This window comes from Burkholderia lata, from assembly GCF_902499335.1.
GTDB classification, from domain to species: Bacteria; Pseudomonadota; Gammaproteobacteria; order Burkholderiales; family Burkholderiaceae; genus Burkholderia; species Burkholderia lata_B.
On record NZ_CABVQK010000014.1, the window covers coordinates 111,010 to 167,689 of the forward strand.

53 protein-coding genes (2 of these 53 running past the window's edge) are annotated in these 56,680 nt (G+C 66.1%); 25 read left to right on the forward strand and 28 right to left on the reverse strand.

All coding sequences use genetic code 11. The annotated features are described in order from the left end of the window. Nucleotides 1–458: the 5' portion of a DinB family protein gene (locus tag BCO18175_RS30410; RefSeq protein WP_174967681.1), read on the reverse strand. It extends 43 nt beyond the left edge of the window; 458 of the gene's 501 nt are visible here — the first part of the coding sequence; its start codon is at nt 456–458; its stop codon lies off the left edge, out of view. Nucleotides 459–521: 63 nt separating this feature from the next. Next, nucleotides 522–896: a copper homeostasis periplasmic binding protein CopC gene (copC, locus tag BCO18175_RS30415; protein ID WP_174986397.1), complete on the reverse strand. Its 375-nt coding sequence runs from the start codon at nt 894–896 to the stop codon at nt 522–524. Between the two features lie 114 nt (nt 897–1,010). Between copC and BCO18175_RS30420 the strand changes: the two genes are divergently transcribed. Together BCO18175_RS30420 and BCO18175_RS30425 are read left to right on the forward strand one after the other, a co-directional pair. After that, on the forward strand, nt 1,011–1,727 hold the full coding sequence (locus BCO18175_RS30420; protein WP_174986398.1) for a pseudouridine synthase: 717 nt from the start codon (nt 1,011–1,013) through the stop codon (nt 1,725–1,727). A 105-nt stretch (nt 1,728–1,832) separates the two neighbouring features. Beyond that, nucleotides 1,833–2,021 carry a hypothetical protein gene (locus BCO18175_RS30425; protein ID WP_122946073.1) on the forward strand — a complete coding sequence of 63 codons (189 nt, stop codon included), beginning with the start codon at nt 1,833–1,835 and terminating at the stop codon, nt 2,019–2,021. Here BCO18175_RS30425 and BCO18175_RS30430 read toward each other — a convergent pair. Continuing rightward, nucleotides 2,004–3,041 carry an NAD-dependent epimerase/dehydratase family protein gene (locus BCO18175_RS30430; RefSeq protein ID WP_174986401.1) on the reverse strand — a complete coding sequence of 346 codons (1,038 nt, stop codon included), beginning with the start codon at nt 3,039–3,041 and terminating at the stop codon, nt 2,004–2,006. The two genes, BCO18175_RS30425 and BCO18175_RS30430, sit on opposite strands and share 18 nt — an antisense overlap. Before the next feature lie 107 nt (nt 3,042–3,148). Here BCO18175_RS30430 and BCO18175_RS30435 point away from each other — a divergent pair, with 107 nt between their 5' ends. From BCO18175_RS30435 to BCO18175_RS30445, 3 genes are all read left to right on the forward strand, one after another. Then, nucleotides 3,149–4,180 carry a CDP-6-deoxy-delta-3,4-glucoseen reductase gene (locus BCO18175_RS30435; protein WP_011352940.1) on the forward strand — a complete coding sequence of 344 codons (1,032 nt, stop codon included), beginning with the start codon at nt 3,149–3,151 and terminating at the stop codon, nt 4,178–4,180. A 294-nt stretch (nt 4,181–4,474) separates the two neighbouring features. After that, nucleotides 4,475–5,659 carry an acetylornithine transaminase gene (locus BCO18175_RS30440; protein ID WP_174986404.1) on the forward strand — a complete coding sequence of 395 codons (1,185 nt, stop codon included), beginning with the start codon at nt 4,475–4,477 and terminating at the stop codon, nt 5,657–5,659. 13 nt (nt 5,660–5,672) lie between these two features. Beyond that, entirely contained in the window at nt 5,673–6,128 is a 456-nt protein-coding gene (locus BCO18175_RS30445) for a GNAT family acetyltransferase (protein WP_174967675.1), read from the forward strand. 24 nt (nt 6,129–6,152) lie between these two features. Here the strand turns inward: BCO18175_RS30445 and BCO18175_RS30450 are convergent, their stop codons facing one another. The 8 genes from BCO18175_RS30450 to BCO18175_RS30485 all read right to left on the reverse strand — a co-directional run bounded on the left by BCO18175_RS30450 (nt 6,153) and on the right by BCO18175_RS30485 (nt 13,349). Next, nucleotides 6,153–6,824: a DUF2278 family protein gene (locus BCO18175_RS30450; RefSeq protein WP_174986406.1), complete on the reverse strand. Its 672-nt coding sequence runs from the start codon at nt 6,822–6,824 to the stop codon at nt 6,153–6,155. 273 nt (nt 6,825–7,097) lie between these two features. Continuing rightward, on the reverse strand, nt 7,098–7,814 hold the full coding sequence (locus tag BCO18175_RS30455; protein ID WP_174986408.1) for an ABC transporter ATP-binding protein: 717 nt from the start codon (nt 7,812–7,814) through the stop codon (nt 7,098–7,100). Then, entirely contained in the window at nt 7,814–8,590 is a 777-nt protein-coding gene (locus BCO18175_RS30460) for an ABC transporter ATP-binding protein (protein ID WP_174917512.1), read from the reverse strand. Before BCO18175_RS30460 ends, BCO18175_RS30455 begins: the two co-directional genes overlap by 1 nt. A 23-nt stretch (nt 8,591–8,613) precedes the next feature. Continuing rightward, complete coding sequence (locus tag BCO18175_RS30465; protein WP_174986410.1) at nt 8,614–9,783, reverse strand: ABC transporter permease subunit; 1,170 nt, start codon at nt 9,781–9,783, stop codon at nt 8,614–8,616. Between the two features lie 18 nt (nt 9,784–9,801). Further along, nucleotides 9,802–10,752, reverse strand: coding sequence for a branched-chain amino acid ABC transporter permease (locus tag BCO18175_RS30470; RefSeq protein ID WP_006488946.1), 951 nt, complete (start codon nt 10,750–10,752; stop codon nt 9,802–9,804). Nucleotides 10,753–10,963: 211 nt separating this feature from the next. Beyond that, nucleotides 10,964–11,707, reverse strand: coding sequence for an amino acid-binding protein (locus BCO18175_RS30475; protein ID WP_174986412.1), 744 nt, complete (start codon nt 11,705–11,707; stop codon nt 10,964–10,966). A gap of 203 nt (nt 11,708–11,910) precedes the next feature. Continuing rightward, the gene (gene ispH, locus BCO18175_RS30480; protein WP_011352949.1) at nt 11,911–12,891 is read right to left on the reverse strand and encodes a 4-hydroxy-3-methylbut-2-enyl diphosphate reductase; all 981 of its coding nucleotides are present in this window, start codon (nt 12,889–12,891) and stop codon (nt 11,911–11,913) included. A gap of 2 nt (nt 12,892–12,893) precedes the next feature. Next, nucleotides 12,894–13,349 carry an FKBP-type peptidyl-prolyl cis-trans isomerase gene (locus tag BCO18175_RS30485; RefSeq protein WP_027786673.1) on the reverse strand — a complete coding sequence of 152 codons (456 nt, stop codon included), beginning with the start codon at nt 13,347–13,349 and terminating at the stop codon, nt 12,894–12,896. A gap of 135 nt (nt 13,350–13,484) precedes the next feature. Between BCO18175_RS30485 and radC the strand changes: the two genes are divergently transcribed. The 4 genes from radC to nadB all read left to right on the forward strand — a co-directional run bounded on the left by radC (nt 13,485) and on the right by nadB (nt 16,669). Continuing rightward, nucleotides 13,485–14,264, forward strand: a complete 780-nt coding sequence (gene radC / locus BCO18175_RS30490; protein ID WP_174986414.1) for a RadC family protein — start codon at nt 13,485–13,487, stop codon at nt 14,262–14,264. A 239-nt stretch (nt 14,265–14,503) separates the two neighbouring features. Continuing rightward, the gene (gene rpmB, locus BCO18175_RS30495) at nt 14,504–14,737 is read left to right on the forward strand and encodes a 50S ribosomal protein L28 (protein WP_004186391.1); all 234 of its coding nucleotides are present in this window, start codon (nt 14,504–14,506) and stop codon (nt 14,735–14,737) included. Between the two features lie 17 nt (nt 14,738–14,754). Continuing rightward, entirely contained in the window at nt 14,755–14,922 is a 168-nt protein-coding gene (rpmG, locus tag BCO18175_RS30500) for a 50S ribosomal protein L33 (protein ID WP_006478046.1), read from the forward strand. A gap of 160 nt (nt 14,923–15,082) precedes the next feature. Beyond that, entirely contained in the window at nt 15,083–16,669 is a 1,587-nt protein-coding gene (gene nadB, locus BCO18175_RS30505; protein WP_174917516.1) for an L-aspartate oxidase, read from the forward strand. 91 nt (nt 16,670–16,760) lie between these two features. Here nadB and nadC read toward each other — a convergent pair whose 3' ends face one another. The 6 genes from nadC to purN all read right to left on the reverse strand — a co-directional run bounded on the left by nadC (nt 16,761) and on the right by purN (nt 23,807). Next, a complete protein-coding gene (gene nadC, locus BCO18175_RS30510) occupies nt 16,761–17,645 on the reverse strand; it encodes a carboxylating nicotinate-nucleotide diphosphorylase (protein ID WP_174986416.1) in 885 nt (294 codons plus the stop codon). Continuing rightward, nucleotides 17,642–18,778 (reverse strand): quinolinate synthase NadA, encoded by a 1,137-nt coding sequence (gene nadA / locus BCO18175_RS30515; RefSeq protein ID WP_174986418.1) that lies wholly within the window; start codon nt 18,776–18,778, stop codon nt 17,642–17,644. Before nadA ends, nadC begins: the two co-directional genes overlap by 4 nt. Nucleotides 18,779–19,082: 304 nt before the next feature. Further along, nucleotides 19,083–20,276 (reverse strand): DesA family fatty acid desaturase, encoded by a 1,194-nt coding sequence (locus tag BCO18175_RS30520; RefSeq protein WP_122946085.1) that lies wholly within the window; start codon nt 20,274–20,276, stop codon nt 19,083–19,085. Nucleotides 20,277–20,499: 223 nt separating this feature from the next. Then, complete coding sequence (locus tag BCO18175_RS30525) at nt 20,500–21,864, reverse strand: mechanosensitive ion channel family protein (RefSeq protein ID WP_174986420.1); 1,365 nt, start codon at nt 21,862–21,864, stop codon at nt 20,500–20,502. Nucleotides 21,865–21,882: 18 nt separating this feature from the next. Beyond that, on the reverse strand, nt 21,883–23,148 hold the full coding sequence (locus BCO18175_RS30530) for an RsmB/NOP family class I SAM-dependent RNA methyltransferase (protein ID WP_174986422.1): 1,266 nt from the start codon (nt 23,146–23,148) through the stop codon (nt 21,883–21,885). Continuing rightward, complete coding sequence (gene purN / locus BCO18175_RS30535; protein WP_174986424.1) at nt 23,145–23,807, reverse strand: phosphoribosylglycinamide formyltransferase; 663 nt, start codon at nt 23,805–23,807, stop codon at nt 23,145–23,147. The genes BCO18175_RS30530 and purN overlap by 4 nt, the downstream gene beginning before the upstream one ends. A gap of 122 nt (nt 23,808–23,929) precedes the next feature. Between purN and BCO18175_RS30540 the strand changes: the two genes are divergently transcribed. The 5 genes from BCO18175_RS30540 (at nt 23,930) to dut (ending at nt 30,146) form a co-directional block, all read left to right on the forward strand. Next, on the forward strand, nt 23,930–24,922 hold the full coding sequence (locus BCO18175_RS30540) for a bifunctional riboflavin kinase/FAD synthetase (protein WP_174986427.1): 993 nt from the start codon (nt 23,930–23,932) through the stop codon (nt 24,920–24,922). Between the two features lie 102 nt (nt 24,923–25,024). Beyond that, nucleotides 25,025–27,862, forward strand: coding sequence for an isoleucine--tRNA ligase (gene ileS / locus BCO18175_RS30545; RefSeq protein WP_174986428.1), 2,838 nt, complete (start codon nt 25,025–25,027; stop codon nt 27,860–27,862). Nucleotides 27,863–27,864: 2 nt separating this feature from the next. Continuing rightward, nucleotides 27,865–28,365, forward strand: coding sequence for a signal peptidase II (gene lspA / locus BCO18175_RS30550; RefSeq protein ID WP_011352961.1), 501 nt, complete (start codon nt 27,865–27,867; stop codon nt 28,363–28,365). A 67-nt stretch (nt 28,366–28,432) separates the two neighbouring features. Then, nucleotides 28,433–29,644 carry a bifunctional phosphopantothenoylcysteine decarboxylase/phosphopantothenate--cysteine ligase CoaBC gene (gene coaBC / locus BCO18175_RS30555; RefSeq protein ID WP_174986429.1) on the forward strand — a complete coding sequence of 404 codons (1,212 nt, stop codon included), beginning with the start codon at nt 28,433–28,435 and terminating at the stop codon, nt 29,642–29,644. 55 nt (nt 29,645–29,699) lie between these two features. Next, nucleotides 29,700–30,146, forward strand: coding sequence for a dUTP diphosphatase (dut, locus tag BCO18175_RS30560; RefSeq protein WP_174986430.1), 447 nt, complete (start codon nt 29,700–29,702; stop codon nt 30,144–30,146). Between the two features lie 52 nt (nt 30,147–30,198). Here dut and BCO18175_RS30565 read toward each other — a convergent pair whose 3' ends face one another. The 4 genes from BCO18175_RS30565 to clpS all read right to left on the reverse strand — a co-directional run bounded on the left by BCO18175_RS30565 (nt 30,199) and on the right by clpS (nt 35,201). Further along, nucleotides 30,199–30,969, reverse strand: a complete 771-nt coding sequence (locus BCO18175_RS30565; RefSeq protein ID WP_174986431.1) for a COG4705 family protein — start codon at nt 30,967–30,969, stop codon at nt 30,199–30,201. Nucleotides 30,970–31,105: 136 nt separating this feature from the next. Further along, entirely contained in the window at nt 31,106–32,485 is a 1,380-nt protein-coding gene (locus BCO18175_RS30570) for an amino acid permease (protein ID WP_174986432.1), read from the reverse strand. A 104-nt stretch (nt 32,486–32,589) separates the two neighbouring features. Then, entirely contained in the window at nt 32,590–34,890 is a 2,301-nt protein-coding gene (gene clpA / locus BCO18175_RS30575) for an ATP-dependent Clp protease ATP-binding subunit ClpA (RefSeq protein WP_174967664.1), read from the reverse strand. Further along, a complete protein-coding gene (gene clpS / locus BCO18175_RS30580; RefSeq protein ID WP_006398529.1) occupies nt 34,887–35,201 on the reverse strand; it encodes an ATP-dependent Clp protease adapter ClpS in 315 nt (104 codons plus the stop codon). Before clpS ends, clpA begins: the two co-directional genes overlap by 4 nt. Before the next feature lie 546 nt (nt 35,202–35,747). Here clpS and BCO18175_RS30585 point away from each other — a divergent pair. Continuing rightward, entirely contained in the window at nt 35,748–35,951 is a 204-nt protein-coding gene (locus BCO18175_RS30585) for a cold-shock protein (protein ID WP_006478030.1), read from the forward strand. Between the two features lie 184 nt (nt 35,952–36,135). Here BCO18175_RS30585 and BCO18175_RS30590 read toward each other — a convergent pair whose 3' ends face one another. Next, nucleotides 36,136–37,743, reverse strand: coding sequence for a multicopper oxidase family protein (locus BCO18175_RS30590; RefSeq protein WP_174986433.1), 1,608 nt, complete (start codon nt 37,741–37,743; stop codon nt 36,136–36,138). A 671-nt stretch (nt 37,744–38,414) separates the two neighbouring features. Here BCO18175_RS30590 and BCO18175_RS30595 point away from each other — a divergent pair. Further along, entirely contained in the window at nt 38,415–38,639 is a 225-nt protein-coding gene (locus BCO18175_RS30595; RefSeq protein WP_006490888.1) for a hypothetical protein, read from the forward strand. A 123-nt stretch (nt 38,640–38,762) separates the two neighbouring features. Here BCO18175_RS30595 and BCO18175_RS30600 read toward each other — a convergent pair whose 3' ends face one another. Together BCO18175_RS30600 and icd are read right to left on the reverse strand one after the other, a co-directional pair. Continuing rightward, a complete protein-coding gene (locus BCO18175_RS30600; RefSeq protein ID WP_174986435.1) occupies nt 38,763–40,991 on the reverse strand; it encodes an NADP-dependent isocitrate dehydrogenase in 2,229 nt (742 codons plus the stop codon). Between the two features lie 280 nt (nt 40,992–41,271). Beyond that, on the reverse strand, nt 41,272–42,528 hold the full coding sequence (gene icd / locus BCO18175_RS30605) for an NADP-dependent isocitrate dehydrogenase (RefSeq protein ID WP_034178829.1): 1,257 nt from the start codon (nt 42,526–42,528) through the stop codon (nt 41,272–41,274). Between the two features lie 277 nt (nt 42,529–42,805). On the opposite strand from icd, the gene BCO18175_RS30610 reads away from it, so the two are divergent. The 6 genes from BCO18175_RS30610 to BCO18175_RS40685 all read left to right on the forward strand — a co-directional run bounded on the left by BCO18175_RS30610 (nt 42,806) and on the right by BCO18175_RS40685 (nt 49,911). After that, nucleotides 42,806–43,384: a pseudouridine synthase gene (locus BCO18175_RS30610; RefSeq protein ID WP_043190023.1), complete on the forward strand. Its 579-nt coding sequence runs from the start codon at nt 42,806–42,808 to the stop codon at nt 43,382–43,384. A gap of 281 nt (nt 43,385–43,665) precedes the next feature. After that, nucleotides 43,666–43,881 carry a hypothetical protein gene (locus BCO18175_RS30615; protein ID WP_011352970.1) on the forward strand — a complete coding sequence of 72 codons (216 nt, stop codon included), beginning with the start codon at nt 43,666–43,668 and terminating at the stop codon, nt 43,879–43,881. Nucleotides 43,882–44,041: 160 nt separating this feature from the next. Beyond that, nucleotides 44,042–44,542, forward strand: coding sequence for a DUF192 domain-containing protein (locus BCO18175_RS30620; RefSeq protein WP_174917536.1), 501 nt, complete (start codon nt 44,042–44,044; stop codon nt 44,540–44,542). Nucleotides 44,543–44,760: 218 nt separating this feature from the next. Then, a complete protein-coding gene (fusA, locus tag BCO18175_RS30625) occupies nt 44,761–46,872 on the forward strand; it encodes an elongation factor G (protein ID WP_174986437.1) in 2,112 nt (703 codons plus the stop codon). Nucleotides 46,873–47,038: 166 nt separating this feature from the next. After that, nucleotides 47,039–48,049 carry a HoxN/HupN/NixA family nickel/cobalt transporter gene (locus BCO18175_RS30630; RefSeq protein WP_174917538.1) on the forward strand — a complete coding sequence of 337 codons (1,011 nt, stop codon included), beginning with the start codon at nt 47,039–47,041 and terminating at the stop codon, nt 48,047–48,049. 290 nt (nt 48,050–48,339) lie between these two features. After that, nucleotides 48,340–49,911, forward strand: coding sequence for a hypothetical protein (locus BCO18175_RS40685; RefSeq protein ID WP_254608190.1), 1,572 nt, complete (start codon nt 48,340–48,342; stop codon nt 49,909–49,911). 27 nt (nt 49,912–49,938) lie between these two features. Here the strand turns inward: BCO18175_RS40685 and BCO18175_RS30640 are convergent, their stop codons facing one another. Continuing rightward, nucleotides 49,939–50,784 (reverse strand): aldo/keto reductase, encoded by an 846-nt coding sequence (locus BCO18175_RS30640; RefSeq protein WP_174986441.1) that lies wholly within the window; start codon nt 50,782–50,784, stop codon nt 49,939–49,941. A gap of 166 nt (nt 50,785–50,950) precedes the next feature. On the opposite strand from BCO18175_RS30640, the gene BCO18175_RS30645 reads away from it, so the two are divergent. Next, the gene (locus tag BCO18175_RS30645) at nt 50,951–51,697 is read left to right on the forward strand and encodes a GntR family transcriptional regulator (RefSeq protein WP_011352976.1); all 747 of its coding nucleotides are present in this window, start codon (nt 50,951–50,953) and stop codon (nt 51,695–51,697) included. A gap of 21 nt (nt 51,698–51,718) precedes the next feature. Here the strand turns inward: BCO18175_RS30645 and BCO18175_RS30650 are convergent, their stop codons facing one another. The 3 genes from BCO18175_RS30650 to BCO18175_RS30660 all read right to left on the reverse strand — a co-directional run bounded on the left by BCO18175_RS30650 (nt 51,719) and on the right by BCO18175_RS30660 (nt 53,896). Then, nucleotides 51,719–53,110, reverse strand: coding sequence for a CoA transferase (locus tag BCO18175_RS30650; RefSeq protein WP_174986443.1), 1,392 nt, complete (start codon nt 53,108–53,110; stop codon nt 51,719–51,721). A 137-nt stretch (nt 53,111–53,247) separates the two neighbouring features. Beyond that, the gene (locus BCO18175_RS30655) at nt 53,248–53,523 is read right to left on the reverse strand and encodes a hypothetical protein (RefSeq protein ID WP_174986445.1); all 276 of its coding nucleotides are present in this window, start codon (nt 53,521–53,523) and stop codon (nt 53,248–53,250) included. A gap of 49 nt (nt 53,524–53,572) precedes the next feature. Then, nucleotides 53,573–53,896, reverse strand: a complete 324-nt coding sequence (locus BCO18175_RS30660) for a DUF2917 domain-containing protein (RefSeq protein ID WP_174986447.1) — start codon at nt 53,894–53,896, stop codon at nt 53,573–53,575. A gap of 220 nt (nt 53,897–54,116) precedes the next feature. Here BCO18175_RS30660 and mdtD point away from each other — a divergent pair, with 220 nt between their 5' ends. Both mdtD and BCO18175_RS30670 read left to right on the forward strand, forming a co-directional pair. Beyond that, nucleotides 54,117–55,553, forward strand: a complete 1,437-nt coding sequence (mdtD, locus tag BCO18175_RS30665) for a multidrug transporter subunit MdtD (RefSeq protein WP_174917543.1) — start codon at nt 54,117–54,119, stop codon at nt 55,551–55,553. A gap of 179 nt (nt 55,554–55,732) precedes the next feature. Next, on the forward strand, nt 55,733–56,680 hold the 5' portion of the coding sequence (locus BCO18175_RS30670) for an EAL domain-containing protein (RefSeq protein WP_174986449.1). 327 nt of this gene lie beyond the right edge of the window; the window shows 948 of its 1,275 coding nt (coding positions 1–948); its start codon is at nt 55,733–55,735; the stop codon falls past the right edge of the window.

A 56,680-nucleotide genomic window follows, 5' to 3' on the forward strand; every position in this document is an offset into this window, starting at 1 on the left:
TGCATGCCGGCCAGATGCTGCTGGTCGTGGCTGCACAGGTAGTGGACGAGCCCGCGTACGGTCAGCGAGCCGTAGCCGTCGAACTCCCCGGTGCGCGCGAACTGTTCGGGCGTAAGGCGCGACACGAGGTCCAGCGTCTCGCGCCGCGCTTCGCGGATCGCCGCGAGCACGTCGGACGCATACGCATCGTTGTAGCGGCGCTCGATCGCGAGCGCGTCGCCGTCGATCGATACGAGCAGCGGCCTGTCTTCATCGAGCATCCGTCGCAGCCGCACGTGATAGCCGTCGATCTCGATGTCGCGCACGTGGCAGAGCTGCCCGAGCGGCGAGAAGTGCTCGCTCGGGATCCCGGCCCAGTCGTCGGGCGTCCAGCGTGCGTAGCCGTCGGGCACGGCCGCGAAATGTGCTTCGAGCTGACGGGGGAAATCGGCGAGTGCGTCGAGCGTCGTCGGATTCATGCGGGACTCCCTGTCGGATCGGGGTGGCGGCAGCCCTGGCACGGGCCTGCCGCCACCGTTGCGTCACTTCACGCTGAAGCCGTACGCGCCCTGTGTGCGATGCCCGTCGGTCGCGACGGCCACCCATTTCACCGTATAGGCACCGGTGCCGACCGCCGTGAGCGGCACGGTCATCCGCTTGCGGTTCGATGCTTCGATGCGCGCGCGGCCGTCCGACACCGTCTTGCCCGCGCCGTCGACGACGACGATCGAGCTGAACGCCGGCTCCAGCGGCTCGGTGAAGTCGATCGTGACGGCAGCCGGTGCGGCGGCCACCGCCGCGCCCGCCGCCGGGTCGCTCTTCGCGAGGTGCGCGTGCGCGAACGCGGCCGACGAGACGGTCGCGGCAACGATGACGGCGGTGGCGTGACGGGCGAGCTGGAACGAAGCGAAAGGCATGGGCTTTCCGTGAAGAATGAACGGGCGCCGCGCTCCGCGCGGCGTACCGGCAGCTTACCAGCGCAGGTGCGTTCATGCCGGTCGCGCGCCATCGCTTGATAGAATGCGCGCGCTATGGACCTCGAAAGCATTCTCTACACCCAGGGCTTCGGCTCGCGCCGCCAGTGCCGCGGCCTGATCGAAGCGGGCCGCGTCACCGTGGCGGGCGCCAGCGCGACCGACCCCGACGCCGCGTTCGACACCGACAGCCTCGTGTTCTCGGTCGACGATACGGCGTGGCCGTTCCACGCACACGCGTATCTCGCGCTCAACAAGCCGGCCGGCTACGAGTGTTCGCGCGATCCGCAACACCACGCGAGCATATTCAGCCTGCTGCCCGCGCCGCTCGTCGCGCGCGGCGTGCAGTGCGTCGGGCGTCTCGATCAGGACACGACGGGCCTCCTGCTGCTGTCCGACGACGGCCAGTTCGTGCACGCGTACACGTCGCCGAAGCGCAAGGTGCCGAAAACCTACGTGGCGACCGTGCGCCACCCGCTCGACGACACGCAGCTGAACGCGCTGCGCGCCGGCGTGCAGCTCCACGGAGAGCCGAAGCCGATCGCGGCGGTCGCGGCCGATGCACGCGACACGCACGCACTCGCGCTGACCGTCCTCGAGGGCAAGTATCACCAGGTCAAGCGCATGGTCGCGGCAGCGAGCAATCGCGTCGAGGCGCTGCATCGCGAAAGCATCGGCGGCTTCGCGCTGCCGGGCGATCTCGCACCGGGCGCGTGGCGCTGGCTCGATGACGCCGACCTTTCAGCGTTGCGCAATCCCGTCAAAACCCTGTAAGGGAAAATCCGCACGATCGTTCGACGTCCGGCCGCATCTCGGCCGCATGTTCCCCCGCTATACTGAAATTACAAGCTGTACGAGCAGCGACGCAGGGGAGACATCATGAACATCAACCATACTTTCGAACTGTCGTACGTGATGATCGCGTTCGCGGTCATCGGTGTCATCGTGATCGGCGGGCTGCTGGCTGCGATGCACATGAAGCACAAATATCATCCGAACCTGATTGGCGCGCTGATCGGCGCGCTGCTGTGCTTCCTGCTGATCGAGGCGTTACCGGCGCTGACCTGACGCGCTGCCCGGCGCGAGCGTTTGAAGGAAATCATCTACGGTCGGATAGCGCAACGTCACGCACAATTCGGCCTTGAGCCGTGCGTTGGACAGGCGCCGCGACTCGCGCATGAACGACAGCAGCGTCGGTTCGAGCTGACGCTCGGCGTCCGCGCGGCTGACGCGCGGCGGCCGCGGCAGGCCGAGCACCTGCGCGACCCGGTCGAAATACTCTCCCATCCGCAGTTCGCTGTCGTCCGACGCGTGCACGGCGCGCGCCGGCTTGCCGCGTTCGGCCGCGCGGCGCAGGATCGCCGCGAGATCGTCCGCATGAATGTGGTTCGTGTAGACGTCGTCGGCCGGCTCGAGCGCCGGCGTGCCGCGCTCGAGCCGCGCGACCGGCAGACGGTTCGCCGCGTAGATGCCCGGAATGCGCACGATGCGCGCGGACAGCACGCCGCGCACGGTCGCCGCGCGCAATTGGCGCTCGGCCGACACGCGCCGGAACGCCCGCGGATTCGCGGGGTGCAGCGGGTGCGTTTCATCGATGCGCGCGCCACCGCAGTCGCCGTATACGCCCGTCGTACTGGCGTAGACGAGCCTCGGCGCGCGAAGGCCGTCGGGTACAATACGCGCTGCCCGAACGGGCGCGCCGGCCTGTCGGGCAGCGGTGCGCAGCGTTCGGAGCCGGCCGACCGCCGGTGCCGGCGGCACCGGTGGCCGCCGTGCAGGCACGGTCGTTGCGGCGATCAGCGCACGCGTGCGCCGGTCGTCGCGGCCGTCGGACTGCGGCGGCGCGAGATGCAGGATCGTGCGGGCCAGACCCGCGAGGCGGCCGAGCGTCGCCCGGCGATCGAGGTCGCCGACGATCGGCGTCGCACCCGCGGCACGCAGTTCGTCGCGGCGGGCCGGGTGGCTCGTCAGCGCGAAGATCCGCAGGTTGCGGCGCGTGTCGCGCCATTGCGCGACGCAGCGCATGCCGACGTCGCCGCAGCCGACGATCAATGCGCGCGGCCGGCGCAGGATTCGAGTCGCGATCATGTTGGTTGCGAAATCAGTAGCCACCGTTGCGCGACGCGCAACGGGTTTGCATTGTAGCTGCCGTGCTCGATATGCACGGTCCCCACATTTTGTTCTAGTTTGGTTCTATGGCATTCAACGTCACTCTCAAGCAAAGCGGCCGGCAATTCCAGGTCGAGTCGGACGAAACCGTGCTGGCGGCCGCGCTGCGCCAGAACGTCCATCTGCCGTATGGCTGCAAGAACGGCGCGTGCGGCTCCTGCAAGGGCCAGATCGTGTCGGGCCAGATCGAACAGGGCCCGCACGCCGCGTCGGCCCTGTCCAACGACGAGCGCACGCGCGGCCTCGCGCTGCTGTGCTGCTCCAAAGCGCAGTGCGATCTCGAAATCGACGTGCGTGAAATCGCCGGCGTCGACGGCGTGCAGGTCAAGAAGCTGCCGTGCCGGATCGCCGCGCTCGAGCGCAAGGCCGACGACGTCATGGTCGTGAAGCTGCAGTTGCCCGCCAACGAACGCCTGCAGTATCTCGCGGGCCAGTACGTCGAGTTCATCCTGAAGGACGGCTCGCGCCGCAGCTACTCGATGGCGAACGCGCCGCACGAGGAAGGCCCGGTCGAGCTGCACATCCGTCACATGCCGGGCGGCAAGTTCACCGACCACGTGTTCGGCGCGATGAAGGAGCGCGACATCCTGCGCTTCGAAGGTCCGCTCGGCACGTTCTTCCTGCGCGAGGATTCCGACAAGCCGATCGTGCTGCTCGCATCGGGCACGGGCTTCGCGCCGATCAAGGCGATCATCGAGCACGTGAAGCACACGGGCATCACGCGACCGATGACGCTCTACTGGGGCGCGCGTCGCAAGAAGGACATCTACCTCGGCGAGCTCGCCGAGCAGTGGGCACGCGAGATCCCGAACTTCAAGTACGTGCCGGTGCTCTCCGAGCCGGACGCCGGCGACCAGTGGACGGGCCGCACCGGCTTCGTCCATCGCGCGGTGATCGAGGACCTGCCCGATCTGTCGGGCCACCAGGTGTACGCGTGCGGCGCGCCGGTGATGGTCGAATCCGCGCAGCGCGACTTCACGCAGCACCACGCACTGCCGGCCGACGAGTTCTACGCGGACTCGTTCACGAGCGCCGCCGATCTCGCGCATCCGGTCTAAGGCCCGCGCCACTGCGTACAGCACTGCGCGCTGCGATGTCACATCCGTGGCATCGCAGCGGTTTACAGTGAGGCGCGGGATGCCTTATGCTTGCGCACATGAACTGCTTCCTGTCCGCCCTTCGACGTCGCCGCTCGCCGCTCCGCCCGGATGCCGCAGGCTCGTCACGGACTCGCGCGTAACCCCCACACTGCTTCACCGGTTACGCACAAGCTGTTCGAACCCACCAGCCACGGCCTTCCGTGGCTTTTTTATTGCCTGTTTCCCTTTCAACGTCCGCTGGAGTCTGCTGCCATGCCCTTGAACGATTATCCGATCGACTCGCTGATGTACATCACGAACCGCCCCGACATCGTGTTTACGCACGGCAAGGGTTCGTGGCTCTACGATCACTCGGGCAAGCGCTATCTGGACTTCATCCAGGGCTGGGCCGTCAACAGTCTCGGCCACTGCAACGAAGGCATCGTCGAAGCGCTGAAGACGCAGGCCGAAAAGCTGCTGAACCCGTCGCCCGCGTTCTACAACGAACCGATGGCGAAGCTCGCGGGCCTGCTCACGCAGCACAGCGTGTTCGACAAGGTGTTCTTCACGAACAGCGGCGCGGAAGCGAACGAAGGCGCGATCAAGCTCGCGCGCAAGTGGGGCCGCAAGTTCAAGAACGGCGCGTACGAGATCATCACGTTCGACCACAGCTTCCACGGCCGCACGCTCGCGACGATGTCGGCCAGCGGCAAGCCGGGCTGGGACACGATCTACGCGCCGCAGGTGCCGGGCTTCCCGAAGGCCGAGCTGAACGACATCAACTCGGTCGAGAAGCTGATCACCGACAAGACCGTCGCGGTGATGCTCGAGCCGATCCAGGGTGAAGGCGGCGTGATTCCGGCAACGCGCGAATTCATGCAGGCACTGCGCGCGCTGACGAAGCAGCACAACCTGCTGCTGATCGTCGACGAAGTGCAAAGCGGCTGCGGCCGCGCGGGCACGCTGTTCGCGTACGAACTGTCCGGCATCGAGCCGGACGTCATGACGCTCGCGAAAGGCATCGGCGGCGGCGCCCCGCTCGGCGCGCTGCTGTCGAAGGCCGAGTTCGCGGTGTTCGAGGCCGGCGACCAGGGCGGCACATACAACGGCAACCCGCTGATGACGGCGGTCGGCTATTCGGTGATCTCGCAGCTCGTCGCGCCGGGCTTCCTCGAAGGCGTGCGTGCGCGCAGCGAATACCTGAAGCGCCGGCTGCTCGAGCTGTCGGAAGAGCGCGGCTTCGAAGGCGAACGCGGCGAAGGCTTGCTGCGCGCGCTGCTGCTCGGCAAGGACATCGGCCCGCAGATCGTCGAGAAGGCGCGCGACATGCAGCCCGACGGCCTGCTGCTGAACGCCGCGCGGCCGAACCTGCTGCGCTTCATGCCCGCACTGAACGTGACGACCGAAGAGATCGACCAGATGATGGCGATGCTGCGCTCGGTTCTCGACACGCTCTAAGGAGACCGCCGCGATGGATGCCGCCGCCGATGCTGTCGCAATCCGCCCGTTCGAACGCGCCGACACCGATGCCGTGCTCGCGGTATGGCGCGACGCGTTCCCGCAGTACGACGAAGCCGGTGCGCCGCCGCACCGCGATCCGCTGCGATCGATCGAGCTGAAGCTCGCGACGCAGCCGGAACTGTTCTTCGTCGCGACCAGCGGCGCGCGAGTGGTCGGCACGCTGATGGCGGGTTTCGATGGACATCGCGGCTGGCTCTACTCGTTCGGCGTATCGAACGACGCGCGGCGGCTCGGCGTCGGCCGCGCACTGATCGCGCATGCGGAACGCGCGCTCGCCGCGCGCGGCTGCCTGAAGGTCAACCTGCAGGTGCTGCCCGGCAACGACGACGCGTGCCGCTTCTACGCGGCACTCGGCTATCGCGTCGAGGAACGCATCTCGTTCGGCAAGACGCTGCCGGCCGCGTGAAGCGCAGGCCGGCAGCCGGCCATCTCAGCGCGTGATCGGCCCCGCACCCGGCAGCGGATTGCCGAGCGCGTCGGTCGGCACGGCCTGCTTCTCGAACGCGGCGAAATAGGCGGCCCACTGCGTGTCGCTCACGCGCACGATCAGCGCGCCGTCCTGCCAGATGTCGTTGTGATCGTTGTGGTCGTCGCCCGCGCGGTGCAGGTAGTTCGCGCCGGTCGAACCCTGGTTCATGTGCGTGTCGTGGATGCCGTTGCCTTCCGCATACGAACGGCCGAACACGACGACGTCGAGCCCCTGCGACTGCGCGGCGTTCACGAGCCGCAGCAGCGACGGGATCGGCTCCGGATTCTCGGTGCCGTCCATCACGGCGCTTGCGCGCCATGTGCCCGTTTCGTTCAGGATGTCGCTGCGCATGTAGTCGAGCGCGGGCAGCGCGGCCTGCCCCGTCAGGTCCGTATAGCCTTCGGCCGCGGCCGCGAGCGTCTGCGTGATCGGGTGGTGGAAATCGTAGACGAGCTTGTAGTTCAGCAGGTCGTCTGCGTCGCTGGTGCCGACGTTGATCGCGACGTCCCAGTCGCCTCCCGGCAGCGCCAGCGTCAGGTGGATGTGATACTGGATCTCGCTGCCGTGCGGCGAGCCCTTCAGCTTCGCCACCGATGTCACCTTCGCCTTCACGAAACCGTAGTCCAGACTCATGCGTGCTCTCCGTGTCCCGATGGGCCGTCGATGCTACACGGCCCGTGTGTCGGTTTGCGGGCGACCGGCTGCGGGCGACCACTCCATCGCTCCCGCGCCGCGTGCGCGGCGCAACAGTCGAATGGAGTCACGCACCCCCACACAAGTTCGACCCGAATCGCACGACACGAAAAAAAAGGCTGCCACGGCATCCCGTGACAGCCTTTCGAAAGCCCGTGTGCGACGCGCCCGGCATCCGCCGTCGCGCGCCACCGGGCCCGCTCATTCACTCACTCATTCACCCAGGTACGCGGCACGCACCTTCGGATCGTCGAGCATCTGCTTCGCATCGCCTTCCATCGTGACCGTGCCCGAATCCATCACGTAGCCACGGTCGGCCGCCTGCAGCGCGAGGCGCGCGTTCTGCTCGACGAGCAGCACCGTGATGCCCTCCTTCGAGATTTCACGCACCACTTCGAAGATCTTCTCGACCATGATCGGCGACAGGCCCATCGACGGCTCGTCGAGCAGCAGCAGCTTCGGCTTCGAGAGGATCGCGCGCGACATCGCCAGCATCTGCTGCTCGCCGCCCGACAGCGTGCCCGCAAGCTGCGTCGCACGCTCCTTCAGCCGCGGGAAGAAGCCGAACATGCGTTCGACGTCCTTCTTGATCTGCTCGCCGTCGTTGCGCAGGTACGCGCCCATCTGCATGTTCTCGACGATCGACATCCGCGCGAAGATCCCGCGGCCTTCCGGCACCATCGCGAGGCCGCGCTTGAGCAGCTCGTGCGTCGGAATGCCCTTGATCGACTTGCCCTCGTACTCGATGTCGCCGGCCGAATACGCCTTGAGACCCGTGATCGCCTTCATCGTCGTGGTCTTGCCGGCGCCGTTCGCGCCGATCAGCGTCACGAGCTCGCCCTGGCGGACTTCCATGTCAACGCCCTTGACGGCCTGGATGCCGCCGTAGTTGACCTGCAAGCCCTTGATTTTCAACATTGCCGCTGCCATCAGTGCACCCCTGCGCCGAGATATGCCTCAATCACCTTCGGATTCTTCTGCACGTCCTGCGGCAGACCCTCGGCGATCACCTTGCCGTAATCGAGCACCGTCATCCGGTTGCACAGCCCCATCACGAGCTTCACGTCGTGCTCGATCAGGAGAATCGTGCGGCCGTCCGAGCGGATCTTGTCGAGCAGGCGCGTGAGTTCGACCTTCTCGGTCGCGTTCATCCCGGCCGCCGGCTCATCGAGCGCGAGCAGCTTCGGGTCGGTGGCCAGTGCACGCGCGATCTCGAGACGGCGCTGGTGGCCGTACGACAGGTTGCGCGACGTGTAGTCCGCGTACTGCAGCACGCCGACGTATTCGAGCAGCTCGATCGCGCGTTCCTTGATCTCGCGCTCTTCCTGGCGTTCGGCCGGCGTCTGGAACACCGCGCCGAGCAGCCCGTGCTTGGTGCGCACGTGGCGGCCCACCATCACGTTCTCGAGGGCCGTCATCCCGCCGAACAGGCGGATGTTCTGGAACGTGCGCGCGATGCCCGTCTTCGCGACCTGATGCACCGCGGTCGGCTTGTATTCCGTGCCGTCGAGCTTGAACTCGCCGGAGTCCGGCGTGTAGAGGCCCGTGATCACGTTGAAGAACGTCGTCTTGCCGGCGCCGTTCGGGCCGATCAGCCCGTAGATCTCGCCTTCCTTGATCTGCAGGCCGACATCGGACAGCGCCTGCAGGCCGCCGAAGCGCTTGTTCACGCCCTGCACGGACAGTCGGATTTGTTTGTCGCTCATGTGTATATCCCCTTGTCCGTAGGTTAAGCGCGCACCGGCTTCTTGCTGGCGCGCTTCGCCAGTTTCGCGATCTTGTCCTCATGCTTCGGCGCGGGCCACAGGCCTTCCGAGCGGTACAGCATGATGACGACCATCGCGAGGCCGTACAGCGCCTGACGGATCACTTCCGTATCGACGATGTCATGACCGAACAGCGCGTGCTGCAGAGGGCTCATCGTCGAGCGCAGGAATTCCGGGAAGATCGCGAGCAGCACCGCACCCAGGATCACGCCCGGGATGTGGCCCATGCCGCCGAGCACCACGCACGCGAGCACGACGATCGATTCCCAGAACGTGAACGATTCCGGCGACACGAAGCCCTGGAACGAGCCGAACATCGCGCCCGACAGGCCGCCGAACGACGCGCCCATCGCGAACGCGAGCAGCTTCACGTTACGCGTGTTGATGCCCATCGCCTTCGCCGCGATCTCGTCTTCGCGGATCGCCGCCCATGCGCGGCCGATACGCGAATGCTGCAGACGCGTACACACCCAGATCACCAGCAGCGAGCACAGCACGAACAGGTAGTAATACATGTACACCGACGGCAGCTGGATCCCGAACAGCGAGTGCGTCTGCGACAGGTTGAAGCCGCCGACGTGCACCGGATCGATGCCCGTGATCCCCTTCGGGCCGTTGGTGATGTTCACCGGACGGTCGAGGTTGTTCATGAAGATCCGGACGATTTCACCGAAGCCGAGCGTCACGATCGCCAGGTAGTCGCCGCGCAGGCGCAGCGTCGGCGCACCGAGCAGTATCCCGAAGGTCGCCGCCAGCGCCATTGCGATCGGCACGATGATCAGGAACGGGATGTGCAAGCCGTTCGGCGCGAGCGCCGCGATCCACTCGAACTGCGAGGTCAGGTGCGGCGAGCTCAACAATGCCGCGGTGTACGCGCCCACCGCGTAGAACGCGATATAGCCCAGGTCGAGCAGGCCGGCGAAGCCGACCACCACGTTCAGGCCCAGCGCGAGCATCACGTACAGCATCGCGAAGTCGAGCACGCGGACCCAGTAGTTGCCGCCGGCCGAGCCGATGATGATCGGCGCCGCGATCACGAAGACCGCGGTCAGGATGCCGATGATGACGGTCTTGGCGGTGTTGCGCTCTTCGACGAGCGACGTCGAGGATTCGATCGGTTGAATGGATGTCATGTTGTTTGCTCCCTTCCGTTACGCGCGATCCGCGACACGTTCGCCCAGCAGGCCGGACGGACGGAACACCAGCACGATGATCAGCACGATGAAGGCGAACACGTCCTGGTAGTTACTGCCGAATACGCCGCCCGTGAGGTTGCCGATGTAGCCGGCCCCGAGCTGCTCGATCAGGCCGAGCAGCACGCCGCCGACCATCGCACCGCCGAGGTTGCCGATCCCGCCCAGCACCGCGGCCGTGAACGCCTTCATGCCGGGGATGAAGCCCATGTAGAAGTGCACGTTGCCGTATTCGGATGCAATCATCACGCCGGCCAGCGCGGCGAGCGCGGAACCGATCATGAACGTCGCGGAGATCACGAAGTTCGGGTTCACGCCCATCAGGCTTGCGGTGTTCGGGCTTTCGGCGATCGCGCGCATCGCGCGGCCGAGCTTGGTCTTGTGCACGAGCAGGAGCAGGCCACCCATCACGATGAACGCCACCGCGATGATCACGATTTCAGTGACCGAGATCACGGCGCCGGGCGTCGTGTCGGTCGCCTTGATCACGTTGATCGGATCGGTCGGCAGCAATTGCGGGAACGGCAGCGGGTTGCGCGACCAGATGATCATCGCGGCGGTCTGCAGCAGGATCGACACGCCGATCGCGGTGATCAGCGGGGCGAGGCGCGGTGCGCGACGCAGCGGCCGGTATGCGACCCGTTCGATCGTGAAGCCGACGAATGCACAGACGACTGCGGCAATGCCCAGGCCGATCGTCAGCGTCGCGACGTTGCCGAGTCCGGGGAAATGGTTCTGCAGCACGGTGATGGCCGACAGCGCGACCATCGCGCCGATCATCAGCACGTCGCCATGCGCGAAGTTGATGATGCCGAGAATGCCGTACACCATCGTGTAGCCCAACGCGATGATGGCGTAGACACTGCCGAGCACCAGCCCGTTGAGAACCTGCTGGACGAAAATATCCATTTAAAGCTCCTTGGCCCGTGCTGCCGGAGGACGTTGCGCCCCGCGGGTAAGCGAGGAATCGCGCCTTCTCGGCGACACTGCGGGTACTAGTCGATACCGGTAAGGGTGGATCGTCCCGGCGCGCGCCGCCCGGCCTGTACGGCCGGACCTGCCGCCGGAGCGGATACAAAAACGGCACCGCACTGTTCCGGTGCCGTCATGAGTCCCGTCGCTAAATCGTCACGACATCGAGGACGGTGTTCGTGGCCTCCTTGAAGTCGTGGGGCAGCATGCCGAGACGGCCATCGTCCGGTTGCCCGGCATCCGTGCCTTTTCCCGCCCGGTGCGAGGCAAGCCCCGCACCCGGGCAGATCGGATTCCGTGCCGCGCTACCTCGCAAGGCACCGCGAACGCTGCGCCCGACATTCGTCAGGACTGCGTCGGAATCCATCGTACGAACCAGACCGCGCGCCGCGACATCATTGCTCGCGGCAACGCGCTGTTTCGTCGAATCGAATTGAAAGGGGGCCGGCGACATCGGCACGCTGCCCGCATCGCCGGGCACCATGGCCGGCATGCGTCGATCGGCGTGCACGGTTGCTGTCGTGCCACGACCGGCGGCTTCCTGCGTTGCAACCTGCGTGCCCGCTGCCTGACCGTTCACCAGGCCAAGCGCGTTGATTTCCTCGATCGCCAAACGTGCCCCGTTTTCCTTGTCCTTGCCCAATTGCGCGATGCGGCACGCGAACGGTGCCGCACGAACGGTTCCGGCGACGCGCACGCCGCTGGCCGTCGGTGCCGCGAACACCGCAGCCTTCCTCCCCGCCCCGTCGTCGCTCTTTTTGCTGCAGCCGGCAAGCATTGCAACCGGTGCGGCGACGGACACGGCGTAAGCCAACTTCACATGCATTGAGTGGTCTCCCGCGCCTTGCCAAAACCCGATTTCAAAGCCATTCAGGCCTGAAAACGGGCGCATTGTAACTCCATTTATAGGACGCCAATAATCCTGATTCGATGGGGTTTTCCTGCATTGCAACCAAATTTGAGAGACGCTTGCGAACGCGTGGAGCAACCCGGTTGCACCATGCACGCCGATAATGGTTGCGATTGCAATTCCGGCGGGCAAAAAAAAGCGCGCCGGGAGGCGCGCTTCAGTGTTCCGAGGATGCGATGCGGCAATCAGGCAGCGGGAGGCAGGTTCAACCCGCGCGGCAGCGGAAACGACACATTTTCCTCGATGCCGTCGAGCGCGCGGACGTTGCGCACGCCGAGCTCGCGCAGCCGCGCGATCACGGCCTGGGCGAGCACTTCGGGCGCCGACGCGCCGGCCGTCACGCCGATGCGGCGCTTGCCCGCGACCCATGCCGGATCGATCTGGTCGGGCGCATCGACCATGTATGCATCCACGCCGCGCTTCTCGGCCACTTCCCGCAGGCGGCTCGAATTCGAGCTGTTCGGGCTGCCGACGACGATCACGACATCGCACTGCGGCGCCATGAACTTCACCGCATCCTGGCGGTTCTGCGTCGCGTAGCAGATGTCCTGCTTCTTCGGCTCGCGGATCTTCGGGTACTTGGCCTTCAACGCCCCGATGATCTCGGCCGCGTCGTCGACGGACAGCGTCGTCTGCGTGACGAGCGCGATGCGCTCGGGATCGGCGAGCTCGAGCTTCTGCACGTCCTCGACGCTCTCGACGAGATGCATGCCGCGCTCGACCTGCCCCATCGTGCCCTCGACTTCCGGATGGCCCTTGTGCCCGATCATGACGATGTCGACGCCGTCCTGGCGCATCTTCGCCACTTCGACGTGCACCTTCGTGACGAGCGGGCAGGTCGCGTCGTAAATGCGCAACCCGCGCACGTCGGCCTCGTCGCGCACGGCCTTCGACACGCCATGCGCGCTGAAGATCACGGTATTGCCGGCCGGCACTTCCTCGAGTTCCTCGACGAAGATCGCGCCTTTCTTCTTCAGATCCTCGACCACGTACTTGTTGTGGACGATCTCGTGACGGACGTAAATCGGCGCACCGTGCATCGCGATTGCGCGCTCGACGATCTCGATCGCGCGATCGACGCCCGCGCAGAAACCGCGCGGCTGGGCCAGCAGGATTTCAGCGTCGGCTGCGACGGTCTGCCCGGACAGCGTATCGGTGGTGCTCATGATTACAGGATTCCGATGATTTTCACTTCGAACGTGAGCGCTTGGCCCGCGAGCGGATGATTGAAGTCGAACAGTGCCGAGGTCTCGCTGACTTCCTTCAGCACCCCCGCGTAACGGCCGCCGTCCGGCGCGTTGAACTCGATCAGTTCGCCCGGCGTGAAATCGTCGCCGACCATGCCGTTCTCGCGCAGCGTCGACAGCGTGACGCGCTGGAGCATGTCGGGATTGCGGGGACCGAACCCCTGTTCGGGCGTTAGCTGAAAAGTCGAATGGTCGCCCACCCTGAGCCCGATCAGAATCTGTTCCAGCGACGGCGCCAGTTGCCCCGCGCCGAGCAGCAGCGTGGCCGGCTTGTCGGTGAAGGTGTTGACGATATCGGCGCCGTCGGCCAATGCCAGCCGGTAATGCAACGTGACGTGGGAACCGGGCTTCACTTCGGATAGATCGATGAGGCTCATGAATTACTCGTTCAGTCGGCGCCCGATACGGCCGAAAGGCCCGGCGCAAAGCCAATATTGTAAGTCACCTGAGCGCGCAAGGCGGAAAGTGCGACGACGTCGCGCAACCTGCCCGCCGCCAATGGAGTTTCAAGCATGCTGTCACCCTGCCCTGCCCAGCCCCTGTCGCCCGTCGAATGCCGCGACACCGCCGATCTGCCCGCCGATCCGCCCGGCCGTGTGCTGCCGATGCGCCGGCGCAAGCGCCGTCCGGGCGACTGGCGGCCCGAACGCCCGCGCGAGCGATTGCTGGAGCGCGGGCCGGACGCGCTGACCGACGACGAGCTGATCGCCCTGCTGCTCGGCACGGGCAAGCCCGGGCACGATGTATTCGTCACCTCCCGCGCACTGGTCAAGCAATTCAAGTCGTTGCGCGGGCTGCTCGAGGCGACCGCCGACGATTTCGAGGCGCACCCCGGCATCGGACCCGCGCGCTCCGCGCGGCTGGTTGCGGTCACCGAGATCGCGCGGCGCGTGCTGAAGGAGAAAGCGCACGAGAAGCAGCAGATCGATTCGCCCGGCGCGGTCGAGGACTATCTGCGGCTGAAGATCGGCGCGCGTCCGTACGAAGTGTTCGCCGCGGTGTACCTCGACGCGCGTCACGGCCTGATCGATATGGAGGAAATCACGCGCGGCTCGCTGACGCGCATGGCCGTCTACCCGCGCGAGATCGTGCGCCGCGCGATGACACACAACGCCGCGGCGCTGATCGTCGCGCACAACCATCCGTCGGGTGCGGTGCAGCCGAGCGCGGAAGACCGCCGCCTGACCCGGGTGCTGAAAGACGCCCTCGAACTCGTCGACGTGCGGCTGCTCGATCACGTCGTGATCGGCACCGGCGACACTTTTTCATTCGCACGCGCCGGATGGCTGTAGACTGTGGCCCGGCAGCCCACCCCCGGGCGCCGCGACGGCGATGCGAAATTAGGTTTGATTTTCCTGCGCTTTTTCTGCTAGAATCGCCGTCTGTATTTTTTCCAACCACAGTTCTAGCCATCGAAGGGCCTTGTCTGTAAGGGCTTCGGCGTTCTGAGTGCAGCCATGGATCACGTGGCGGTGCGATGGAACCTTCACCGGCGATCGAACCCCGAATTTAGCGTATTAGGAGTGCTCTCATGGCACGCGTATGCCAAGTAACTGGGAAAGCGCCGATGAGCGGCAACAACGTTTCCCACGCCAACAACAAGACGAAGCGCCGCTTCCTGCCGAACCTGCAAAACCGCCGGTTCTGGGTGGAGAGCGAAAACCGCTGGGTGCGCCTGCGCGTCTCGAACGCCGGCCTGCGCCTGATCGACAAGAACGGCATCGATTCCGTGCTCGCTGACCTGCGCGCACGCGGCGAAGCCTAAGCCCAAGGAGCACAATCATGGCAAAAGGCGCACGCGACAAGATCAAGCTTGAGTCGACCGCTGGTACGGGTCACTTCTACACGACCACGAAGAACAAGCGCAACATGCCGGAAAAGATGGCGATCAAGAAGTTCGATCCCGTCGTCCGCAAGCATGTGGAATACAAAGAAACCAAGATCAAGTAATCTCCGGTTTCTGCCAGCCTGACGGCGACCGAAAAGCCCCGCACCTGCGGGGCTTTTTGTTTTGCGCGCACGCTCCGGCGCGACGCGGTATGCTCTCCCCTTTCCGCGGCCACGGCCGCCGGAACGCACAAGATCAAAAGCGTAACGATGGAGATGCAGCATGAAATTCGACGTGGCGATCGTCGGCAGCGGCCTGGCAGGACTGTCGGTCGCACTCAACCTGGCCAGCACGCGACGTGTCGCGCTGATCGCGAAACGGTCGATGATGGAGGGCGCGAGCGATAACGCGCAAGGCGGCATCGCGGCTGTCCTCGATTCGGCGGACAGCATCGAGAACCATGTCGACGACACGCTGGTTGCCGGTGGCGGCCTATGCGACGAAGGCGCGACGCGCTATATCGTCGAGCACGGCCGCGAAGCGATCGAATGGCTGATCTCGCAGGGCGTGCCGTTCACGAAGGACGACGCGGCCGAGCTCGGCTTCCACCTCACGCGCGAAGGCGGCCACAGCCACCGCCGGATCATCCATGCGGCCGACGCGACCGGCCATGCGGTGCTCGCGACGCTGTCCGAGCGTGCGCGCCAGCATCCGAACATCACGTTCTTCGAGAACCACCACGCGATCGACCTGATCACGTCGGACCGGCTCGGCCTGCCCGGCCGCCGCTGCCACGGCCTGTATGCGCTCGACGTCGACAACGACCGCACGATCACGATCGAAGCGCCGCATACGGTGCTCGCAACGGGCGGCGCCGGCAAGGTCTACCTGTACACGACGAACCCCGACACCGCGACCGGCGACGGCATCGCGATGGCGTGGCGCGCGGGCTGCCGTGTGTCGAACATGGAATTCATCCAGTTCCACCCGACCTGCCTGTTCCATCCGTATGCGAAGTCGTTCCTGATTTCGGAAGCCGTGCGCGGCGAAGGCGGCCTGCTGAAACTGCCCGACGGCACGCGCTTCATGCCCGCGCACGATCCGCGCGCCGAACTCGCGCCGCGCGACATCGTCGCGCGCGCGATCGACTTCGAGATCAAGAAGCGCGGGATCGACTGCGTGTATCTCGATATCAGCCATCAGCCGGAAGCGTTCCTGCGCGAGCACTTCCCGACGATCCACGCGCGCTGTCTCGAATTCGGCATCGACATCGCGAAAGAGCCGATTCCCGTCGTGCCGGCCGCGCACTACACGTGCGGCGGCGTCGTTACCGACCTCGCCGGGCGCACCGATCTCGCGGGCCTGTATGCGGTCGGCGAAACGTCGTACACGGGGCTCCACGGCGCGAACCGGCTCGCAAGCAACTCGCTGCTCGAATGTCTCGTGATCGGCCGCGCCGCGGCCGAGGCGATCGAGGCAGCCGGCTTCGACGCCGAAACACCGGCCACGCTGCCCGCGTGGGACGAAAGCCGCGTGTCGGATGCAGACGAGGAAGTCGTCGTTGCACACAACTGGGACGAGTTGCGCCGCCTGATGTGGAACTACGTCGGCATCGTGCGCACCGACAAGCGCCTCGAACGCGCGAAGCATCGGTTGTCGCTGCTGCGCGACGAGATCCAGGAGTACTACGCGAACTTCCGCGTGACGCGCGACCTGCTCGAACTGCGCAACCTCGTCGACGTGGCAACGCTGATCGTGAAGAGCGCACACTCGCGCCGCGAAAGCCGCGGGCTGCACTACAGCCGCGACTGGCCGAATTCGCTGCCGAAGGCGCTGCCGAGCGTGCTCACGCCGCGCGCGCGTCGCTGACCGGCACGCCCTTCCCGGCTGCGGCCGCACAGGAAAAAAGCCGTTGGCGTTTGCGCGCCAACGGCTTTTTTGTCTGATCGACGGCGTTCGGTCAGTCGACGATCCGCATCGAATAGTCGGTCGCGCGCACGTCCTTCGTCAGCGCACCGATCGAGATGCGGTCGACACCCGTTTCCGCGAACGCGCGCACCGTATCGAAATTGACACCGCCGGACACTTCGAGCACGGCCTTGCCGTTCGCCACGCGCACCGCTTCGCGCATCATGTCGAGCGTGAAGTTGTCGAGCAGCACCGACAGCGCGCGATGCGCGAGCGCCGTCTCGAGTTGCGCAAGCGTCTCGACTTCGACCTGCACGGGCACGCCCGACTCCAGCGCGAACGCCGCGTCGAGCGCCTCGCCGACACCGCCTGCCGCCGCGATGTGGTTTTCCTTGATCAGGATGCCGTCATACAGCGCGAGACGCTGGTTCTCGCCGCCGCCGACGCGCACCGCATACTTCTGCGCGAGCCGCAGGCCCGGCAGCGTCTTGCGCGTATCGAGGATCTTCGTGCGCGTGCCTTCGACGCGATCGACGTAACGACGCGTCGCGGTCGCGACACCCGACAGCAGTTGCAGGAAGTTCAGCCCGTTGCGCTCGGCGGTCAGCAGCGCACGCGCCGGCCCTTCGAGTTCGCAAACGGTCGAATCAGGCGTCATCCGGTCGCCTTCGCGATAGCGCCATTGCACGGCGATCGCCGGATCGATCCGGGCGATCACGGCCTCGAACCAGGGCACACCGCACAGCACGGCTTCCTCGCGCACGATGATGCGGGCACGGCGACGCCCGCCGGCGGGTACGAGCCGCCCGGTCTGGTCGCCGGTGCCGACGTCTTCCGCGATCGCATCGGCCACGTTGCGCGTAATCGCGTCGTCGAATGCCGCGCCGTATTGCTCGCGGACGATGTTGAACAGCGGGGATACTGCGGAGCTCGTCATGCAGCCCCCACGTTCGCAAACAGTTGCTGGTCACGCTGCAGATCGCCGCTCGCCTGCACGCGCTTCTTGTGCGCGGCGGCGAAATCGAGCATCCGGTCGATCGGCAGGCGTGCGCGCTCGCCGATCGCCGGATCGACGAAGATCTCGTTGTGACCGCGTTCGAGCACGTCGGCAAGGTTCGCGAGGCCGTTCATCGCCATCCACGGGCAGTGCGCGCAGCTCTTGCAGGTGGCGCTGTTGCCGGCCGTCGGTGCGGCGATGAAGGTCTTGCCGGGTGCCGCAAGCTGCATCTTGTGCAGGATGCCGAGATCGGTCGCGACGATGAAGCGCGTCGCGTCGAACTTGACCGCCGCGTCGATCAGCTGCGTGGTCGAGCCGACCACATCGGCCTGCGCGACGACGTTTTCCGGCGATTCGGGGTGGACCAGCACCTTCGCATCCGGATATTCGGCGCGCAGCAAGTCGAGTTCGATGCCCTTGAATTCGTCGTGGACGAGGCACGAGCCTTGCCACAGCAGCATGTCCGCGCCGGTCTTCTTCTGGATATAGCTGCCGAGATGGCGATCCGGCGCCCAGATGATCTTCTCGCCGCGCGCATGCAGGTCGGCCACGATCTCGAGGCCGATCGACGACGTGACCATCCAGTCCGCGCGCGCCTTCACGGCGGCGCTGGTATTGGCGTAGACGACGACGGTGCGGTCGGGATGCGCGTCGCAGAACGCCGAGAATTCGTCTACGGGGCAGCCGAGGTCGAGCGAACAGGTCGCGTCGAGGTCGGGCATCAGGATTCGTTTGTTCGGGCTCAGGATCTTCGCGGTTTCGCCCATGAAGCGCACGCCGGCGACGATCAGCGTCTGCGCATCGTGGTCACGGCCGAAGCGGGCCATTTCGAGCGAATCGGCGACACAACCGCCGGTTTCGTCGGCGAGCTCCTGCAACTCGGCGTCGACGTAGTAGTGTGCGACCAGCACGGCTTTTTCACGCACGAGCAATGCCTTGATGCGCTCCTTCAGCGCGACCCGCTCTTCGGCGGACGGTGCATCGGGCACCTTGGCCCATGCCTGCCCCACGCCGCACACGGTCCCAGCTGCAACGGGCCGGTCGTACTCGACGGGTTTGATCGTCGATTGCATCTCCATATCTCCTGTCGACCCGAGTTAGCGCTTTAGCGCTTACTCGGGTCCCATGCTTCGCGGTCGGTGGGAGTTAGCGCTTTAGCGCTTAGTCCCACCCCATGCTTCGCGGTCGATCCGAGTTAGCGCATTAACGCCAACTCCGATCCCATCCCCTGATCTCGCCCCGGAACAACACTTCCACGCTGCCCCAAGCCTCATACAAATCCGGCCCTGCCGAACACCCTTCAAAAACCGGCGGACCAAATAAAAAACCCCGCCAACGCGGGGTTTTTGACGTCCTTAGATTCTAATCGATTTCGAATCAGGCGTAGCGGCGCAGGCGCGTCGCGAATTCCTGCAGCGCCTTGATGCCGCTTTGTTCTGCGCGATGGCACCAATCCTGCAATTGCGCGAGAAGCTGTTCGCGCGATGCGGTCGAACGATCCCAGATCGCGGCGAGATCCTGGCGCAGCTGGAAGTACGTTTGCAGCTTCTGGCTGTTCGCGAAGATTTCCGGCAGCAGCTTCTTCTGCGGCTCGTCGAGGCCGTCGGCATCCTTGTGGAACCACTTGCGCGCGCCGCGCATCATCTGGTACTTCTCGCCGCCGATTTCCTTCAGGTGCGCAAGCTCCTGACGGTACGCACGCTTCACGGCCTTGCCGTAGCGCGCCATCACTTCGTAGCGGTTCGACAGCACGGCCTGCAGCGTTTCCTGGTCGAGCACCGTCTTCGGCTTGTTCAGGCGCGGCGTCGGCGCGACCTTCTTCACCTTCGCGAGACCGAATGCCGACATGATGCGGATGTACATCCAGCCGATGTCGAACTCGTACCACTTGTTCGACAGCTTCGCCGACGTCGCGAACGTGTGGTGGTTGTTGTGCAGCTCTTCGCCGCCGATCACGATGCCCCACGGGAACAGGTTCGTGCTCGCGTCGGCCGAGTTGAAGTTGCGATAGCCCCAGAAGTGACCGAAACCGTTGACGACGCCAGCCGCCCAGAACGGAATCCAGACCATCTGCACGGCCCACACGGTCAGGCCGATCACGCCGAACAGCGCGACGTCGATCACCATCATCATGCTGATGCCGAGAATCGGGTACTTCGAATAGACATTGCGTTCGACCCAGTCGTTCGGCGTGCCGTGCCCGAACTTGCGCATCGTCTCTTCGTTCTTCGCTTCCGCGCGATACAGCTCGGCGCCCTCGAGGAACACCTTCCAGATGCCGCGCGTCTGCGGGCTGTGCGGATCTTCTTCGGTCTCGCACTTCGCGTGGTGCTTGCGGTGAATCGCGGCCCACTGGCCCGTCAGCATGCCGGTCGTCATCCACAGCCAGAGGCGGAAGAAGTGGCTCGCGATCGGATGCAGCTCAAGCGCGCGGTGCGCCTGGCAACGATGCAGGTAGACCGTCACGCCGATGATCGTGACGTGCGTGACGGCGAGCGCGAACAGCGCAACCTGCCACCACGAAAAATGCAGGAGCCCGTGGGAAAGAAAATCGAGCAGGGAATTCAACAAGGCAGTTACCTGTGAAGAGAGAGCGACGCCGGCCCGCGCCAAGCGTCAGAAAAATGAAAGCATACCGCGTGTAGACCAGAATTTTACTTCAACCGTTCCAAGTCTTTGTAAAAAATGAATATTTTCTTGCCCTGACGCAACAAGCGCAGTCCATGGGCGGACTTGGAAAGGCCCGCGATCCGGTTCCGACCGCGGGGTCGATACGATTGGCGACCGGCGTACCCTACGCAGCCGGTACGTGTCCGTCCACCGCGCCGTTGCCGGCCGCCGCGCCAGCGGCAGGAAAGCCGTCGGGCAACCCGACGACGCGCACTTCGCGCTGCGGGAACGGAATCGAAATCCCGTGCTCGCTGAACAGGCGCCAGATGTTGCGGTTCACGGTCGAACGCACGCCGGACGTGCCTTTCGCCGAATCCTCGATCCAGAAACCAAGCTCCAGGTCGATCCCGTCCGCACCGAAACTCACCAGATACGGGGTCGGAGCCGGCTCCGCCAGCACGCGCGGCACGCCTTTCGCTGCATCGGCGAGCAGCGTGAGCGCATGCTCGACATCGCTCGTGTACGCGACCTGCACCGCGACCTTCGCATAACCGCGCGTCAGGTATGACGACTGGTTCTGCACGACGTCGGTGATCAGCTTCTCGTTCGGGATCAGCGTCTCGTTGCCGTCGAGGCCGCGCACGACCGTATAGCGCGTGCGAATCTGCGTGACGACGCCCTGCAGCCCGCCGACGCTGATCGCGTCGCCGAGCCGCAGCGAGCGGTCGAGCAGGATGATGAAGCCCGACACGTAGTTGCTGGCGATCTTCTGCAGCCCGAAACCGAGGCCGACACCCACCGCACCGCCGAACACACCGAGCACCGTCACGTCGATACCGACCAGCGACAGCCCGATCAGGATCGCCGCGAACACGAGCAGCGCGCGGCCAACCCGCGACAGCACGACCTTCAGGTTCGCGTCGAGCGTGCTCGCGCGCGTGAGGCGATCCTCGAGCACCGAGCCGAGCCACATCGCGACCATCAGCGTCACGCACACCCACAGCGCGCCGGAAATCACCGACAGCAGCGTGAGGTGCGCATTGGCGACACGGAACTGCACGCTGTCGAGCCAGCCGAGCACGTCGCGCTGGATGCCGAGCACGGTCAGCACCATCGCGGCCCACACGACGGTCGACACGATTTTCTCGACGATCGACAGCCACGCATGCGTGTGGCCGTCGCGCGCGAACACGCGCCGCGCAAAGAAGAACAGCACGTAGATCAGCCCGATGCCGAACAGCGGCACGAGCGCGAGCGACAGCAGTGACGTCGACATGAACGGGTCTAACGCGAGCTGCGCAGCACCGACGAACACGCTACCGAACAACGGGAACAACGCGCGCTTCAGGCTTTGCGCGCCCGCGCCGGGTGCGCGGCCCGCCGCCCGGCGGCGTGCATCGATGCGGCCGTGCACGAAGCGCGCGGTCACCCACGCGAAGCACAGCGCGCCGATGAGGATCGCCGCCTGCCAGATCATCACCGGCTGGTGGAAGTCACGAATGACCGATGCCAGCCGGTGCGACAGCAGGCGGCTCTGCAGATTTTCCATCGTCCGTCCGGGCAGCCGTTACTGCGCGGCGCGCCGTTCGAGCACCGCGGCGAAGAAACCGTCGGTCGCGTGACGATGCGGCCACAGCGACAGGTAATCGCCCGTCTCGAGTTCGATGCGCTGGTCTTCCAGCACCTTCTGCGCCGGCACCAGCACGAACTCGGGATGGTCGGCCAGGAACTGTTCGACGATGCGTTCGTTCTCGGCGTCGAGCACGCTGCAGGTCGCGTAGACGAGCCGGCCGCCCTTCTTCACGAGACGCGCGGCGCTCGCGAGGATCGACGCCTGCTTCGGCGTCAGCTCGTCGATCGCCGTGCGCGACTGGCGCCACTTCAGGTCAGGATTGCGGCGCAGCGTGCCGAGGCCGCTGCACGGCGCATCGACCAGCACGCGGTCGATCTTGCCGGCGAGCCGCTTGATCTTCGCATCGTGTTCGCTGTCGATCAGCACCGGGTTCACGTTCGACAGCCCGCTGCGCGCGAGGCGCGGCTTCAGCTTCGCGAGGCGCTTTTCCGACACGTCGAACGCATAGAGGCGCCCGGTCGAGCGCATCATCGCGCCCAGCGCGAGCGTCTTGCCGCCCGCACCGGCGCAGAAATCGACGACCATCTCGCCGCGGCGCGGCGCGACCAGCGAGCACAGCAGCTGGCTGCCTTCGTCCTGCACCTCGATCGCGCCTTCCTCGAACAGCCGCAGGCGCGTCAGCGCCGGCTTGCCGACCACGCGCACGCCGAACGGCGAAAACGGCGTCGCGCCCGCATCGATGCCTTCCGCGCGCAACCCGTCGATGACCTGATCACGGCTGGCCTTCTGCACATTGGCACGCAGGTCGAGCGGCGCCGGGTAGTTCAGCGCGGCCGCGAGCTGCGCGAGCTCGTCGGCATCGAAACGGGCCGACAACGCCTGGTGGATCCAGTCGGGCAGGTTCGTGCGAATGCGCACCGGCAGGCTCGCCGGGTCGATCTTCGACACGTGCTCGAGCCACGCGGACTCGGTGTCGGACAGGAACGGCTTCAGCGCGTTGCGGCCGGCCGTCTGCATCAGGCCGAGCAGCGTGAGGCGCCGCGCCGGCGTGCCCGTGCCGCTCTCGGCGAGGTGCGAAAACTCCATTTTCCGGCGCAGCACCGCGAACACGGCTTCGGCGATCACGCCGCGCTCGGCATGCCCGAGCTTCGGGTGCGCGCGGAAGAACCGGCTCGTCGTCGCGTCGGCGGGGCCGGCGAACTTCAGCACCTCGGCCAGCAAAGTTTCGGTCTGGCCGATCAGGAATCCGTGCAGCTTCATACGCCCTCACTCGTTTCGGTATGCGGTTGATCCGCGAAAATCCAGCGCGCCTCTTCCGGCGCCACCACTGCACGGCCGTTCTCGAGGCGCAGACGCCCCTCGACGAACCAGCGCACCGCGCGCGGATACAGCACGTGCTCGACCGTCAGCACGCGCTGCGCGAGCGCGGTCGCGTCGTCGCCCGCGCGCACGGGCACCGCGCCCTGCGCGACGATCGCGCCGCTGTCGAGCTCGGGAATCACGAAATGCACGCTCGCGCCATGCAGCGCCACGCCCGCGTCGAGCGCCTGCTGATGCGTGTGGATGCCCTTGAAGCTCGGCAGCAGCGACGGATGGACGTTCAGCAGCCGGCCTTCGTATCGTCTGACGAATGCGGGCGTGAGGATGCGCATGAAGCCGGCGAGGACAACGAGATCGGGCGCGAAACGGTCGATCTCGGCGGCGAGCGCCGCGTCGAAGCTGTCGCGGTCGTCGAACGACCGGTGGTCGACCACCGCCGTCGCCACCCCGTGCGACGCGGCAAAAGCCAGCCCGGCCGCATCGGGCCGGTTGGCGATCACGGCGGCAATCTCGGCCGGCCAGCGTTCCTGCGCGCACGCGCGGACGATGGCCTCCATGTTGCTGCCGCGACCGGAAATCAGGATCACGAGTTTTTTCATTCGCGAATTTTACCATTCGCCCCCGCGTTTCCCCCCTTCTCGGCCGCCGACCCGCCCGAACGTTTATAATCTTCTGCTTTGCGGCATCCCACCGCCCATTCCCCGACGCTGCATCCGCTATCGTGAAAGTCTTCCGCGGCCTGCCCAACGCCGAGAGCCGCGCCCCGTGCGCGCTGACGATCGGCAACTTCGACGGTGTCCATCGCGGCCACCAGGCCCTGCTCGCGCGCGTGCGCGCGGCAGCGGACGCGCGCGGCCTGCCCGTGTGCGTGATGACGTTCGAGCCGCACCCGCGTGAATTCTTCAACCCGGCCGGCGCGCCGCCGCGCATCGCGATGCTGCGCGACAAGCTCGAGGCGCTGCGCGATCACGGCGTCGACCGCGTGGTCGTCGAGCACTTCAACCACACGTTCGCGAGCCAGTCGCCGCAGGCGTTCGTCGAACGCACGCTGGTGAACGGGCTGCACACGCGCTGGATGATGGTCGGCGACGATTTCTGCTACGGCGCGAAACGCGCGGGCACCTTCGACACGCTGCGGGCGGCCGGCGCGCAGTACGGCTTCGAGGTCGAGCAGATGGGTACGGTAGCCGGCAGCGACGGCACGCGCATCTCGAGCTCGGGCGTGCGCGCCGCGCTCGCCACCGGCGATCTCGACGCGGCCGCGCAGGCGCTCGGCCACGGCTACGCGATCAGCGGCCACGTCGCACACGGGCTGAAGCTCGGCCGCGACCTCGGCTTCCCGACGCTGAACCTGCCGATCGCACACAAGCGGCCGGCGCTTGCAGGCATCTTCGTCGTGCAGGTGCACGGCCTCGGCCCCGCCCCGCTGCCGGGCGTCGCCAGCCTCGGCCTGCGCCCGACGGTCGACGATTCGGGCCGCGTGCTGCTCGAAGTCCACCTGCTCGACTGGCACGGCGACGCGTACGGCAAGCTCATCCGCGTCGAATTCCTGAAGAAGCTGCGCGACGAGGCGAAATTCGACGATCTCGAGGCGCTGTCGCGCGCGATCGCGCTGGACGTCGCGAATGCGCGTGCGTATTTCATCGAGCGCGACCGTGCGCCGGGCAGCCGCGCCACGGGCTTCTCGACGTCGGCCACCGACCGAATTAGCTGATCCGGACGGCGGCGCCTGGCGCCGCACCCTCGCGCCGCCCACTCGCGCGCATCCCCGATTCACGACGCTCGTGCGTCCCTCGATTTAGATAGCGATCCCATCATGAGCAACAAGAAAGCCGATTCGAAACCGCAGGCCAAGTATCCGGTCAACCTGCTCGACACGCCGTTCCCGATGCGCGGCGACCTGCCCAAGCGCGAGCCGCAGTGGGTCAAGGAATGGGAGGAGCGCGGCATCTACGAGAAGATCCGCGCGGCCAGCGCAGGCCGTCCGAAGTTCATCCTGCACGACGGCCCGCCGTATGCGAACGGCGACATCCACCTCGGCCACGCGGTCAACAAGATCCTGAAGGACATCGTCGTCAAGTCGCGCAACATGGCCGGCTTCGACGCACCGTACGTGCCGGGCTGGGATTGCCACGGGATGCCGATCGAGATCCAGATCGAGAAGCAGTTCGGCAAGTCGCTGCCGGCGGCCGAAGTGATGAGCAAGGCGCGCGCGTACGCGACCGAGCAGATCGAGAAGCAGAAGGTCGGCTTCAAGCGCCTCGGCGTGCTCGGCGACTGGGCCAATCCGTACAAGACGATGAACTTCGTCAACGAGGCGGAAGAGATCCGCGCGCTCGGCAAGATCCTCGAGAAGGGCTACGTGTATCGCGGGCTGAAGCCGGTGAACTGGTGCTTCGACTGCGGCTCGGCGCTCGCGGAAGCGGAAGTCGAGTACAAGGACCGCACCGACCCGACGATCGACGTGATGTTCGCGTTCGCGGAACCTGAAAAGACCGCGCAGGCGTTCGGCCTGCCGGCCCTGCCGCGCGCCGAAGGCGGCATCGTGATCTGGACCACCACGCCGTGGACGATCCCGGCGAACCAGGCGCTGAACCTCCATCCGGAAATCGTCTACGCGCTGGTCGACACCGAGCGCGGGCTGCTGATCATCGCGGAAGAGCGCGTCGAAGCCTGCATGACCGACTTCAAGCTGACGGGTCGCGTCGTTGCGACCACGCCGGGCGTGAAGCTCGCGAACCTGCGCTTCCACCACCCGCTCGCGTCGGCCCACCCGGGCTACAAGCGCACCGCGCCCGTCTACCTCGGCGACTACGTGACGACCGACACGGGTACCGGCGTCGTGCACTCGTCGCCCGCATACGGTATCGAGGACTTCGTGTCCTGCAAGGCGCACGGGATGACCGACTCGGACTTCATCAACCCGGTGATGGGCGACGGCCGCTATATCGAATCGCTGCCGCTGTTCGGCGGCCTGTCGATCTGGGACGCGAACCCGAAGATCGTCGACGCGCTGAACGCGGCCGGCTCGCTGCTGCGCAGCGAGAAGTACACGCACAGCTACATGCACTGCTGGCGCCACAAGACGGCGATCATCTACCGCGCGACGTCGCAGTGGTTCGCCGGCATGGACGTGACGCCGCGCGACAACGGCAAGACGCTGCGCGAAACGGCGCTCGAAGGCATCGACGCGACCGCGTTCTACCCGTCGTGGGGCAAGCAGCGCCTGTTCAGCATGATCGCGAACCGTCCCGACTGGACGCTGTCGCGCCAGCGCCAGTGGGGCGTGCCGATGGCGTTCTTCGTGCACAAGGAAACCGGCGAGCTGCACCCGCGCACGCTCGAGCTGCTCGAGGAAGTCGCGAAGCGCGTCGAGCAGTCGGGCATCGAAGCATGGCAGACGCTCGACCCGCGCGAGCTGATCGGCGACGACGCGAACCTCTACGAAAAGAACCGCGACACGCTCGACGTGTGGTTCGATTCGGGCACGACGCACTGGCACGTGCTGCGCGGCTCGCACAAGGACCAGCTGCAGTTCCCGGCCGACCTCTACCTCGAAGGCTCGGACCAGCACCGCGGCTGGTTCCACTCGTCGCTGCTCACGGCGTCGATGATCGACGGCCGCGCGCCGTACAAGGGCCTGCTCACGCACGGCTTCACGGTCGACGGCGAAGGCCGCAAGATGAGCAAGTCGCTCGGCAACGGCATCGACCCGCATGAAGTCGCGAACCGCCTCGGCGCGGAAATCATCCGCCTGTGGATCGCCTCGACCGACTACTCGGGCGAGCTCGCGATCTCCGAGGAAATCCTGAAGCGCGTGACGGAAGGCTATCGCCGTATCCGCAACACGCTGCGCTTCCTGCTCGCGAACCTGTCGGACTTCGACTTCGCGCAGCACGCGGTGCCGGTCGACGAATGGCTCGAGATCGACCGTTACGCGGTCGCGTTCTCGCAGCAACTGCAGACGGAGCTGCTCGGCCACTACGAGAAGTACGAATTCCACCCGGTGGTCGCGAAGCTGCAGACGTACTGCTCGGAAGATCTCGGCGGCTTCTACCTCGACGTGCTGAAGGACCGCCTGTACACGAGCGCGGCCGATTCGCGCGCACGCCGCTCCGCGCAGACGGCGCTGTACCACCTGACGCACGGCCTGCTGCGCGTGCTCGCGCCGTTCCTGTCGTTCACGGCGGAAGAAGCGTGGAAGGTGTTCCAGCCGGCCAGCGACACGATCTACACGGAAACCTACTACGCGTATCCGGAAGTCGCCGGCTCGGCCGCGCTGATCGAGAAGTGGGCGCTGCTGCGTGATGTGCGCGGCAACGTGACGAAGGCGCTCGAAGAAGCGCGCACCGCGAACCGCATCGGTTCGTCGCTGCAGGCCGAAGTCGCCGTGCATGCGAGCGGCGCACGCTACGACGCACTCACGAGCCTCGGCGACGATCTGAAGTTCGTGCTGATCACGTCGGCGGCGACGGTCGTCAAGGTCGACGACGAAGCACAGGAAAGCGTCGACGTGGCCGCGTCGAAGTACCAGAAGTGCGAGCGCTGCTGGCACTACCGTGAAGATGTCGGCGCGCATGCCGATCATCCGACGCTGTGCGGCCGCTGCTTCTCCAACCTGTTCGAAAACGGCGAAATCCGGAGCGCTGCTTAACTATGGCGAAAACCCTGTCGAAACCGGCCAGCGGCGCGCTTGCGCCCTGGCTCGGCATTTCGCTGATCGTGATCCTGTTCGACCAGCTGTCGAAGATCGCGATCCTGAAAACGTTCGTGTACGGCGCACAGCACGAGCTGACGTCGTTCTTCAACCTCGTGCTGGTGTACAACCGCGGCGCCGCGTTCGGCTTCCTGTCGACCGCGGGCGGCTGGCAGCGCTGGGCGTTCACCGCGCTCGGCATCGCCGCGACGCTCGTGATCTGCTTCCTGCTGAAGCGTCACGGCCAGCAACGGCTGTTCAGCCTGTCGCTCGCAATGATCCTCGGCGGCGCACTCGGCAACGTGATCGACCGGCTCGTCTACGGCCACGTGATCGACTTCCTCGATTTCCATCTCGGCGCCTGGCACTTCCCGGCGTTCAACCTCGCCGATTCCGCGATCACGGTCGGTGCAGTGCTGCTGATCTACGACGAACTGCGTCGCGTGCGCGGCTCCCGCTAAGCGCGCATACTCGGCGTCGACGGCCGGCTTCGCGCCGGCCGTTCCGTTCGACCCTTGGAGGCCTGAGTTGGCACACGCAGAACTCGCTGGAAAACACCTCGTTCTCGGCCTGACGGGCGGCATCGCCTGCTACAAGATCGCCGAGCTCACGCGGCTGCTCACGAAGGCCGGCGCGACCGTCCAGGTCGCGATGACCGAAGCCGCTACCCAGTTCATCACGCCAGTCACGATGCAGGCGCTGTCGGGCCGGCCCGTCTACACGAGCCAGTGGGACGCGCGCATCGACAACAACATGGCGCACATCGACCTGTCACGCGAAGCCGACGCGATCGTGATCGCGCCCGCGTCGACAGACTTCCTCGCGAAGCTCGCGCACGGATTCGCGGACGACCTGCTGTCGACGCTGTGCGTCGCGCGCGATTGCCCGCTGCTCGTCGTTCCCGCAATGAACCGCCAGATGTGGCAGAACCCGGCCACCCAGCGCAACGCCGCGCAACTGCGCGCGGACGGCGTGTCGGTGCTCGGCCCGGATTCGGGCGCGCAGGCGTGCGGCGAAGTCGGCGACGGCCGGATGCTCGAGCCCGAGGCGATCTATGAAGCGATCGTCGCGCATTTCGCGCCGAAGGTGCTCGCGCACCGGCGCGTGCTGATCACGGCTGGCCCGACGTTCGAACCGCTCGACCCGGTGCGCGGCCTCACGAACCGCTCGAGCGGCAAGATGGGCTTCGCGCTCGCGCGCGCCGCGCAGCAGGCCGGCGCCGACGTGCATCTCGTCGCGGGGCCGGTGGCACTCGACACGCCGTGGGGCGTCTACCGCCAGGACGTGCAGACTGCCCAGCAGATGTACGACGCGGTCATGCATGCCGTCGCCGATGCCGACATCTTCATCGCGGTGGCTGCGGTCGCCGACTGGCGCGTCGCCCAGCCGGCCGAGCACAAGATGAAGAAGACGGCCGACCACAAGGTGCCCACGCTTGCGTTCGTCGAGAATCCCGATATCCTCGCGTCGGTCGCGGCGCTGCCCGATCCGCCGTTCTGCGTCGGCTTCGCGGCCGAAAGCGGCGACCTCGACGTGCACGGTGACGAGAAGCGCAAGCGCAAGAACGTGCCGCTGCTGGTCGGCAACCTCGGCCCGCTGACGTTCGGTCGCGACGACAACGAAGTCGTGCTGTTCGAGGCCGCCGGCCTCACGCGCCTGCCGCGAGCACCGAAGGACGAGCTCGCGCACACGCTCGTCGCGGAAATCGCGAAGCGCCTGCCCGACAACCGCCTGATCTGATCTCCCGCGCGGCGGCCGTCGCCGCCGCGCCCTTCCCGCTCCACTCGACGACCGCATGAAACTCGACCTGAAGATTCTCGACGCGCGCATGCGCGACTACCTGCCCGCCTATGCGACCACCGGCAGCGCGGGCCTCGACCTGCGTGCATGCCTCGATGCGCCGCTGACGCTGCGGCCGGGCGAAACGGCACTCGTGCCGACCGGCCTCGCGATCCATCTCGCCGATCCCGGCTACGCAGCGCTGATCCTGCCGCGCTCGGGCCTCGGCCACAAGCACGGCATCGTGCTCGGCAACCTCGTCGGCCTGATCGATTCCGACTACCAGGGCCAGCTGATGATCTCGACGTGGAACCGCGGCCAGACCGAGTTCGCGCTGAATCCGTTCGAACGGCTCGCCCAGCTCGTGATCGTGCCGGTCGTGCAGGCGCAGTTCAACATCGTCGACGACTTCGCCGAAAGCGATCGTGGCGAGGGCGGCTTCGGTAGCACCGGCCGTCACTGAACGACACAACAAAAAAAGGGGCCTCGCGGCCCCTTTTTCATTTCCTTCGCCGTCATTCCTCGACGGCTTGCGCGATCCGCGCGGGCATCAGGTCGCGCTGCCGCGCCTGGGCCGCGATCGCGTAGATCACCAGCGCGACCAGCACGCCGAGCAGCACGGCCGACGACCCGACCGTGCCGAGCGCGAGGCCGCCCTTCGCAACCGGCTTCGTCAGCAAGTCGCCGACCGTCGCGCCGAACGGACGCGTGAGCACGAACGCGGCCCAGAACAGCAGCACGCCCGAGATTCGCGTGAAATAGTGCGCCAGCACGATCACCGCGAGCAGCCCGCCGATCAGCAGCGCGCCGCCGCCGAAACCGAGCCCCGAGCTGTCCGCGAGGAAGTCGCCGAGCGCGGTGCCGAGCGTGTTCGAGAACAGGATCGCGATCCAGTACAGCAGCTCGACCTTGCGCGTGCGGATCAGGTCGACCGACAGCGATTCGCCGCTGAGGCGCCACACCGCGAAGATGGCCAGCAGGATCGCGACGAGGATCGACGAGCCGGCCGCATAGCCGAGGCCGAGCGTGCGGTCCATGAAGTCGGACATCGTCGTGCCGGCCGTGCTCGTCGCGACGATCACGGCCCAGTAGATGGCCGGACGGTAACGCGTCGTCCTGAGCTGTGCGCCCAGCGTCACGAGAAAGAAACCGAACAGCAGGATCGAGCTCACCGCGTAGCCGACGTTCAGCGTCATCGACAGCAGGTCGCCGCCGGTTTCGCCGAGCGTCGTCGCGCAGATCTTCATGATCCAGAACGCGAGCGTGATTTCGGGCAGTTTGTTCATTCGAACCCCTTTTTGCAGGATAGCGGCAGGCCGGCGCGGGCCGACCTGCCTTGCAGACAGGATCGAATGTAGTCGCCGCGGGCTTAACGGAACCTTAGCGAGCGGAAAAACGCAGCGGGCGGGCGCACCGTTACCGTCAACGAGCGTGTTCGTGCCGGTAATGCAGCGCGTACGCGAGCGTCAGCAGCACGACAAACACGATGCCGACCACCATCGTCATCCGGAATTCGCGCGTGAACGCGGTCGTGAACAGGATCGCCGCGACGAGGCCCGCACCGAGCAGGCTGCCGAACGGGTGCCCCCACATCCGAAATGAGAGCGCGGGGCCGCGATACTGCGAACGGAAGCGCAGGTGCGTGACGAAGATCATCATCCACGTGAACAGCGCGCCGAACATCGCGATCGCCATCATCACGGTGAACGCCGTATCGGGTGCCAGCGCGACCAGCACGGCCGCGACCGCGACACCGCTCGTCGAGATCCACAGCGCCGCGCGCGGCACGCCGTTGGCGCCAAGCCGACCGAACACCGCGGGCGCGAGCCGAGCGCGCGACAGGCTGAACATCATCCGCGTCGTCACGTAAAGCTGGCTGTTCATCGCCGACAGCGCCGCGATCAGCAGCACGAAGTTGATCACGCCTGCCGCGTACGGCACGTGGGTCGCGGCCATCACCTTCACGAACGGGCTTTCGTCGGTGCCGGCCTGCGTCCACGGCACGATCGCGAGCATCAGCGACAGCGTCAGCAGGTAGAACAGCACGAGCCGGAACACGGTCGAGCGGAACGCGCGCGTGACCGCGTGCTGCGGATCGCGCGCCTCGCCGGCCGCGATCGCGACGGCTTCGATGCTCATGTAGCTGAAGATCGCGACGATCACCGCGACCCAGGTGCCCCACGGCCCCTTCGGCATGAACCCGCCGTGCGCGGTGTAGTTCGCGAAACCGATGCCCGATGCGGCCGGCGCCGACCATACGAGATAGGCGCCGAGCACGATGAACACGACGATCGCCGCGATCTTCAGCAGCGAGAACGCGTATTCGACCGTGCCGTACAGCGTGACGCTCGCGAGGTTCACGGCGATCAGCAGCGCGGAGAAGCCGATCACCCAGTACCAGCCGGGCACGGCCGGGAACCAGTACCTCATGAACACGGCGATCGCGCTGATCTCGGTGCCGATCGCGAACACGACCGCGAACCAGTACGCATAGCGCACCAGGAATCCCGCCAGCGGGCCGACATAGTGCTCGGCATACGCGCCGAACGAGCCGGCCGTCGGATGCGCGACCGTCATTTCCGCGAGCGCGCCCATCAGCAGCAGCGCGATCAGCGCGCCGATCGCATACGAGACCAGCACGCTCGGGCCGGCGAGCCCGATCGCGAACCCGCTGCCGAGGAACAGCCCCGTGCCGATCGCGCCGCCGATCGCGATCATCGCCATCTGCCCAGACGTCAGCGCATGGCGCAAACCCTGTTCGCGCGCGACGATGTCGTCGAACGTCCGTTGTTGTTGTGTCACTGCGTTGCCACTCCCCTGCACCACCATCGCGCCGCCGGCGCCAGATAAAACGAAACGGCGCGGAAAACATCCCGCGCCGTTCGCATGAACTACCCGATTATCGCTTACTCGACTTCGACAGCCTCTTCGTTCGGCTTGTGCGGCGGATTCGCCAGCTTGTCGAACGACAACAGCACCTTGTCGTTTTCGTCGACATCGACCGTCACGTGGCCGCCGTTGACGAGCTTGCCGAACAGCAACTCGTCAGCCAGCGCGCGCCGGATCGTGTCCTGGATCAGCCGCTGCATCGGCCGCGCACCCATCAGCGGGTCGAAGCCGTGCTTCGCGAGATGCTTGCGCAACGCGTCGGTGAAGAGCGCGTCGACCTTCTTCTCGTGCAGCTGTTCCTCGAGCTGGATCAGGAACTTGTCGACCACGCGCATGATGATTTCCTCATCGAGCGAGCGGAAGCTGATGATCGAATCCAGGCGGTTGCGGAACTCCGGCGTGAACAGGCGCTTGATGTCGGTCATCTCGTCGCCCGTCTCGCGGCGCGTGGTGAAGCCGATCGTCGCCTTCTGCATCGACTCGGCGCCCGCGTTCGTCGTCATGATGATGATGACGTTGCGGAAATCCGCCTTGCGGCCGTTGTTGTCCGTCAGCGTGCCGTGATCCATCACCTGGAGCAGCACGTTGAATATGTCCGGATGCGCCTTCTCGATTTCATCGAGCAGCAGCACGCAGTGCGGCTTCTTCGTGACGGCTTCGGTCAGCAGGCCGCCCTGGTCGAACCCGACGTAGCCCGGCGGCGCGCCGATCAGGCGGCTCACCGCGTGACGCTCCATGTATTCCGACATGTCGAAGCGGATCAGCTCGATGCCGAGCGTGAACGCGAGCTGGCGCGCCACTTCGGTCTTGCCGACGCCCGTCGGGCCGGAGAACAGGAACGCGCCGATCGGCTTGTCCATCTTGCCGAGGCCAGCACGCGCCATCTTGATCGAGGCCGCGAGCGCGTCGATCGCCGGATCCTGGCCGAACACGACGCTCTTCAGGTCGCGGTCGAGCGTCTGCAGCTTGCTGCGATCGTCCTGCGACACGCTCTGCGGCGGCACGCGCGCGATCTTCGAGATGATTTCCTCGATCTCGCTCTTGCCGATCGTCTTCTTCTGCTTCGACTTCGGCAGGATGCGCTGGGCGGCGCCCGCTTCGTCGATCACGTCGATCGCCTTGTCCGGCAGGTGACGGTCGGTGATGAAGCGCGCCGACAGTTCGGCCGCAGCCGACAGCGCACCCGACGAATACTTGACGCCGTGATGCTCCTCGAAGCGCGACTTCAGCCCGCGCAGGATCGCGACCGTCTGCTCGACGGTCGGCTCCGTCACGTCGACCTTCTGGAACCGCCGCGACAGCGCCGCATCCTTCTCGAAGATGCCGCGATACTCGGTGAAGGTCGTCGCGCCGATGCACTTCAGCACGCCCGACGACAGCGCCGGCTTCAGCAGGTTCGACGCATCGAGCGTGCCGCCCGACGCGGCACCCGCACCGATCAGCGTATGGATCTCGTCGATGAACAGGATCGCGTGCGGACGCTCCTTCAGCTCCTTCAGCACCGTCTTCAGACGTTGCTCGAAATCGCCGCGGTACTTGGTACCCGCGAGCAGCGCGCCCATGTCGAGCGAGTAGACCTGCGCGTTCGCAAGGATGTCCGGCACTTCGCCGCGCGTGATGCGATAGGCGAGCCCTTCCGCGATCGCGGTCTTGCCGACGCCGGCTTCGCCGACGAGCAGCGGATTGTTCTTGCGGCGACGGCACAGCACCTGGACCACGCGCTCGACCTCGGGCTCGCGACCGATCAGCGGATCGATCCGGCCGTCCTTCGCCATCTGGTTCAGGTTCTGCGTGAATTGCGCGAGCGGCGTTTCCTTCTGCGCATTCGCGTCTTCGCTTTCGGCGTTCGGGTCGGACGACTTCGCGGCTTCGCCGTTGTTCGTCTTCGCGATGCCGTGCGAAATGAAGTTCACGACGTCGAGGCGTGTGACGCCCTGCTGCTGCAGGTAGTACACGGCATGCGAATCCTTCTCGCCGAAGATCGCGACCAGCACGTTCGCGCCGGTGACTTCCTTCTTGCCGTTCGACGTCGACTGGACGTGCATGATCGCGCGCTGGATCACGCGCTGGAAACCGAGCGTCGGCTGGGTATCGACATCGTCGGTGCCCGGGACGGTAGGTGTGTTGTCGTGGATGAAATTGCGCAGGTTCTGACGCAAATCCTCGATGTTTGCCGCGCACGCGCGCAACACCTCGGCTGCCGTCGGATTATCCAGCAGGGCCAGCAGCAGATGCTCGACCGTAATGAACTCATGGCGCGCCTGGCGTGCTTCCATGAACGCCATGTGCAGGCTGACTTCCAATTCCTGGGCAATCATGCTTCCTCCATCACGCACTGCAGCGGATGCCCGGCCTGCCGCGCATGGGTAACGACTTGCTCAACCTTGGTCGACGCGATGTCCCGCGTATAGACCCCACAAACCCCTCGCCCTTCGCGATGGACCTTCAGCATGATCTGCGTGGCCGTCTCGCGATCCTTCTTGAAATACTCCTGGACCACCATCACGACGAATTCCATCGGCGTGAAGTCGTCGTTCAGCAGCACCACCTTGTACATCGAAGGCGGCTTGAGCTTCTGCTGCTTGCGTTCCAGGACGGTGCTGTCCTGCTTGTCCGGGATAATCGCCATACACCCATTCTAAACAACTCGGACAGGCCCGCAATCCTGCCATTACCCGACCGACCGGCCGGCGCCCTCCCCGGAATCCCGGAACACGCGATCTTCTTCGTGCCATACGAAAGCCGGCTGCGGTGCCGGCTTTCACGCGTGGCGCGGAACACGAACCGTCAGGGGGAACAGCACCGGAACGTCGTATCCGTATCCAGTATCCCACAAGCCGGGACGACTCGAACGCGTGTCACTCGAGCCTGGTATATGAGCCGATTATGCGGCTTTTCAAGACCTCGCGCTTGGCCGCGTGCTGCTAAGCAAAGCCGGAAAAACCCTGAAAATGGGTTCTTTACAACGTCCCTCTCAACGTCTAAAAATTCCACTTGACACTCCAATAAAGAGCGCCAACAATCAAGCTGGCACTTTTTTCAATTTGCCGGTCGGCAAAATGAAAGAGGCCGAAGGTGAGCTTGTGAGGGGGGAACGGCTGCATTTTCCGGTCGTTTAGCTTTTCGAGCGTGCTCGTGGTAAGTAGCAGCGACTGTGTGACAGGGGAAGTAGGAAATGGCAACTGGTATCGTTAAGTGGTTCAACGACGCGAAGGGCTTCGGTTTCATCACTCCCGATGAGGGCGGTGAGGATCTGTTTGCGCACTTCTCGGCTATCACCATGAATGGCTTCAAGACGCTGAAGGAAGGCCAGAAGGTGAGCTTTGACGTCGTTCAAGGACCGAAGGGCAAGCAAGCGTCGAACATCCAGGCCGCATAAGGCACCGGATATCAGACGAAGAAACCCGGCGCAGGTATTGCGCCGGGTTTCTTTATTTGAGGCCGGCCAATCGATTATCGATTGGCCGGCCTTTTCGTTCAATCCCGATAATTGAACACGTATTGTCTTGTCACGCGCGCAGATCGGATACTCATCCGGCGCGTGAAACACATTCACCTCTTCGTTACACGACCTTCAGCGTGCCCATCATGCCGAGATCCTCGTGTTCGAGAATGTGGCAATGAAACATGCGTTCGCCGGACATGTCTTGCGTGACGAGAATCGTCACGGTTTCACCGCTGCGCACGTTCACGGTATCGCGCCATGCGCGGAACGGTTCGCTCGTGCGCGAACCGCCCGACGCGCGCTCGACCACCTGGAACTGCGTGCCATGCAGGTGGAACGGGTGATCCATGTCGGTGCCGTTGCGGATCGTCCAGCGCTCGATGTCGCCACGGCGGCTCGTCAGCGTCGCGCGATGCGGCGCGTAGGTGTCGCCGTTGATCGTGAAGCGCATGCCCGCCGGGCGACCGTGCGCCCCGCCCTTCATCATCGCGTCCATATCCATCTCTTCGCCGAACGCGACCTCCTTGTGCGCAACCGGCTCGCCTAGCGGCGGCACCGCGCGCAGGGTCGCCGGCAGCGCACGCGCGGCGGCCGGCGCGAACGCGACATCGGCCAGGGCCAGCGCCGGATCGGGCGGCAGGCTGCCGTGTCCGTCATCGTGCGACATCGCCATCTTGCGGCGGTCGTATTCGGCCGCCTGCAGCACGGCGCGCGACGCATGATCGCCGGCGCGTACCAGCAGCTCCGCCCGTTCGCCCGGCGCGATCAGCAGCGACGTGACTCGGCGCGGTGCGTCGAACAGCCCGCCATCCGTGCCCGCGTGCTCGAACGCGCGGCCGTCGTCGAACGCGACGCGCAGGTAGCGCGCACTGCACGCGTTCCACACGCGCCAGCGCTCGTCGCTCGCGACGTCGATCCGCGGCCAGCGCGCGCCGTTGACCAGCACGAACTGGCCCTCGCGGCCGTTCATCCAGTCCATCATGTCGTTCGGTGCAATCGTGCCGTCGCGCGCAAGCTTCAGGTCCGACACGAACAGGTTGCGCTCGGGCCAGCCCGCCAGCGGATCGTCCGCGGCGCGCACGACGAACGGGCCGGCCAGCCCGCGGAAGACCTGCTCGGCCGTCATCATGTGCGGATGCGGGTGGTACCAGTAGGTACCGGCACTCCCCTTCGGCAGCGTGAAGCGGTACACGCGCGACGCGCCGGGCGCGACGGGATTGGAAGGATTGCCGTCCTGGTCGGGCGGCACGGGCAGGCCGTGCCAGTGGATCGTCGACGGCTGCGGCAGCTTGTTCACGAACTTGATCTCGACCGTGTCGCCTTCGCGCACGTCGATCATCGGACCGACGACGGGGCCTTGCGTGCCCGCGCCGAACTGCCAGAACGTGGTCGGCCCTGCACCATGCAGCATCGGGCGCGCCACGGGCTGCGCCACCAGCGTGGCGCGGAACGTGCCGGGCTCGCGGCTTTCGTTCGCGAGCGTGCGCAGCGCCGCGAGCGGCGCGCCGGCCGGCAACGCGTCGGCGGCCGCGAGCGCGGCCGGTGCGGACTTGCCGTGCTGCCCGTGACCCGCCATCCCTGACATACCCGACATGCCGGGCATGTCGTCCATCGAATCCATGCCGGCCATGCCGGCGTGACCAGCATGCTGCGCCCACGCGGCGCGCGCGAACAGCGACGCGGCCGCGACACCGATGGCGCGCGACAGGAAGGTTCTCCGTATCATCAATCGTTCCTCGTTATCCATGCTGCGTCGCGCGGCCGCCGCGACGCCCGCGCCTGCCGGTTGAAGCGCCGATGCGCGACGCAAATCCTGAAGCCCGCGTCATCATAACCGCAGGCCCATATCGAAAATCCCCACCGCCCGCCGGGCGGCGATACGCCGCAGGGTTCGACGACGCCGCGCCCGATTCGGCACGCATCGACCGACACCGTCGACCAGCGCTGCACGACCATTCACTCGCGACCGCAACACCGCTCACCCCTGCCCGTTGCCGCTTCCGGGCGGTCACCTGACGCGTGCCGTTCGGCCCAGCCGACGCGTCAATCACTTCACCGATTCACAAACCCGCCGATATTTCACGATGCGGAACAAGTCTCTGCGTTGTAAAAATTCGTGGTGCAGGGCACAAATTTCCCGTTTCGCGATGCCAAAAAACGTTCCGCAATACAAAATGAAGATTGTAATTATTTGTTTTTAAAAGAGAATTTTTGTTTAGTGAAGCCGTTCTACATGCACCATCCGAGCGGGTCGCGGACGTAGACTTTGTCCCATGCACTGACGCTTCGCCACGACGTTCGATACGGAACCCGGCGCAAGCAGCCAGTCGGGCCACAGCCGGCCGAACCGGCAAGCGGCACAACAGAATCGCTTGTGATCAGAAAGGGAGAACGGAAATGAAGGGATTTCGCTTTGGTTCAGCGCTCGGGTCGTTCTACATCCTGCCGGGTAACGGCGGCTGGGAAGCGACGTTCGGCAACGCCCTGCTCGGCGCATTCTCGTGCCCCGAAGTGGCAGCCGACCACATCTCCCGCGGCGACTGCGAGCAACTGTCCGAACTGGACACGGCAACGCTCGAAGTGCCGCACGAAATCGCCGAATGGGAAATCGTTCACGTCTGAATGACAAGCCAGCAACGAAAAACGCCCCGGGCGTCCGGGGCGTTTTTCTTTTGTAGCCGACGGCAGGCAGCAATGCCCGCCGCGCCGGCACACGCAACGACCCGCGCGATCGCGCGGCCCGCGTCAGGCGACCGCGTCGACGATGCCGTTCAGCGTTGCGCTCGGGCGCATTGCCTGGCTCGTCAGGTCGACGTTCGGACGGTAGTAGCCGCCGATGGCCTGTGCCTTGCCCTGCGCGGCCGCCAGTTCTTCCAGAATGCGCGCTTCGCTGTCGGACAGCGCCTTCGCCACGCGTTCGAACTGCGCCTTCAGCGCCGCGTCCTCGGTCTGCTCGGCCAGCGCCTGCGCCCAGTACAGGCACAGGTAGAAGTGGCTGCCGCGGTTGTCGAGACCACCAACCTTGCGCGCCGGCGACTTGTTCTCGTCCAGGAACTTGCCGGTCGCCTGGTCGAGCGTCTTCGCGAGCACGACCGCCTTCGGGTTCTGGTATGCGTTGCCGAGGTGCTCGAGCGACGCGGCCAGCGCGAGGAATTCACCGAGCGAATCCCAGCGCAGGAAGCCTTCCTCGACGAACTGCTGGACGTGCTTCGGCGCGGAACCGCCCGCACCCGTTTCGAACATCCCGCCGCCGGCCATCAGCGGCACGATCGACAGCATCTTCGCGCTGGTGCCGAGTTCCATGATCGGGAACAGGTCGGTCAGGTAGTCGCGCAGCACGTTGCCGGTGACCGAGATCGTGTCCTTGCCCGCACGGATGCGCTCGAGCGAGAAACGCGTCGCGTCGACCGGCGTCATCACGCGGATGTCGAGGCCGTTCGTGTCGTGATCCTTCAGGTAACGCTCGACCTTCGCGATGATCTGCGCGTCGTGTGCGCGCGCCGGATCGAGCCAGAACACGGCCGGTGCGCCGGTCGCACGCGCGCGGTTCACCGCGAGCTTGACCCAGTCCTGCACCGGCGCGTCCTTCGTCTGGCACATGCGCCAGATGTCGCCCGATTCCACTGCATGCTCGAGCAGCACGTTGCCCGCTTCGTCGGTGACGCGCACGACGCCGTCCGCCGGGATCTGGAACGTCTTGTCGTGCGAACCGTATTCTTCAGCCGCCTGCGCCATCAGGCCGACGTTCGGCACGCTGCCCATCGTGACCGGATCGAACGCGCCATGCTCCTTGCAGTCCTCGATCACGGCCTGGTAGACACCTGCGTAGCAGCGGTCCGGAATCACGGCCTTCGCGTCGTACAGCTGGCCGTCCGGGCCCCACATGCCGCCCGAGTCGCGGATCATCGCCGGCATCGATGCGTCGACGATCACGTCGCTCGGCACGTGCAGATTCGTGATGCCCTTGTCCGAGTTGACCATCGCGAGGCGCGGACGAACCGCGTATTCGGCCTTGATGTCGGCTTCGATCGCTTCGCGCGTGTCGGCCGGCAGGTCCTTCAGGCGCGCGTACAGGTCGCCGATGCCGTTGTTCTGGTTGAAGCCGACCTGCGACAGCACCTCCGCGTGCTTCGCGAGCGCGTCGCGGTAGAACACCGACACGAAGTGACCGAACAGGATCGGGTCCGAGACCTTCATCATGGTCGCCTTCAGGTGCACCGAGAACAGCACGTCCTGCGCCTTCGCATCGGCGATCTGCGCGTCGATGAAGCTGCGCAGCGCGTTGCGGCTCATCACCGATGCGTCGATCACTTCACCGGCCTTCACGGCCGTCTTTTCCTTCAGCACCTTCTTCGCGCCGTCGGCCGTCGTGAGCTCGATCTTCACGCTGCCGGCATCGGCGATCAGCGCCGACTTCTCGCTGCCGTAGAAGTCGCCTTCGCTCATGTGCGCGACGTGCGCCTTCGACGTGGCCTTCCACGCGCCCATCTTGTGCGGATGCTTGCGTGCGTAGTTCTTGACCGACAGCGGCGCGCGGCGGTCGGAGTTGCCTTCGCGCAGCACCGGGTTCACCGCGCTGCCCTTGATCTTGTCGTAGCGCGCCTTGACCGCCTTCTCTTCGTCCGTCGACGGATCTTCCGGATAGGCCGGCAGCTGGAAGCCCTGCGCCTGCAGTTCGGCGATCGCGGCCTTGAGCTGCGGCACCGATGCGCTGATGTTCGGCAGCTTGATGATGTTCGCTTCCGGCTTCAGCGTGAGCTGGCCCAGTTCGGCCAGATCGTCGGAACCCTTCTGCTCCGACGGCAGGACGTCTGCGAATGCCGCGATGATGCGGCCGGCGAGCGAGATGTCGCGCGTCTCGACGGCAACGCCGGACGAGCGCGTGAAAGCCTTGACGATCGGCAGCAGCGAATAGGTCGCGAGCGCGGGCGCTTCGTCAGTGAGGGTGTAGATGATCTTGGGCGAAGTGGACATGGTCGATGCGTTGCTACGTGAAAATTTTGACTGAGAGCGCCGGCGGGTAACCGGCGGGGAGCGACCGGGTCGGTCGCGAAAAGGGCGCGCCGGCTCAGCCGGGCGGTGGTGCTGCGAGGGCCGTCATGTTCTACCTTGCAGGGGCTCCGGGCCGCATCGCGGCGCCGCGGCCCGCATGCCGGACCGCCCTGCCAACAAACCTGCCATCCACGAAACGCTCCGGCGCCGGCAGTAGGCGCCGGGGCGGCCGGACACGCGCCGGCCCACCCCGGAAGGGGACTTACATGTTCTCGATCAGCACTTCACCGAAGCCCGAGCACGACACCTGCGTCGCACCTTCCATCAGGCGCGCGAAGTCGTACGTAACGCGCTTCTGCAGGATCGACTTCTCCATCGAGGCAATGATCGTATCGGCTGCTTCCGTCCAGCCGAGGTGGCGCAGCATCATTTCCGCCGACAGGATCTCGGAACCGGGGTTCACGTAATCCTTGCCTGCATACTTCGGCGCGGTGCCGTGCGTCGCTTCGAACATCGCGACCGAATCCGACAGGTTCGCGCCCGGCGCGATGCCGATGCCGCCAACCTGCGCGGCCAGCGCGTCGGAGATGTAGTCGCCGTTCAGGTTCAGCGTCGCGATCACGTCGTATTCGGCCGGGCGCAGCAGGATCTGCTGCAGGAATGCGTCGGCGATCGAATCCTTGATCACGATCTCGTTGCCCGTCTTCGGGTTCTTCACGCGCATCCACGGGCCGCCGTCGATCAGCTCGCCGCCGAATTCCTTCTGTGCAAGCGCGTAGCCGGCGTCACGGAACAGGCCTTCCGTGAACTTCATGATGTTGCCCTTGTGCACCAGCGTGACCGACTTGCGATCGTTGTCGATCGCGTACTGGATCGCCTTGCGCACGAGACGCTCGGTGCCTTCGGTCGACACGGGCTTGACGCCGATCCCCGAGGTTTCCGGGAAGCGGATCTTCTTCACGCCCATCTCGTCCTGCAGGAACTTGATCACCTTCTTCGCCTGCTCGGAGCCCGCGGCCCATTCGATGCCTGCGTAGATGTCTTCCGAGTTCTCGCGGAAGATCACCATGTCGATCTTTTGCGGCTCGCGCACCGGCGACGGCACGCCCTTGAAGTACTGCACCGGGCGCAGGCACACGTACAGGTCGAGTTCCTGGCGCAGCGCGACGTTCAGCGAACGGATGCCGCCGCCGACCGGGGTCGTGAGCGGCCCCTTGATCGACACCACGTATTCCTTGAGCACCTGCAGCGTTTCGTCCGGAAGCCACACGTCCGGACCGTACACCTTCGTCGCCTTCTCGCCCGCGAAAATCTCCATCCAGTGGATCTTGCGCTTGCCCTTGTAGGCATGCGCGACCGCCGCGTCGACGACCTTGATCATGACCGGGGTGATATCGAAGCCCGTACCGTCGCCTTCGATATAGGGAATGATCGGCTGATCGGAAACGTTGAGCGAGAAGTCCTTGTTGACGGTGATCTTGTCACCGCCTTCCGGAACCTTGATGTGCTGATACGGCATGATCGACTCCAGTGACGTGGCTGAGCAGGTGATGCTGGTCGAAGCTGCGCGCGCGGCGGGGGCGCGGCATGGCCACCCCGTGACGGCAACAGCGAGCCGCTATTCTAGCGCCCCAACCGGGCACTTCGGCATGAAGCGCGGCACTGCGTATCAAGACCCCACTTATGTCTTATATAAGACAGAGGACTTGCCGTTCCGTATTATGCATTAAGATTCCGCCATTTGCCATAGACCGCCCGCCCCCGCTTCCCGCGGCGCGCCGGGCGGACGCCCCGCCATGAACCTGATCGCCCTCAACAAGCCGTTCGGCACGATTTGCCAGTTTTCCGCGCACGAGACGCGCCCGTCGCTCGGCGACTGGGTAAAAACGCCCGGCGTCTACGCGGCCGGCCGGCTGGACGCGGACAGCGAGGGGCTGCTGCTGCTCACCGACGACGGCGCGCTGCAGGCGCGCATCGCCGAGCCGCGCCACAAGCTCGTCAAGCGCTACTGGGCGCAGGTAGAGGGCGCGCCCGGGCCCGCAGACCTGAAGGCGCTCGCGCGCGGCGTCGACCTCGGCGACTACGTGACGCGCCCGTGCCGCGCCGAATTCATCGAACCGCCCGACACGCTGTGGCCGCGCAATCCGCCGATCCGCTACCGCGCCGCGATCCCGACGACGTGGATCGAGCTTGCAATCACCGAGGGCAAGAACCGGCAGGTGCGCAGGATGACGGCGGCCGTCGGCTTCCCGACGTTGCGCCTGGTGCGCGTCGGCGTCGGTGCACTGGATATATTCGCGCTCGGCATTGCACCGGGAGAAACAATCGCGCTGCCGCCGCGCGCGCCGTGGGACGGTTTCGCGCCCGCCGGATGACGAATTCGGGACGCGCGAATTTTTCGTCATCTTTTTCGTCAACCGCCCGCGAAGATCGCGCGTTAAACCACGCAGATGCCAACCTTAGCTATCCGGCATTGGCAGCCGAACCCGTGTTTGCGTCACGAAAGCGACGTTTTTATCGAATACGATTCGGCGCCCGCAGCGCAATGAGAAATTTCTCGAAGCGTCTGTCAACCGAAAGGTGGATGGCACCGTTAGACGACATGACTCCTATTGCCGGGTCATTTGGTTAATTAACTAAAGCTGAGGAACACAACATGAACAAACTGATCGCCGCTCTGGTCGCTGGCCTCTTCGCAACGGCTGCTTTCGCACAAGCATCGGCTCCGGAAGCTGCTCCGGCTGCTGCTGAAGCTGCTTCGGCACCGGCTAAGCACGCTGCTAAGAAGCACCACGCAGCTAAGAAGCACCACAAGGCATCGAAGAAGGCTGCAGCAAGCGACGCAGCAGCACCGGCAGCTGCTTCGAACTAAGTAAGCTTGCTGTAATAACGCAGTCAAGAACACGCAGTCTTGCCGTTCTTACGGCGTTGAAAGGCAGATCACCGCAAGGCGATCTGCCTTTTTCTTTTGTGTGCCCGCCTGCGCGCATCGCGTACCATGCGGGTCTCGTTTTCCAGATAGGAGCCTTGCTGTGCAATTCTCCCTGCGCTCGTCGCTCGGCCGCCTTGCGCGCGCCGCCGTGTTTCCCGCCGCGCTCGCCGTCCTCGCGCTCGGCATGCAGGCCGCCAGCGCGCAAGTGCCGCCCGGCGCCAAGCAGCCGAGCGAATTCCCGCGTGTGAAGCTGCGCGCCGGCATGTACGTGATCGACGCGGCCGTCGCCGCGAACGACCCCGACCGCGAACAGGGGCTGATGTACCGTTCGCAGCTCGCGCCGAACGAAGGCATGCTGTTCGTGTTCAACGAGAACGCGGTGCACTGCTTCTGGATGAAGAACACGCTGATCCCGCTGTCGATCGCGTTCATCCGCGCCGACGGCACGATCACCGACATCGACGAGATGAAGGCCGAGACGACCGACAACCACTGCCCGCGCAACAACGGCGTCTATGCGCTCGAAATGAGCAAGGGCTGGTTCGCGGCGAAGGGCATCAAGCCCGGCATGAAGCTCGAAGGCCTGCCGAAGGCCCCGTAACGGCCATTGCCGCGGCGTCGCGCCGCGCACTGACCGAAGCCGGCCGCCCGTAGCGCGCCGGCTTTTTTTTCGCCTGTCGGCGGCGGCACCCGGCTTGATTCCGCCGGTGCCGGCCGCATCTGCAAAAGCCACGCGCAAGCGCTATCCTTTAAGTCTAGCTTGTCCATTCCGGGCCTGCCCTGCCGGCCCGCTTACGATCCGAACCTAAGGAGGTTCACGTGCCCCGCAAAACCCCCATCGAGCGCTATCGCAATATCGGGATCAGCGCTCACATCGATGCCGGCAAGACCACGACGACCGAGCGCATCCTGTTTTACACCGGCGTGAGCCACAAGATCGGTGAAGTGCACGACGGCGCGGCCACGATGGACTGGATGGAGCAGGAGCAGGAACGCGGTATCACGATCACGTCGGCGGCGACCACGGCCTTCTGGAAGGGCATGGCCGGCAACTATCCGGAGCACCGGATCAACATCATCGACACGCCCGGGCACGTCGACTTCACGATTGAAGTCGAGCGCTCGATGCGCGTGCTCGACGGCGCGTGCATGGTCTACGACTCGGTCGGCGGCGTGCAGCCGCAATCCGAAACCGTCTGGCGCCAGGCCAACAAGTACAAGGTGCCGCGCATCGCGTTCGTCAACAAGATGGACCGCGTCGGCGCCGATTTCTTCCGCGTGCAGCGGCAGATCGGCGAGCGCCTGAAAGGCGTCGCCGTGCCGATCCAGATTCCGATCGGCGCGGAAGATCATTTCCAGGGCGTCGTCGATCTCGTGAAGATGAAGGCGATCGTGTGGGACGACGAAAGCCAGGGCGTGAAGTTCTCGTACGAGGACATTCCGGCGAACCTCGTCGAGCTCGCGCACGAATGGCGCGAGAAGATGGTCGAGGCCGCGGCGGAAGCGAGCGAGGAACTGCTCGAGAAGTACCTGCACGACCACGAATCGCTGACCGAGGACGAGATCAAGGCCGCGCTGCGCAAGCGCACGATCGCGAACGAGATCGTGCCGATGCTGTGCGGCAGCGCGTTCAAGAACAAGGGCGTGCAGGCGATGCTCGACGCCGTGATCGACTACCTGCCGTCGCCGGTCGACGTGCCGGCGATTCTCGGCCACGACTTCGCCGATCCCGAAAAGCCCGCGGAACGCCATCCGAGCGATGACGAGCCGTTCTCGTCGCTCGCGTTCAAGATCATGACCGACCCGTTCGTCGGCCAGCTGATCTTCTTCCGCGTGTATTCGGGCGTCGTCGAATCCGGCGACACGGTGCTCAACGCGACGAAGGACAAGAAGGAACGGCTCGGCCGGATCCTGCAGATGCACGCGAACGAGCGCAAGGAAATCAAGGAAGTGCGCGCGGGCGACATCGCGGCGGCCGTCGGCCTGAAGGAAGCGACCACCGGCGACACGCTGTGCGATCCGGCGAAGCCGATCATCCTCGAGAAGATGGAATTCCCGGAACCGGTGATCTCGCAGGCCGTCGAGCCGAAGACGAAGGCCGACCAGGAAAAGATGGGCCTCGCGCTGAACCGCCTGGCACAGGAAGATCCGTCGTTCCGCGTGCAGACCGACGAAGAGTCCGGCCAGACGATCATTTCGGGGATGGGTGAGCTTCACCTCGAAATCCTGGTCGACCGGATGAAGCGCGAATTCGGCGTCGAAGCGACGGTCGGCAAGCCGCAGGTCGCGTATCGCGAGACGGTGCGCACGACGGCGTCCGACGTCGAGGGCAAGTTCGTCAAGCAGTCGGGTGGCCGCGGCCAGTACGGCCACGCGGTGATCACGCTCGAGCCGAACCCCGGCAAGGGCTACGAGTTCCTCGACGAGATCAAGGGCGGCGTGATTCCGCGCGAATTCATCCCGGCCGTCGACAAGGGCATCACCGAAACGCTGAAGAGCGGCGTGCTCGCGGGCTACCCGGTCGTCGACGTGAAGGTGCACCTGACGTTCGGCTCGTACCACGACGTCGACTCGAACGAAAACGCGTTCCGGATGGCCGGCTCGATGGCGTTCAAGGAAGCGATGCGCCGTGCGAAGCCCGTGCTGCTCGAGCCGATGATGGCCGTCGAGGTCGAGACGCCCGAGGACTTCATGGGCAACGTGATGGGCGACCTATCGAGCCGGCGCGGCATCGTGCAGGGGATGGAGGACATCGCGGGCGGCGGCGGCAAGCTGGTGCGCGCCGAGGTGCCGCTTGCGGAGATGTTCGGCTATTCGACGTCGCTGCGTTCGGCCACGCAGGGCCGCGCGACCTACACGATGGAGTTCAAGCACTACGCGGAAACGCCGGCCAACGTATCGGAAGGCGTGATCAGTGCGAAAGTGAAGTAAGCGCGGCGCGATCACTCGCACCGTTGCATGCACGCAAGGCCCGTCCGGTTCCGGACGGGCCTTTTTTCATTCGGCGCGCGCGGCGTTCGCGGCATTTTGATCGGCCCGCCCCGCATTTTTTTCGCGTGCCACAATGGATCGCGATTCGTCAGATGGAACCATCCCGATGCCGCCCACCCCTGCCCTGCGCCGCCTGCTGATGCTCTACGCCGGCCTGATCGCCGCGAACGCCGCCGTCTGGCTGTGGGCGCTCGCCGTGTTGCGCGATCATCCGCTGCTGCTCGGCACCGCGGCAATCGCGTACGGGCTCGGGCTGCGTCATGCGGTCGACGCCGATCACATCGCAGCGATCGACGTCGCGACGCGCAAGCTGATGCAGGAAGGCCAGCGTCCGGTGAGCGTCGGGCTGTTCTTCTCGCTCGGCCATTCGACGATCGTGATCGCCGCGACGCTCGGCATCGCGCTGACCGCGTTCGCGCTGCGCGACCGGTTCGATGCATTCCGCGAAATCGGCGGCACGATCGGCACGGCGGTGTCGGCCACCTTCCTGCTCGTGCTCGCGTGCGTGAACCTCGTGATCCTGCGCGACGTGTGGCGGCGCTATCGCGGCACGCACGGGCACGCGCACGATGCCGCGCATGTGCACCGTCCTGCCGGGCTCGTGTCCCGGCTGCTGCGTCCGCTGTTCCGGTTCGTGTCGAAGAGCTGGCACATGTATCCGGTCGGCGTGCTGTTCGGGCTCGGTTTCGATACTGCAACCGAAATCGGCCTGCTCGCGATCGCCGCCGCACAGGCGAGCCAGGGGCTGCCGGTCTATACGGTCATGCTGTTTCCCGCGCTTTTCACCGCCGGCATGACGCTGATCGACTCGACCGACAACGTGCTGATGATTCACGCGTACGGCTGGGCGATGGACGATCCGCAGCGCAAGCTGCTCTACAACGCGAGCATCACGTTCGTGTCGGCGGCCGTCGCGCTGGCGATCGGCGGGATCGAGGCAGCCGGCCTGCTGGCCGACAAGCTGTCGCTGACGGGCCCCGTGCGCGACGCGCTCGATGCGCTCGGCGAACGCTTCGGCTCGATCGGCTACGGCATCGTCGCCCTGTTCCTCGTCTGCTGGATCGCGTCGATCCTGTTCCACCGCTGGCAGCGCGCGGCCGATGCGCCTGCGCGCTGAACATAGCTCAGACGTTTCACTCCGGAAACAAAACTCCCCCCAAAGACGTTGCATGCACCGTCGCGTGATCGCTCGCGCCTTGCGCGACGGGCGCTAGCGGCCGGTGGCACGGATCTCGCAGATAGAGATTCGCACGGCGGGCCCGCATGCCGTTCCGCGATCGCGGCTGGCGTCCAGCGCCCGCCCGAAAGCGATCGGCTGCCGACAGGACTACGAACCTTTACCGGCCCCCTGCACCACACGTAGATCGCCGCGCGGCGACGAGGCATCGCGCGCATGGGGAGGCCATGATGCTCAAGACGAAACAACCGTTCCGTACGCCGGGACGGCGCTATCGCGCAACCTTGTTCGCCGCAGCCGCGTTCGCGTGCTGCTGCTCCTATGCCGTCGCACAAGACGCGACACCGGACTCCGCGGCCGATGCAGTTGTCAGCGCGGACGCCATCATGACACTGGTCGACGACGCTTCGCCGTGCGCGGCCAATCCGGCTGCGTGCGCGGTGCACGTCTTCGCCGGTGGGCATGTCGGCGGTAATGGCGCCGGCTCGAACGGCAATGGCAATGGCGGCAGCCCCGGTAGCGGAAATGGCAATGGCGGCGGCAGCGGCAACAACGGGAACGGTACCGTCGGACCTGCTGGCATCGGCGGAACGACAAGCGGAACATCCGGCGGCACGAGTGGCTCAGGCGGCTCGGGTCGCGGAGGGAATGCGTCTGGCACCGGGGGCTCGGGTGGCGGTACCTCCGGTGGCGGCACTTCGGGCGGTGGTACTTCGGGCGGTGGCAATTCCGGTGGCGGCACTTCCGGTGGCGGTACTTCGGGCGGTGGTACTTCCGGCGGCGGTACTTCCGGTGGCGGCACTTCGGGTGGCGGCACTTCGGGTGGCGGCACGTCCGGTGGCGGTACTTCGGGCGGCGGTACTTCCGGCGGCGGTACTTCCGGTGGCGGCACTTCCGGTGGCGGTACTTCCGGTGGCGGTACTTCCGGTGGCGGTACTTCGGGTGGCGGCACTTCGGGTGGCGGTACTTCGGGCGGCGGTACTTCCGGTGGCGGCACTTCGGGTGGCGGCACTTCGGGCGGCGGTACTTCGGGTGGCGGCACTTCGGGTGGCGGCACTTCGGGTGGCGGCACTTCGGGTGGCGGCACTTCGGGCGGCGGTACTTCCGGTGGCGGTACTTCAGGCGCTGGCGGTCATGGTGGCCATGGCGGTGGTGGCGACGGTGATGGCGGCGGTCACGGCAATGGTGGTGGTCACGGCGACGGTGATGGCGGTGGTCACGGCAACGGCGGCCATGGCGACGGTGATGGCGGCGGTCACGGCAATGGTGGTGGCCACGGCAATGGCGACGGCGGTGGTCACGGCAACGGTGGCCATGGCGACGGTGATGGCGGCGGTCACGGCAACGGTGGCGGTCACGGAAATGGCGACGGCGGCGGTCACGGCAACGGCGGACATGGCGACGGTGATGGCGGCGGTCACGGCAATAGTGGTGGCCACGGCAATGGCGACGGCGGCGGTCACGGCAATGGTGGCCACGGTAATGGCGGTGGCAACGGCAATGGAAACGGCAGTGGCGGCGCCGGCAATGGCGGGGCCAACGGTACCGGCAACGGTCGCGGCAATGGCAATGGTGCTGGCGGCAACGGTGGCCAGGGCAGTAGTGGCGGCAACGGCGGTCCGAGTAACGGCGGCGGTACCGGCGGCAACAGTGGCCACGGCAATGGCGGCGGCAACGGCAATGGAAACGGCAGTGGCGGCGCCGGCAATGGCGGGGCCAACGGTGTCGGCAACGGCCATGGCAACGGGAACGGCAATGGCGGCGGTCACGGCAGCAGTGGATCGTCCGGAGGCAACCACTGACCGGCCGCGTCTCCCGGCCGGGTGTCGTCAGAGCATCTCGAGCGCGCGCTTGCTGCGTGGCGGCCGGAAGTACGCGTCAAGCTGCGCGCGCTCGTCATCGCTGAACACGAAATCGAGCGCGGCCCGGTTGTCGCGCACGTGTTCGAGCCGCGACGCCTTCGGGATCGCGAACACCCCCGGCTGCGCGAGCACCCACGCAAGCGCGACGCGCATCACCGACACGCCGCGCTGCCGCGCGATCTCGTCGAGCGGCGAGCGCTTCGGCAGCCGCCCGTGATCGACCGGGCTGTACGCCATCGCCGGCATCCGGTGCTCGGCGAGCCACGGCAGCAGGTCGAATTCCGGGCCGCGCCGCGCGATGTTGTAGAGGATCTGGTTGGTCGCGCACGCGCCGCCACCAGCTCCATCGACGAGTTCGTCCATGTCGGCCGTATCGAAGTTGCTGACACCCCAGTGACGGATCTTGCCGGCGCGCTGCAGCGCTTCGAAGCCTTCGACCGTCTCCTCGAGCGGCACCGAGCCGCGCCAGTGCAGCAGATACAGGTCGAGGCGATCGGTACCCAGGCGCTTGAGGCTCGCATCGCACGCGGCAACGACGCCGCGTCGGCTCGCATGGTGCGGATAAACCTTGCTGACGAGGAACACATCGTCGCGCAGACCCGCGAGCGCCTCGCCGACCAGTTCCTCGGTCGCGCCGTCGCCGTACATCTCGGCCGTATCGACCAGCGTCATCCCGAGCGCGACGCCTTCGCGCAGCGCGGCAATCTCGTCCGCGCGCCGGGCCGGCCGCTCGCCCATTTCCCACGTGCCCAGGCCAAGCTTCGGAATCGTCTCGCCGTCCGGCAGGACGACCGTGGCGATCGTGTCTGTCATGCGTTCCTCGTTGCGGATTCGTGACCGCGCACCGCGGCCCAGGCATGGAATACGACGCATCAGTGTAGTCAATCGGCGCGCGATTCACCTATTGCACGGCAAAAACCGGCTATAACGGCGCCACGTGATGACTTAGAATGGCCGCAATCAGATCGATACCCATTCCATGAAGGCATCCACGGACGACCGCTGGCAGGACCTGCGCCCCGACCCCGACAACGACACGCCGCTCTACCTGCAGCTCGCCCGCAAGCTCGGCGACGCGATCCACGACAACCGCTGGACGGCCGGTGAGGCATTGCCCTCCGAGCGCGTGCTGTCCGATGCGCTCGGCGTATCGCGCATCACCGCGCGCAAGGCGATCGCGCTGCTCGTCGAGCAAGGCCTGATTCGCCGCACTCAGGGCGCCGGCAACTTCATCCAGCCGCGCTACGAAGATCCGCTGTCGCGGCTGTCGAGCTTCAGTGAAATGCTCGAACGGCGCGGCTTCAAGCCGAGCTCGCAATGGCTCGCGCGCGAGATCCAGCCGGCGAACCGCGACGAAGTGATCCAGCTCGGGCTGTCGCCGGCCGCATCGGTCACGCGCCTGAAGCGCCTGCGCCTCGCCGACGGCATCGTGATGGCCGTCGAGAATTCGACGTTCCCCGCGACGCTGATCCCCGATCCGCAGGCGATCGGCGGCTCGCTGTACAGCTATCTCGAAGCACGCGGCACGCCGATCGTGCGCGCGCTGCAGCATTTCCGCGCGGTCAACGCCACCGACGAGATCGCCGAGCAGATGGGCATCGCACCGCACGACGCGCTGCTGCTGATCACACGAATCGGTTATACGTCGGACCAGCGCGCGATCGAACTGACCGATACCTACTGCCGCAACGACTACTACGACTTCGTCGTCGAGCTGCGCAAGTAACGCCGGCCGCGCCGCCGGCGCTCACAGCCAGCGCGCCTCATCGGTGCCGAGCGGCACGGGCGGGCGCGCAAGCGACGGCGGTGTCGCCGACAACCGCTCGGCCGGCCGCACCGCGTCAAGCGTGCCGAACGGCGACGCGATGCGCTCGATCCGGTCGCGCACGTCGGTGCGCGCGAAATCGGGCGCCTGCAAGCCGTCCGGCACGATGCCGAACGACTGCAGCCAGCGTCCCGTCTGCGCGAGCGACAGTCGCACGTGCCAGCTTCCCCCTTCGCGCGCCCGGCGCGCGAGCGCGATCATCGCGCCGAACGCCGCCAGATAGCCCGTTGCATGATCGAGCGCCTGACACGGCAGGTGGCGCGGCGCATCCGCGTGCGCGGCCTGCTGCTCCTGCCACGCAATCCCGCTCGCCGACTGCACGAGGCTGTCGAAGCCACGCCGCTGCGCCCATGGCCCCGCGGGCCCGTACGCGGATATCGATACGTACACGATGCCGGGCCGCCGCGCCGCCAGCGCTTGCGGCCCGAACCCGCGCGCCGCGAGCGCGCCGGGCCGGTACGACTGCAGGAACACATCCACATCGCGTGCGAGCGCATGCAGCGTTTCAATGCCCGCCGCGTCGCGCAGGTCGATCCACGTCGAACGCTTGCCGCGCCCGTTGTCGATCACGAGCGGTGCGATGTTCGGCAGGTGCGGCCCGTTGACGAGCAGCGTCTGCGCGCCATGCGACGCCAGCGTGCGGCCCGCGACCGGCCCCGCGATGATCCGAGTGAGATCGAGCACGCGCACTCCGGCGAGCGGCTGGCCGGCTTCGCCGCGGCCGATCGGCTCGACCGGTGCGTCGCCAATTCGCTCGATCTCGAGCAGCGATAACGGTGCAATCGCGCGCGCCTGCTCGAGTGACGCCCACTCGTCAGGTGTTCTGATCAATGCGGCGCACAGCCCGGCCTCGGCCAGCGCAGTATCGAGTGCCACACCGTCCCGCGTGCGGATCGCAGCGGCGACATCATCCCGCTGCTCGCCGCAGCCGAGTACGTCGAGAATCCCGCGCAGGTGATGCGGGAAGTTTGCGTGCAACTGGATCCAGCGTCCGTCGCCCGTCTCGAAGAAACCCGTCACCGGATGACGCAACTCCGGCGGTGGACCATCGTCCACGCGCAGGTAGCGTTCACTACGAAACGCGACGAGCGCATCGCGCACCGACACATCGACGGATTGCGCGACGCCTGTGCGAAGCCGATGGCATTCGGCCGCCGCGAGCCCGGCTGCCGCGATCGTCGCCGCGGCCAGCGTGCCGACCCGGAAGGTCGACGGCAGCGTCGGGTCCTGCCCCGTCACGGTCGCACGGGCCAGTGCGTCGGGGTCGCCGTGTGCGAGCCGCCACAGGTGCTTCAACGCGAGTTCGGGTGTCATGGCGAGAGGGGGGCGGTGGGAGACACAGGATCGAGTCTAGAATTCTCGACAGTCGCGAGCAATCCTGATTGCGAGAGTCAGCCCATCACGCACGGCGCGTAGCGCGGGTGTATCTCCTACACCCCGGCACGAGCGGCCTACATCTCATCTCCGAGCGCAGGAAACCTGCCGGCATCCTCGGTGCCGGCGTAACCCCCGGCACATTTGAACCGTGACCTGCTGTGCTCGCTGCCGGACAGCGCGATCAGGCACCGCGGCAACCACGCGGACAAAATGCGGCTACCCGCACGCCACAGTGCCAACGCGAAGCGCTCCGGCAGCGGCGTCGCACGTTCGCTCGACCGGGGCGTGCCGGAGCCGTGCTCGCCAATCACGTCGATCGCCAGCCGGTCGCGCAGCCGGCCGGATTGCACATGCGCTCGAATAACGCGCGGACAGAGAGCCCGCCCAGCCGCGAGCGTGCTAAGTCGGCAGCGACGCAGGCGCGTGACGCCGGGCGTCGCGCCATGCGACGAGCGGCCTCCACCACGCCTGCGCGGCGCGCCTGGCCCGCACCTCGAGCGGACCGAACGCGAACGTCGCACCCTGTGCCCCCGCGCTGACCCATACGCGCATGCCGGGCGTGAGCATCAGCGAATCGCCGGCGCCGAGCCAGTGATCGTCGGGCCTGCCTTCGATCGTCACCCAGGCCTCGCCGTCGGCCACTTCCAGTGCGGTGCGATCGACGATCCGCCACCGACCGGCCGGCTCGTCGCCATCGATCACATAAAGTCGCAGTTCGCGCATGGCAGCCTCCTGGTCGCACGGGTCCGATGGCACCAGTATTTCGGACAGTGGCAGCACACGGACAGATACGGTTGCAGACACTTTTGGCTGAACTGTACTGGTCACTCGACGGGGACGGGCACCCGCCGGCCGGACTGCGCGCCGCCCTTGCGCAGAACCTGCACGGCGCAATGGCTTTCCCTACAATGTCGGCTGTCCCGCGCCACCACCCCGCCCCCCAATGTTCCAGCGCCCGCCTGCCGCCGCTCCCGGCGAAAAGAACCTCACCGTGATGCTCTGGCTCGTCGCAACGGGCTTCTTCATGCAGACGCTCGATTCGACGATCGTCAACACGGCGCTACCGTCGATGGCCGCGAGCCTCGGCGAATCGCCGCTGCGCATGCAGTCGGTCGTGATTGCGTACTCGCTGACGATGGCGGTGATGATCCCCGTGTCGGGCTGGCTCGCCGACACGTTCGGCACGCGGCGCGTGTTCTTCAGCGCGATCCTGGTGTTCTCGCTGGGCTCGCTGCTGTGCGCGAACGCGCATACGCTGACGCAGCTCGTCGCGTTCCGCGTCGTGCAGGGCGTCGGCGGCGCGATGCTGCTGCCGGTCGGGCGGCTCGCGGTGCTGCGCACGTTCCCTGCCGAACGCTACCTGCCCGCGCTGTCGTTCGTCGCGATTCCCGGCCTGATCGGCCCGCTGATCGGGCCGACGCTCGGCGGCTGGCTCGTGAAGATCGCGTCGTGGCACTGGATCTTCCTGATCAACGTGCCGGTCGGTGTCGCGGGCTGCATCGCGACCTTCTATTCGATGCCCGATTCGCGCAACCCGGCCGTCGGCCGCTTCGACCTGAAGGGCTATCTGCTGCTGACGATCGGCATGGTCGCGATCTCGCTGTCGCTCGACGGGCTCGCGGATCTCGGGATGCAGCACGCGGCCGTGCTCGTGCTGCTGATCCTGAGCCTCGCGTGCTTCGTCGCGTACGGGCTGTATGCGGTGCGCGCGCCGCAACCGATCTTCTCGCTCGAGCTGTTCCGGATCCACACGTTCAGCGTCGGGCTGCTCGGCAACCTGTTCGCGCGGATCGGCAGCGGCGCGATGCCGTACCTGATCCCGCTGCTGCTGCAGGTGAGCCTCGGCTACTCGGCGTTCGAGGCCGGGCTGATGATGCTGCCGGTGGCGGCGGCCGGGATGTTCTCGAAGCGGATCATCACGCGCCTGATCACGCAGCACGGCTACCGCAAGGTGCTGCTCGCGAACACGATCATGGTCGGCGTGATGATGGCGAGCTTCGCGCTGATGCGCGACACCGTGCCGGTGTGGGTGAAGGTCGTGCACCTCGCGCTGTTCGGCGGCTTCAACTCGATGCAGTTCACCGCGATGAACACGCTGACGCTGAAGGATCTCGGCACGGGCGGCGCGAGCAGCGGCAACAGCCTGTTCTCGCTCGTGCAGATGCTGTCGATGAGCCTCGGCGTCACGGTCGCGGGGGCGCTGCTCGCGACGTTCACGGGCATGCTGCGCACCGTGACGCCGAGCAACACGCTGCCGGCGTTCCATGCGACGTTCATCTGCGTCGGGATCATCACGGCCGCGTCCGCGTGGATCTTCGCGCAACTCGCGCCCGAGATCCGCAGCGCCGCGCGCAAGACCGACCCGTCCGAGCGCGCATGACGCGCGGCGCGCGCCGAACCGGGTCGGCGCGCACCATTTCGGTGCGGCGCGGCCCCGCGATGCGCCGGCGATGCCCGGCGGTTCGACCGCGACGCGCCGCCGCACGGGGTACGATGCCGTGCACGCTTCTTGCTCGCCTATTCTCTAGGTAAACTGGCAGTCTTCCTTCGGCCGACATCATGAGCATGATCGAAATCGATCCCCCCGGCTTTCAGCCGCCCCGCCCCGTCGCCGGCGACGACGGGAACCGGCGCACCGTGCTGTACGGCGGCTACACCGTGTTCAGCGTGTTCCAGCCCGTTTTCTCGGTGTCGCACCGCCGCGCGATCGGCTATCACGCGTCGCTGCGTGCGCACGACGAGGAAAGCCGCCAGGTGGCGTCGCACGAGGTGTTCACGCAGGCGGCGCGGCGCGGCGACCTGCTCGAGCTCGGCCGGCTCGCCGAATCGCTGCATCTCGGCAACTTCCACGCGTTCGACAGCCATGACGAATGGCTCTTCCTGAGCCTGCATCCGGCTGCGCTGATGGACACCGTCTACAGCGACGCGATGCTCGCGAACCTGAAGGCGCTCGGGCTGCCGCCGCATCGCGTGGTGCTCGAGGTGCCCGAGCAGGCGGGCGGCGAGACGCCGCGCTACGCGGCGATCGTCGACGGGCTGCGCAAGGCCGGCTTCCTGATCGCACTCGTCGGGTTCGGCGCGAAGCATTCGAACATCGACCGCGTGTGGCACCTGCATCCCGACATCGTCACGCTCGACCGCGGCATCCTCGCGCAGGCGAGCGAGCACTCTCATCTCGAACGCGTGCTGCCGGGGCTCGTGTCGCTGCTGCACGAATCCGGCCAGCTCGTGCTGATGGGCGGGCTCGCGACCGAGCGCGACGCGCTGATCGCGCTGGAGTGCGATGTCGATTTCGTGCAGGGCCAGTACTTCGCGGGGCCGAGCGTCGAACCGGTGCAGCCGCAAGCCGCCGCGGGCTGCATGGATACGCTGTCGGCCGCATTGCGGCTGCGCGTCGCGGAACGCGAGCGCACGCAGGCGGAACGGCTCGCCCCGTACGTCGCGGCGCTCGAGGAAGCGAGCCAGAAGCTCGTCGCGGGAGAATCGCTGATCGACGCGGCAGCCATC

Excerpts from the sequence above, each read along its gene's own strand:
- BCO18175_RS30450 (WP_174986406.1), bottom strand. The coding sequence starts at position 6,824 with ATGAGTCTGGACTACGGTTTCGTGAAGGCGAAGGTGACATCGGTGGCG.
- BCO18175_RS30485 (WP_027786673.1), bottom strand. The coding sequence starts at position 13,349 with ATGAGCCTCATCGATCTATCCGAAGTGAAGCCCGGTTCCCACGTCACG.
- BCO18175_RS30530 (WP_174986422.1), bottom strand. The coding sequence starts at position 23,148 with ATGAAGCTGCACGGATTCCTGATCGGCCAGACCGAAACTTTGCTGGCC.
- dut (WP_174986430.1), top strand. The coding sequence starts at position 29,700 with ATGAAACTCGACCTGAAGATTCTCGACGCGCGCATGCGCGACTACCTG.
- BCO18175_RS30465 (WP_174986410.1), bottom strand. The coding sequence starts at position 9,783 with ATGACATCCATTCAACCGATCGAATCCTCGACGTCGCTCGTCGAAGAG.
- BCO18175_RS30420 (WP_174986398.1), top strand. The coding sequence starts at position 1,011 with ATGGACCTCGAAAGCATTCTCTACACCCAGGGCTTCGGCTCGCGCCGC.
- nadA (WP_174986418.1), bottom strand. The coding sequence starts at position 18,778 with ATGCAATCGACGATCAAACCCGTCGAGTACGACCGGCCCGTTGCAGCT.
- icd (WP_034178829.1), bottom strand. The coding sequence starts at position 42,528 with ATGCCGTATCAGCACATCAAGGTTCCGGAAGGCGGTGACAAGATCACC.
- BCO18175_RS30600 (WP_174986435.1), bottom strand. The coding sequence starts at position 40,991 with ATGTCCACTTCGCCCAAGATCATCTACACCCTCACTGACGAAGCGCCC.
- BCO18175_RS30430 (WP_174986401.1), bottom strand. The coding sequence starts at position 3,041 with ATGATCGCGACTCGAATCCTGCGCCGGCCGCGCGCATTGATCGTCGGC.
- BCO18175_RS30630 (WP_174917538.1), top strand. The coding sequence starts at position 47,039 with ATGCCGCCCACCCCTGCCCTGCGCCGCCTGCTGATGCTCTACGCCGGC.
- BCO18175_RS30425 (WP_122946073.1), top strand. The coding sequence starts at position 1,833 with ATGAACATCAACCATACTTTCGAACTGTCGTACGTGATGATCGCGTTC.
- BCO18175_RS30650 (WP_174986443.1), bottom strand. The coding sequence starts at position 53,110 with ATGACACCCGAACTCGCGTTGAAGCACCTGTGGCGGCTCGCACACGGC.
- lspA (WP_011352961.1), top strand. The coding sequence starts at position 27,865 with ATGGCGAAAACCCTGTCGAAACCGGCCAGCGGCGCGCTTGCGCCCTGG.
- rpmG (WP_006478046.1), top strand. The coding sequence starts at position 14,755 with ATGGCAAAAGGCGCACGCGACAAGATCAAGCTTGAGTCGACCGCTGGT.
- ileS (WP_174986428.1), top strand. The coding sequence starts at position 25,025 with ATGAGCAACAAGAAAGCCGATTCGAAACCGCAGGCCAAGTATCCGGTC.
- BCO18175_RS30460 (WP_174917512.1), bottom strand. The coding sequence starts at position 8,590 with ATGAGCGACAAACAAATCCGACTGTCCGTGCAGGGCGTGAACAAGCGC.
- clpS (WP_006398529.1), bottom strand. The coding sequence starts at position 35,201 with ATGGCGATTATCCCGGACAAGCAGGACAGCACCGTCCTGGAACGCAAG.
- mdtD (WP_174917543.1), top strand. The coding sequence starts at position 54,117 with ATGTTCCAGCGCCCGCCTGCCGCCGCTCCCGGCGAAAAGAACCTCACC.
- copC (WP_174986397.1), bottom strand. The coding sequence starts at position 896 with ATGCCTTTCGCTTCGTTCCAGCTCGCCCGTCACGCCACCGCCGTCATC.
- BCO18175_RS30440 (WP_174986404.1), top strand. The coding sequence starts at position 4,475 with ATGCCCTTGAACGATTATCCGATCGACTCGCTGATGTACATCACGAAC.
- BCO18175_RS30595 (WP_006490888.1), top strand. The coding sequence starts at position 38,415 with ATGAAGGGATTTCGCTTTGGTTCAGCGCTCGGGTCGTTCTACATCCTG.
- BCO18175_RS30590 (WP_174986433.1), bottom strand. The coding sequence starts at position 37,743 with ATGATACGGAGAACCTTCCTGTCGCGCGCCATCGGTGTCGCGGCCGCG.
- purN (WP_174986424.1), bottom strand. The coding sequence starts at position 23,807 with ATGAAAAAACTCGTGATCCTGATTTCCGGTCGCGGCAGCAACATGGAG.
- BCO18175_RS30615 (WP_011352970.1), top strand. The coding sequence starts at position 43,666 with ATGAACAAACTGATCGCCGCTCTGGTCGCTGGCCTCTTCGCAACGGCT.
- BCO18175_RS40685 (WP_254608190.1), top strand. The coding sequence starts at position 48,340 with ATGCTCAAGACGAAACAACCGTTCCGTACGCCGGGACGGCGCTATCGC.
- BCO18175_RS30610 (WP_043190023.1), top strand. The coding sequence starts at position 42,806 with ATGAACCTGATCGCCCTCAACAAGCCGTTCGGCACGATTTGCCAGTTT.
- BCO18175_RS30470 (WP_006488946.1), bottom strand. The coding sequence starts at position 10,752 with ATGGATATTTTCGTCCAGCAGGTTCTCAACGGGCTGGTGCTCGGCAGT.
- BCO18175_RS30660 (WP_174986447.1), bottom strand. The coding sequence starts at position 53,896 with ATGCGCGAACTGCGACTTTATGTGATCGATGGCGACGAGCCGGCCGGT.
- ispH (WP_011352949.1), bottom strand. The coding sequence starts at position 12,891 with ATGAGCACCACCGATACGCTGTCCGGGCAGACCGTCGCAGCCGACGCT.
- nadC (WP_174986416.1), bottom strand. The coding sequence starts at position 17,645 with ATGACGAGCTCCGCAGTATCCCCGCTGTTCAACATCGTCCGCGAGCAA.
- BCO18175_RS30585 (WP_006478030.1), top strand. The coding sequence starts at position 35,748 with ATGGCAACTGGTATCGTTAAGTGGTTCAACGACGCGAAGGGCTTCGGT.
- BCO18175_RS30475 (WP_174986412.1), bottom strand. The coding sequence starts at position 11,707 with ATGCGCCCGTTTTCAGGCCTGAATGGCTTTGAAATCGGGTTTTGGCAA.
- BCO18175_RS30640 (WP_174986441.1), bottom strand. The coding sequence starts at position 50,784 with ATGACAGACACGATCGCCACGGTCGTCCTGCCGGACGGCGAGACGATT.
- BCO18175_RS30455 (WP_174986408.1), bottom strand. The coding sequence starts at position 7,814 with ATGGCAGCGGCAATGTTGAAAATCAAGGGCTTGCAGGTCAACTACGGC.
- radC (WP_174986414.1), top strand. The coding sequence starts at position 13,485 with ATGCTGTCACCCTGCCCTGCCCAGCCCCTGTCGCCCGTCGAATGCCGC.
- BCO18175_RS30525 (WP_174986420.1), bottom strand. The coding sequence starts at position 21,864 with ATGGAAAATCTGCAGAGCCGCCTGCTGTCGCACCGGCTGGCATCGGTC.
- BCO18175_RS30645 (WP_011352976.1), top strand. The coding sequence starts at position 50,951 with ATGAAGGCATCCACGGACGACCGCTGGCAGGACCTGCGCCCCGACCCC.
- clpA (WP_174967664.1), bottom strand. The coding sequence starts at position 34,890 with ATGATTGCCCAGGAATTGGAAGTCAGCCTGCACATGGCGTTCATGGAA.
- nadB (WP_174917516.1), top strand. The coding sequence starts at position 15,083 with ATGAAATTCGACGTGGCGATCGTCGGCAGCGGCCTGGCAGGACTGTCG.
- rpmB (WP_004186391.1), top strand. The coding sequence starts at position 14,504 with ATGGCACGCGTATGCCAAGTAACTGGGAAAGCGCCGATGAGCGGCAAC.
- BCO18175_RS30435 (WP_011352940.1), top strand. The coding sequence starts at position 3,149 with ATGGCATTCAACGTCACTCTCAAGCAAAGCGGCCGGCAATTCCAGGTC.
- BCO18175_RS30565 (WP_174986431.1), bottom strand. The coding sequence starts at position 30,969 with ATGAACAAACTGCCCGAAATCACGCTCGCGTTCTGGATCATGAAGATC.
- BCO18175_RS30445 (WP_174967675.1), top strand. The coding sequence starts at position 5,673 with ATGGATGCCGCCGCCGATGCTGTCGCAATCCGCCCGTTCGAACGCGCC.